A 46,553-nucleotide genomic window follows, 5' to 3' on the forward strand; every position below is an offset into this window, starting at 1 on the left:
ACAAATATAGGCATAGAACAACACAGGAAAAAAGGTTTTATAGGTTTTTCAGAGAGAAGATGAAAAAAAGTCAAAACTATGTAGAGATTATTGAGCGGGTGCCCTGTTTTGGCTTACTCTTTCACAAAGGGAAGGATTCTGACATGGTTTATTATGTCAGAATCAGTTCTTATTCCTGTGGCTCCGAAGAAGCAGCATCCGTATTCACCCCACGTTGATAAACAGACGGTGCCACGCCGAACTGCGCCTTAAAACATTTGCTGAAATAGAACGGGTCGCTGATACCAACTTTGTAGGATACTTCCGCAACAGTCAGGTTATCTTCCGAGAGCAGCAGTTCCGCTGCTTTTTTCATCCGCACCACACGCAGGTATTCATTAGGCGAATATCCGGTCACACCGCGTAGTTTCCGATAGAAGACCGTTCGTCCCAACTTCATAAGCTGCGCAAACTCGTCAATAGAAAATTCAGGACGGGCGAGGTTCTGTTCAAGTATAGCAGCCAACCGGTCAGCAAATTCCTTATCCCGGTCAGTGGTACACATGGCAGGACGCACGATACCCGGTTCGTTGGAAAACTTCTCACGCAGTTTGTCGCGTTGCTCTATCAAACGGAACACACGTGCCAACAACAGTTTTATGCTGAACGGCTTTGCGATGTAAGCATCCGCTCCCGCTTCAATACCTTCCAAATGCTTTTCCGGTGAGCTTAGTGCAGTCAGCAGAATGATAGGAATATGGCTTGTTTCAAAATCAGATTTCAACTTCCGGGTTACTTCAAATCCTGTCATTCCCGGCATAAGTACGTCACAGATTATCAAGTCTGCCTCGGACGTACGCGCCTTCTCAAAGCCGGATGTTCCGTCGGCAGCAACTTCTACTTCAAAATATACACCGACTTCCTCTTTCAGGAATTCACGAATATCGTTGTCGTCCTCAATAATCAGGACTTTCCGTTTATTCAAAGGAGCAGGTAGCTTTTCCGGGTCGGGAAGTTCTTCCGAGAGTTGCAGCAAATGATGCGCCTGTCCGTCCGCTTCTTTCAGTAATACGTTGCCGGGAATCAAAAAGTCCTTCTCCGCATAAACCGTCTTATCCGTCGGGATACATACGGTAAAAACGGAACCGCCGCCTTCGTTGTCCTTATAGTCAATCGTACCTTTATGCACCGACACCAGTTCGTGGCTCAAATGCAGACCTACGCCGATACTGTCACCGGAGAAGTTGCTCTGCATAAAGCGTTTGAACAGTTCATTCTGTTTCTCTTTAGGTATACCGACCCCGGTATCTGAAACTTGAATCTGCAATGTTTTCCTGGCTTCGTCCACGCTCACCGAAAGAATGATAGTGCCGTTGGAAGGCGTATATTTAAATGCATTGGAAAGCAGGTTGTAAGTCACCTTATCCAGATTCCCCTTGTCAATGAACATCTTATAGGACGGCACGGAAGGCAGGAAACGGAAATTCATATTCTTCTGTTCCGCCACGTCTCCGAAGCTCAGGAATATTTCATAAAGGAAAGAGATTACATCGGTTTCTTCCAGAGAAAGTGCCAGTTTATTGTTCTGCATCTTTCTGAATTCCAATAACTGGTTGATAAGCCTCAGCATACGTTGCGTGCTCTTATCCATCGTCTTCAACGGATATATAAGTTCACGCGGAATATCCGTGACGCGCTGTATCTTCTCCAGTGCTCCCTGAATCAATGTAAGCGGGGTACGGAATTCGTGGGAGATATTGGTAAAAAACACCAGTTTATATTCGGTCAACTGCTTTTCTACATTGATACGGTTGCGTAGCCCGTTAAAGTTGCGGACAATACGGAAGGCAAAATATAAGGCTACAATCAACAGCAAGACATAGCACAGCATCGCCCAGGTAGTCTTCCAAAATGGGGGGACAACCACAATCTTCAAAGTAGTCTCGCTATCATTCCAAATACCCGACCCGTTGCTGGATTTGACATGAAGCACATATGTCCCCGGATTCAGATATTTGAAAGAAGCGAAATTCAAGGGAGAGGGTGCACTCCAATCCTGGTCGTAGTTCTCCAGCCAGTACATATACTTCGTATGCCCGCTATCGGAATAATCAAAGGTAGAGAAATCTATCAGGAACGAGTTCTGATAATATTTCAAAGTGATTTCATCCGAATAGGCAAGAGACTGCTTCAACGGAGAATCTTCCATTTGCGGATTCATCTGGGTTCCGTTGACATACAAATCAGTGAAGACTACCGGAGAAAAAGTCTCGCTATCCTGAATCTTTTCGGGGTCGATGACAATCAGACCGTAGTTTGTTCCAAACAACAGCTTTCCGTCTTCGCGCATACAGGCGCTATTCTCGCTATACACATTCCCCAGGGTATAGGAAGAGAAGAAGTAGTTCTCGAATGAACGATTAGCCGGATTAAACTTGGAGATACCATATTCGGTAGCCACCCACAGATTTCCGTTCTTATCTCCCAGGATAGATTGAATCACATCGTTGACCAACCCTTCGGAAGTGCCGTAGTGCTCATACTTCAAGGAATTGTAATTATCCTGAGGCTCACAAAGATTCAACCCCGAACCGGAAGTACCAATCCACATGCGTCCTTCCGTATCCCGATAAATGCACTTGATTTCGTTACTACAAAACTTGCCGTTCGTGTAACTGAACAGGTGATAATTATCAGAATCGGCAATCAATGAATCGGGATGAAAGATACAGATTCCTTCGCTGGTTCCTACCCAGACCATTCCGTTCTCGTCTTCCTCTATCACGCGCACCATTCGCATTCCGAATGTCTGCTGGAAGAAATGACGGAATTTATATTTTCCGTCGGGCGTAGGTTCTGCCAGTTCGAGTCCGCCGCCAAATGTTCCTATCCACATACGGTCTTTACGGTCGCGATAAATAGTAAAGACATTATTGTCGGACAAAGCCGTGAGGTCGGAAGGATTATTATAATACCACGTATCCCCTACTTTCAGTCCGTTTCCACGGGTTCCCGTCCACATTCGTCCCTGCCCGTCTTCGGCAATGGCGTAAATATTGGAATGGAAATACTGATTGGTCATCTTCGAGCGGAGATTGGAGTCAAAGGTGTAAAGTCCCCCTTTACGCGTGCCGACACAAATATCCCCGTTCGACATTTTGGTGAGCATACGGATGGTGTTCGAACGGTCGAATAAATCACGGGATTCGGGATAGATGCGGGAAGTCCCTTCATTCAAGACGGATATACGGGATAGTCCCGAATACTCGGAAGCCACCCAAATACCGCCGGCACGGTCTTCCATGACGTAAAGCAGGAAGTCCGAACTGATATGGCTTTGGTCATTTATATTGGCTACGAAGTGTTCCAGTTTGTCTTCAGCAGTATTATAGGCAAAAAGTCCGTTTCCATAGGTTGAAATCCATATAATTCCACGGGAATCATGGACGATATGATAACGTTCAAAGTCAATATATCCCATCTTGTCCTGCGGAATCAACTGGAAGTCCTTGATTTCTCCCGTTTCGGCAAGCACATAAGTAAGATGTCCCGTATGGTTGTATATCCAATAGTCGCCGCGATTGTCACGTATCAGTTCGCCTTTCTTGATGTCCATGCGGGAATCTGCCTGAATGTCACCAGTGTTAAAATCGTACGTATATACTCCGGTGGTAGTCAGAATGACCCATTTATCCTTTAGCAAGAAGTTTCCGGTCGGCGAGGTCTTACCTGCGACAACGGCAAGGGAAGCCAGTTTCTGCATCTTTTGAGTGGCAGACTGATAAAGGTAGATATCCCCGTCGGCTGTCAGGAAATACATATCATTCTTGTAAGCCAGGGAAGAAGTGAAATGGATTAACCGGTCTTCTATCCGGTACTGTCCGTTGGTGACAGAGACTAGTCCGCATTGCGTTCCAACCCAAATACGACCGCTGGCGTCTTCATTCACGAATTTCACCCTGTTGTCCGGCAAGTTTCCACGTTCGGTTCTGAATACGGTAGAGGTCATTTCACCGTCGGGTTGATGGGTCATCTGGCGACAGCCATTTCCTGAATGTGACAGCCAAACATCCCCGTTGGCAGCAACGAATACGGTCGAATAGTTCTGTCTCGACTCACCGCAACCGGTATAATCTATAAAGCGGGCACGTTGCAAATCGTAGCAGCTATATAATTCCGGTGTAGTGGAAATCCACAGGAAACCGTCTTTATCTTCGGTAAGGTCATAAATCCGGTTGTCCGCCAAAGAGACTTTGTCTCCGGTTTCCGGTCGGAAAGTAAGGAAAGAGTTGCCGTCATAACGGCTCAATCCGTTCAAGGTAGCCAGCCACAGAAAGCCTTTGCTATCCTGATAGATATAACGGACAGAGTTATTGGGAAGACCGTCACTGGTTCTCATTTGTGTAGAACGGAGTTCTATTGCACCATAAGCATTCAAAACGAGGCTAATAAAAAAGATGAAGACAAAAAAGCATCTTTGTGTCATATAGATTCCAAGATTAATAATAAATGATGAGCAAAAATAGTCAAGATAATTGAAATAATAAAGAAACAGCTCACAAAATAACATTGAAAAGACACTTGTTTTTGCCAAACATCTTCTAACATTTATTCAACCGACTATAAAAACAATCTATATGAAACACTTTTAGTAAAAATATAGTATGAGAAATAAAGAAAGCAGGCTACGAAATACACTCAAACTTCAAACGAACAACTTATGAATATGAAACTGAACGTATCACTCTAAAGCATCAACAAAACATGTGTATCCGCAGCCTGCCTGTTGAAATTGAGATGATGCCAATAGAACAAGATTCTTCTAAGAATGATTAGAAAGTCGGCTTAAAGAATGCAAAGGAATTGAAAGAACTGTGCTTAATCGGGCGAAACGCTTGAAAACAGGGGAAATCAAGACTATCATATAGATAAAAAAGAAACGCCTCTATACTCTTCGGAAAGATTATAGAGGCGATTTTATTATTGTTCGATTCTGAAACTATCAGAAGAAACAGAATCAGATACCCAATGACTTCTTCACTGCTTCAATTTTTTCCATAGCGGCAGATTCGGCAGAAGCGAAACAGTTACGACATCCCATTTCACCTTGAACTTCCATATAGAACTTAATCTTAGGTTCTGTTCCGGAAGGACGGACTGAAACTTTACTACCGTCTTCTGTGAAATACTGAAGAACATTTGATGATTCCGGCATATCAATTGCCGTTACATTTCCCTTGTCGTCTGTCTGCTTCAGAGTTTTGTAATCTTTGCTCAGGATTACTTTAGAGCCACCCAGTTCTTTCGGCGGGTTAGCACGGAAGTTTTCCATCATGGCTTTGATTTCTTCAGCACCGCTCTTACCCGGCTTCACAACGTTTACGGTGAATTCTTTAGAGAATCCGTATTCTACGTAAATATCGAGCAGTAATTGATACAGTGACTTACCGTTATCTTTTGCCCAGGCAGCAACTTCGGCAATCAAGCAACAAGCTGAAACAGCATCTTTATCGCGAACGAAGTCTTCGGCAAGGAAACCGTAGCTTTCTTCACCACCACCGATGTATTTCTGTTTGCCTTCACGCAGACGGATTTCACGTGCAATCCATTTGAATCCTGTATAGCAGTCGAGCATCTCGATGTTGTTCTTGTCGGCAATCTTCTTGATAAGTTCGGTAGTTACGATGGTCTTCACACAGAATTCATTACCTTTAATCTTGCCCAGTTGTTTGTACTGAGTAAGAATATAGTAAAGATACATCATGCAAGTCTGGTTACCGTTGATAAGTACCCACTCGCCTTTGTCATCCTTGCAGGCAATACCTACACGGTCAGCATCCGGGTCGGAAGCCATTACGAGGTCAGCGTCAATTTCTTTGGCCAGGTTCACAGCCATAGAAAGAGCTTCCGCATTTTCCGGGTTCGGCGATACAACAGTCGGGAAGTTACCGTCCTTAATCATTTGTTCGGGAACAGTGAACACGTTTTCGAATCCCCACATCTTCAACGCACGCGGAATCAACATCATACCTGTACCGTGAATCGGAGTATAAACAATCTTCATATCCTTGTGGCGGGCGATAGCTTCCGGATCAATAGAAACAGTTTTCACCATATCCAGATAAATCTTGTCGATATCTTCACCGATTATCTGAATCAAATCAGGATTACCCTGGAATTTGATGTCGGCAGCGGAAGCAATAGCATTTACTTCGTCGATAATACCCTTATCGTGCGGAGCCAATACTTGCGCACCGTCATCCCAATATGCCTTGTAGCCGTTGTATTCTTTCGGGTTGTGGGAAGCAGTCAGGATAATACCGCTCTGGCAACCGAGGTGACGGATAGCGAAAGACATTTCCGGGGTAGGACGCATATCATCGAACAGATATACTTTAATACCGTTGGCAGAGAAGATATTGGCAGAAGTTTCCGCAAACAAGCGGCTGTTGTTACGGCAGTCGTGGCCAACCACAACAGAAATCTGCGGCAGGTCTTTGAAGTTCTTCTTCAGATAGTTGGAAAGTCCTTGAGTAGCTGCACCCACCGTATAGATATTCATACGATTGCTACCTACCCCCATGATACCGCGCAGACCACCTGTACCAAATTCCAGGTCTTTGTAGAATGCTTCAATTAGTTCGGTCTTATCATCGTTTTCCAACATACGTTTCACTTCAGCCTGAGTTTCGGCATCATAAGCCGGGGTCAGCCATTTTTCGGCTTTCTCAGTGACCTGTTTAATAAGTTCCTGATTTTCCATTTCGATTGTTATTTATATGGTTAATGAATTATTTACTGTTATATTCTTGAGCACACAAATGTAAAATAATAAGTTTATAATTCCTATTCTTTTAATTGAAATTTGAGAATTAAGAATCAAAAAAAACAATATACTCAATACCTTATATCCAATACTCATTATCTATTCTTGCGGCACTTTATATCTCTCTCCGGTCTGTTTGACATATTCCTGCAAGAATTCCTTCGGATAACCGGGACGGAGCACTCCGGCAGGCTGTCCGATAGAATTACGTTCAAATTGTCCGTCCTTCACACGTTTCACCACTCCATCGTTATACTTCACAATCAGGAAAGTACCCAGTTGCTTCCATGTATCGAACGTACTCTGGGCAGTCATGCTGGTATAGTTTGTCAGGAAATCAACAGCGGCGTTCTTATCTTTTTCCAACAATTTGGCTGCCATCTCTTCAATACCTTGCTGCGCGTTGTTAAAGGTCGTTTCCATCTCCTTCTGTGCTTCGCGTACATCACCAATCATCAAATCATAACGCGGATAAACCATGTTTGATACCCAGTTGAAAATCCAGAAAGCAGAATTCCAAGAGAAGGTTATATAATCGGCTCCGTCCACACGCGTATAGCATACCGGCACTTTCGTAGCACAGCAATAGACAGGAGTAAATACTGCCATATTCGCATCGTCCACACCAAACCAAAGTACGCCGCCTATCGGGTCGGGCATATTAGCACGCATTTGTGCAACAAATACAAAACCACTTTGTTGAGTAGAGATAGGACGTTCGTTAAAATATTCCTGACCGTCCACCTTGAAGTTCAGCGGCGAAAGACGGTACGGAGTTTTGTAAGGGCCTGCTCCGAAGTCATTAGAGATGTCGAGCGGAGTTCCCTCGTAATGGTCGCGCATCATGTCTTTTACATCTTGCACGGACAGCTTCTGTTTCGGTTTCACGAAAAGTGGCATCGGGGTGTTGGATTTTCCTTCGATATAAGGAAGATAATCTTTTCCGTTATCAGTGAATTTATTGAAATAACTCCATACGCGGGCTTCGCAGAAACGGCGTGCACCGAAATCGAGGGGCGCATAAGCAAGCGAGAAACTAAAATCTTTGTTTACTCCGTTGAAGTAACCTCTTTCACGTGCGAAAGAAACAACATCGGGAGAATATATGCAGTTTTCCTTATCGTTCATGTCAAACTGATGGATACGCGACTGGTTGGCATGAGCTGAAATACAATCATCGGGCACACGTACAGCCACCCAAACAGCTCCGCGGATACCCGGACCTTTCCCAATCATTTCCATAATCCATATTTCGTTCGGATCGGCAATGGTAAAAGACTCCCCACTGCTATAATAGCCGTATTGCTGCACCAAGTCAGTCATTATCTTGATGGCTTCACGGGCAGTGCGCGAACGTTGCAATCCGATATAAATCAAGCTTCCGTAGTCAATGATGCCTGTAGAATCCGCCAATTCGGGACGTCCGCCAAAAGTCGTTTCACCAATCGTAACCTGATATTCATTCATATTGCCGGTCACATTATAAGTCTGCCGTGCCTGCTCTATTTCACCCAGGTATTTACCGGTATCCCATTCATACACTTTCATCATGGTTCCTTTCGGATAAGTAGCTGCCGGATAATGGTACAGTTCTCCAAACAGACCATACGAGTCGGCAGAATAGGAAACGATGGTCGAACCGTCGGCAGAGGCATTCTTGCCGACTATCAGATTGGTACAGGCGAAAGTATCCGCCACAGCCGCCACCAGTATGGCAGCACACAAAATAATTCTTCTCTTCATAATTATATAGGATTCACTTTTAATAATTACCAGACAAAAGTCTCACGGGCTACAGTCTCATTCCCGCAATGGTCGGTCACAGTAAGTTCGACAGTATGTTTGCCGCCTTTCTTCACACGCTTCGGATCAAGTTTACACTCCCAATATGACTTCACAATATTAGGCCGTCCGAAGAGCGCATACTCTCCATCTATCGTTCCCCGATAGGAAGCTATTCCGGCTCCCTCGTCTTTCAACCGATAGACAATCTTGCCGTTTCTTCCCCACTGGTTCTTATTGATAGGGGTGATTTCGGGCGGAACTGTATCAATAGCAACGGTATAAGTCCCCAATTCACGGACAGATGTTTTCATATAACCGTCTTCATACTTCCCGCCTACACTGTACTTACTACCTTTTGGGGTCACACGGGCTACATAATACTTCGTACTATCAGCAACCGGCTTTCTACGCAGCCCGATACGAAGCTCGCAACCCGCATGAAGCGGAACGGGTGTATCATTTATCTGATAAGTAAATGCCACTGCCCCACTGTCGGCTTTCACCTGATAGTTAAGAGGAACATCGTCATACAACATTCCCTTTGGCACAATCAGGCTCAATCCCGGTTCTTGCAGATAATTCGTCTTGTCCCAGGAAAAGAAGTATTTCTCCCGATGATTCAAAGGTTCAACCGGCTGCTTCCGCCCACGTACGGTAAAACCGTATTTGGAAGTATTCCCGAAAGCATCTTTTAAGGTATATAAGAACTGATAATCCCGTTCTTCATCAATCGTCACCAAACCACGGTTATCATTCGATGCCTTCAGCAGACGTAAAGTATTCCCCGGTTCAATAAAAGATTTCATGTATTGCCCGCACGTCCATGAGTTTATCATTCGGTTTTCATCTTGAGAAAAGCGGTCTACCGTACTGCGGAACACTTCATTTCCATCTACCGTGAGAACAACGGAATACACTCCGTAATGATTGCTGACCCCATCCATGTAATCATATGCCTTGATACCTGTGCCTATCACTCCCCATGCTTCCACCGGACGCTCCGCGTTCGGAAGAATCGTTTTGACCTGCTGTTTTCCATCCACCACACCTTTGCCAAGCTGTGGGAAAAACATAATTCCGTCGGCCTTCGGGGCACGCGTATCTTTGATTTTTGATTTAAAGAAAGGCATCGGGTCGATATAATCCCCCGATTCTGTTTCGAACACATCCAAATGGAGATGCGGGCCGAATGAATAGCCGGTATTCCCGCTCCATGCTATCTGCTGACCGCCTTTCACCGGATATTCATCCGGTTCGGGAATAATCTCCACTTCCCAACTCTCATTCTCGTATTGAAGTTTCTCCACCCTTTCGGCAATAGGGGAAATAAAACCGCTCAGATGCCGGTTGATAGTAGAATAACCGTTGTGATAACAGACATCAAGTACATACCCCGAACCATTGGTGACGCGGATACGTGAAATATACCCGTCGGCAAGGGCACGGACAGGTTTGCCAATAACTCCGCCTGTCTTAAAATCCAATCCGCCATGAAAGTGGTTAGAGCGGATTTCTCCGAAGTTTCCGCTCAATGTAAGAGGAAAGTCAAAAGGTGGCACAAAGGTGGCTTGCTTCTTTTCTTGTCCACAAACTCCGATGCAACAAGCCAGCATCAAAGTAGTGATATATTGTTTTATCATTCCATTTACTTTTTTACTCCCCGCAAATGTACACTATTCCAACTAAATTACGAAATATCCGGGCGGATATGATAACCGGAGATACTAGTTAATATTTCTTTTTATTATTATATTCATTGCAAACCTGTATCTATTATGTTATTTATATTAGTACTTTTGCATCCGTTTTTAATTTTAATTAAATATAAAGAACTCAATGAGAATGTATGTAAAAGTAATGGCAGCGGTCATTGCATGTATGCTGCTGGGCGGTGAAGCACACTCAGCATTTGCAACTACCCCCGCTACAGAAAATCTGAGTTGGTTTAAAAAGAAAAAGAAGAAACCAGAAGGAAGAGAGGAGAAGAGTAAAAGCGACTACGAAAAATTAGTGGAAGGCAGCAAAACAACCAAAGGAATGTTTGCTGTACATCAAAAAAAGAATGATTATTATTTTGAAGTTCCCACATCCCTTTTAGGACGTGATTTATTAGTTGTCAATAAACTGCAAAGAGTTCCTGCCGAACTGAACGACGCAGGTGTAAACCGTGGAGTAAACTATGAGAATCAGATGGTTTGCATGGAATGGGATAAGGCTAGCGGAAAACTGATGTTCCGCCAACAGCGCCCGTTGCCCCTGGCTCCTCAGAACGATGCCATATTCCGTTCGGTAAAGGATAACTTTATCTCTCCGCTGATTGCCGCATTCAAAATCGAAGCAATCAATGCGGATTCTACTGCATTGGTAATCAAGGTGAATGATATTTATGATGGTACGGAAACCAGTATCAATAATGTATTTACCAATATTAATCTGGGTACTTCGGCTATCAAGAACTTATCACGTATCCTTTCTATCAAATCTTTCTCGAACAATGTCGTGGCGACTTCCGAGTTGACCACCCGGGTGACAGAAGGAACCACAACCGTATACGTTACGGTGGAAGTCAGTTCTTCTATTCTCCTGCTGCCTGAAACACCGATGATGGGCCGTTTCGACAATCAGAAAGTCGGATACTTCACCAACCCGCTATTAAGTTTCAGCGACGCACAGCAAAGAACGGATAAAACGCAATATATCACACGTTGGCGCATGGAGCCCAAACCTGAAGACCGGGAAGCTTACCTGAAAGGGCAAATTGTGGAACCTGCCAAACCTATCGTATTCTACATTGATAATTCAACTCCTTACCAATGGCGTTCGTATATCAAGAAAGGAATTGAAGACTGGCAAACCGCTTTTGAAAAAGCCGGCTTCAAGAATGCGATTATCGCCAAAGAAATCACGGACAGCATGCATGTAGATATGGATGATGTCAACTACTCCGTGCTGACTTACGCCGCTTCGGAAAAGAAAAACGCAATGGGCCCTTCCCTATTGGACCCACGTTCGGGAGAAATCCTGGAGGCGGACATTATGTGGTGGCATAATGTGCTTTCTATGGTACGCGAATGGATTACAGTGCAGACGGGAACCGTTTGCCCGGAAGCCCGCAGCGTGCAGTTGCCTGATGCCTTGATGGGCGACGCCATCCGTTTTGTGGCTTGCCACGAAGTAGGTCACTCTTTGGGATTGCGCCATAACATGATGGGGTCATGGGCTTTCCCGACAGATTCACTACGCTCGGAAGCCTTCACTTCCAGAATGAATTCTACCGCTTCATCCATTATGGACTATGCACGTTTCAACTACATCGCCCAGCCGGGAGACGGCGTGAAAGTACTTTCTCCGCATATCGGTCCTTATGATATGTTCGCTATCGAGTATGGTTATCGTTGGTATGGCAAGAGCACTCCTGAAGAAGAAAAAGACCTCTTGTTCGATTTCCTGAGCAAACATACAGACCGTCTTTATAAATACAGCGAAGCACAAGATGTACGCGATGCCGTAGACCCACGTGCGCAGAATGAGGATTTAGGAGACGACCCTGTTCGTTCTTCTTTACTCGGTATCGAAAACCTGAAACGTATCGTCCCGCAAATTCTTCAGTGGACTACAACCGGAGAAAAGGGACAGACTTACGAAGAAGCATCCCGTCTCTATTACGCTGTTATCAACCAGTGGAACAACTATTTGTATCATGTACTTGCCAACATCGGTGGTATCTATATCGAGAATACAACCGTAGGAGATGGCGTAAAGACTTACACATTCGTCGAAAAAGAGAAGCAACAGGCTTCACTGAAATTCTTGCTTGATGAAGTATTGACTTACCCTAAATGGTTATTTGATACGGAAGTGGGAGAATACACTTACCTGCTCCGTAACACTCCGATCGGACAACAGGAGAACGCTCCTACGCAGATATTAAAGAATGCCCAAGCTTATATTCTTTGGGATTTGCTCGGCAACACCCGTCTGATGCGTATGATAGAGAATGAGTCTGTCAACGGAAAGAAAGCCTTTACAGTAGTGGAACTGATGGACGGACTACACAAGAACATTTTCGGTATTACCGAACGCGGCGGTATTCCCAACGTGATGGAGCGTTCTTTACAAAAGAACTTCCTGGATGCCTTACTTACTGCTGCCGCAGAACCTGAAGCCGTGAAAATCAACAAGAAAATTGCAAACGAGCATTTCTTGCTTGACCATGCCACTCCTTTCTGTAGCTGTTATGCTGCCGAACAACGTGCACTTCGCCAGGAAGACCGGATGGGCGCTCCACGTGTACTCAATTTCTACGGCAGTCAGCTCAACCGCATCTCTGATGCCATTTCTGTGAAACGCGGTGAATTACTACGCATCAAGAAGTTATTGCAGAATCGTTTGGGAACTTCCGATACTGCTACACGCTACCATTATGAAGATATGATTTTACGCATTAATACCGCTTTGGGAATCAAGTAAAACAAACCTATTAATTAAACTATCTTACAATTAATGAGAATCAAATTTTTGTGCATTATTATATGCTTATTTGTGAATGCACTGGCTTTCGCCAGTGCTGCCAACCGCACCATTACCGGAGTCGTAATCTCTGGTGAAGATAATGAACCTCTAATCGGTGCTTCCGTTTATGTCCATGCAGACGATTTGAAGAAAGCCGGAGCATCACAGACTTCTTTGGGTACCATAACTGATATTGATGGTAAATTCTCTATTTCCGTTCCGGAAAAGGTTACTCGTATTCATTGCAGTTATATCGGTTTTGAAGAACAGGCAATTGCATTGCAAAGAGATAAAAAAAGTTATCGCATTGTACTTCAACCTTCGGCACATGCTTTAGCGGACGTAGTGGTAACGGGGTATCAGACATTGGAACGTAGAAAGTTGACTGCTGCTATCTCAAAAGTTGAATTATCAGATGCGATGGTAGGTGCTACCAAAAGCATTGACCAAGCCTTGACAGGACAAATTGCCGGTGTAGCTGTTACAACAACTTCCGGTGCTCCGGGAGCTCCGGCCAAAATTCGTATTCGTGGTACGGCTTCATTAAATGGGACACAAGATCCGTTGTGGGTATTGGATGGAATGCCTTTGGAAGGAACAGATATTCCAAAATTAGATGATGCAACAGATAATGACATTACGAATATGCAACAATCATCTATCGCAGGATTAAGTCCCAATGACATAGAAAGCATTACTATCCTGAAAGATGCCGCAGCTACTGCTATTTATGGTGCACGTGCTGCTAATGGAGTAATTGTAGTTACTACCAAACGAGGAAGAACAGGAAAACCTGTTATCAACTTTAATACCAAATTGACTTATACGCCTAATTTGGATACTTCCCGTTTGAATCTGCTAAATTCACAAGAAAAAGTAGATTTAGAGTTACAATTAATGAATGAACCATTAGATATGTTTGGTCTTCAGGTTTATCCCAGCAAGGGAGGAGTGGCCTCTATCCTCAATCAATATAATCTAATGAACATTTACCGTGAAAAAGGCTGGAACGGATTAACTCCTGAAGCGCAAGCTGCGATCAACCGGTTAAAAACAATTAATACCGATTGGAATGACATCTTGTTTAAAGATGCATTTACACAAGAATATAATTTTAGCATTTCAGGAGGTAGTGAGAAAGTAACCTATTATAACTCTCTCGGCTATACAAAAGAGAACGGTAATGTACCGGGAGTAAGTATGAGTCGTTTTAATCTGACAAGCAAAACCTCTTACCAACTCAACAAATTATTAAAGATTGGAATTTCACTCTTTGCCAACAGACGTAAAAATGAGAATTTCGTAACTGATAAATACGGTTATTCTAACCCTGTATATTATTCACGTACCGCAAATCCTTATTTTGAACCATATGATTCAAACAATAATTATCAATATGACTATGATATCATAGGTACAAGTGATAACACCCCTGACCCCAAACGTGGATTCAATATTTTTGAGGAACGGGACAACACCCAAAATGAAAAGATTATAACTGCAATCAACTCTATCTTTGATGCCGAATTAAGATTCAATGACCAATGGAAAGTAACAACCCAAGTCGGAATACAATGGGATCAATCTTCTCAAGAACAATACATCGGACAAAATACATTCAATCTTCGTAACATTCGTGAGGATAGCTACAATAAAGTAGACCAAATATATATCATACCGGAAGGTGGAATGCATAGAGTTGATAACAGTACAAGTTCACAAATTACCTGGAAATTACAAGGCGAATACAAAAACACCTTCAATGATATTCATTCTGTCCAATTCATGGGAGGATCGGAAATTCGTAAGAACTGGTACGAAACTCAATTTACCGCAGGGTATGGATACGACCCAAAGACATTGACTACCAAACCATTAATTTTCCCAGATGAAACAGTAGCAAAGAAGTATCCCTTGCATAGCAAAACATATCAGGAAAATGCGTTTGCCTCTTTTTACGCAAACGGTTCATATACATTAATGGAGCGTTACACTCTAGGCGGCAGCATACGTTTAGATGGCTCCGACCTCTTTGGTGTAGACAAAAAATATCGGTATTTGCCTATATATTCAGTAAGTGGTTTATGGCGTATCTCCAACGAATCATTCTTGAATCACCCCAAATGGTTGGACAACCTCGCATTCCGTTTCTCATATGGTTTACAGGGAAATATAGACAAGAACACTTCACCATTCCTGGTTGGTGTATATAACAATGTAAGTATCCTACCCGGAAATACAGAAGAAAATATCACAATCAGCAGTGCTCCCAATGATAAACTGCGTTGGGAAAAAACAGCTTCTTACAACCTTGGTTTAGACTTTGCGATACTCAACCAAGCTATCAATCTGTCAGTAGACTATTATTATCGTAAAGGTACAGATCTCATCGGGACAAAAATGTTACCGCTGGAAAACGGCTTTACAAGCCAAAGCATCAACTGGGCCAGCATGGAAAACAAAGGGATAGAAATAAACTTGCAGACACGCAACATCACTACTAAAAATTTCTCATGGTACACAACATTCAACTTTGCTTATAACCAAAACAAAGTCTTGAAAGTCATGACACCTGAAAATCAAACAACACCTGGTTTGCAAGGTTATCCAGTAGGTGCCATTTTTGCATTAAAGACTCAAGGAGTAGATCCTAAAAACGGACAAATACTTATTGAGACAAAAGATGGACAAACAGTGAATATAGAAACGCTATATAAACTAACAGACGAAACCGGACTCGGATTCTATGCACCCAACGTGACTCCAGCCGAAGAAAGAGAATTCTACAGCTATATCGGAACTTCCGACGCTCCTTACACCGGAGGATTTATGAATACATTCACTTATCGTAATTGGGAACTGAATGTGAACTTCTCTTATAATTTAGGAGCACACGTACGCACCAGCCCTTCCTATGACTTGACTTCATTTGACCCGGGACGAAACACCAACCGGGATATTCTAGACAGATGGACTCCTGAAAATACTGACGGAAAATTCCCCGCATTAGTAAGCCGTAATCATAATATAGCAGATTACAGTTTCTTTGGTGACCGGAGAGATGTTTATCGCGCATTGGATATTTGGGTAAAAAAATTAAGTTACGTACGTCTTCAAAATCTACGCCTTGCTTATCGTATACCATCAGAATGGTTGCATAAACTCAGTATCGGAGGAGCAACAGTAGGGATAGAGGGACGCAATCTATTTGTATTTGGTTCCAGCTACAAAAACTACATGGATCCTGAATCTATGAGCAACTTATATGCTACTCCTGTAGCCAAATCAGTCACATTCAATTTAAATCTTAACTTCTAAAATTCAGAGAAATAAGTTATGACGAAGAATATATATATAATTTTGGCATTATTAACCAGCATCCTGTTCTCTTCATGTGACAGTTTTCTGGATATACAGCCTGTTGGCAAGGTTATCCCTAATACATTGGCAGAATATCGTGCGTTGATGACTACTGCCTACAAAACCAATCAATTTCAGGACAAAGCTTACAGCGAAATGCGCACAGACGAAATTGTCATCAGCAGTGACCGTAATGACCAAAGTAGTTTTTCTGCAATTGAAACATGGAATGATCTTAATTCTCCCAGTGGTACTGCAACTTTTGGATGGAGTAATTACTATAATGCCATTTTCTATGCCAATTCCATCATAGACAAGAAAGACCAAATCACAGAAGGCAGCAAAGAAGACATAGAGCAACTAGTAGGAGAAGCTTATCTATTCAGAAGTTACCTGCATTTCATACTGGTTAATTTATATGGCCAACCTTATACAAAAGACGGAGCCCCGGAAACCAAAGCAATCCCCCTAAAACTAAGCGTAGATTTGGAAGAAGTACCTTCACGCAATACCGTTAAAGAGGTTTATACTTCTATTCTATCTGATATACAGACAGCACGAGGGCTGATCCATCAAAAAGAATGGGAATCCAAGTACCTTTATCGTTTTTCAGTACCGTCCATTGATGCTTTTGAGGCACGGGTACGCCTATATATGGGAGAATGGCAGAAAGCCTATGAAATGGCAGAGCAGGCTTTAGCACAAAAGTCCACATTGGAAGATATGAATGGAGAAATGCTTCCTAATAACTTCGAATCTACTGAAATGATTACAGCCTACGAATTCATGTTTAGTGTTTCTTCCAATAAGGCATGCCTCGTTTCTCCCTCGTTCTTGCAAAAATATGATAATACGGATTTGCGACTAACAAAATACTTTACAGCTCCGGACGAGGAGAATAATCGTATTAGTGCTAAAGGAGGAGAAGCTAAATTCACGTGCACTTTCCGTACAGGAGAACTTTATCTGAATTCAGCCGAAGCCGCCGCCCGTTTGGATAAACTTCCTGAAGCCCGTGCACGCTTATTACAACTAATGGAAAAGCGATACACTCCAACAGGATATGACAATAAGAAAAATACAGTAAACGCTATGAGCCAGACAGAATTAATCAATGAAATCCTTGAAGAACGTGCCCGCGAACTTATTTTCGAAGGCCATCGTTGGTTTGACTTACGCCGTACTACTCGCCCTCGCATTCAAAAAGAATTAGGCGGAAGCATATATGTACTTGAACAAGACGACGCACGCTATACATTACGTATTCCACAAGAAGCTATTGATGCTAATCCGGGGTTAATGAACTAAGAACATATATTATAAATCTGATAAAACTCCTCTTGCAACCTCATTTGCAAGAGGAGTTTTTTATCCTCCTTCACCACCTATCCTACATTTCCCACACACATCCCATTCACTTCTGAAATCTTTATCCCCCAAACGCATTGCCATATGCCAGGAAAATAATATCTTTGTAGCGACTTATTACGATAAATAACGTAGAAGCGTTTAGAATATTATCTCTATTCAGAATCTGGTAAATTCTTAAATTGGGGAGGTAATGGCAACTAAGCGTTCACGTCTTTGTTATATGCAAGGGCGTGGACTCTGTTGTTCATTCCCCATTGGGCTTACCAGAGCCTTGAATAGGATGAACTAACGACGTCCACGCTTCTTCTGTATATACACGGTATCAGGGACGCTTACCGCCACAAACAATCAACAAGTATGGGCAACACTTTTACAAAGTTTTTTGCGTCTTTTTTAGCTTATGGTGTAGCTAATAAGAAAAAAAGTTTCTCGGCAGTCGGTCATTTCGCGGAAGGGTTAGCTCCCGCCAAAGGAAAAATCCAGTGGGGATACATCAACAAAGGATATGACATTGTCATTCCCCTAAAGTACGAACGGGCTTTTTCCTTTAAGGGAGGATTGGCGATGGTAGTACTCAACTCACAATATGGATATATTGATTGTACAGGACAAATAAAGATTCCTCTAAATTTCTCGGCAGCCCACTCATTCGAAGAAGAATGTGCACGAGTATGCAACAATGGATTATGGGGATTGATTGACAGACAAGGAAACTACATTCTGCCTCCGACATACAACCAGATGGAGCAGTTTACAGAAGGACTAGCCCTCGTCTCACAAGATAACAAGGTGGGCTTTATAAACATGAAAGGCGAAATCGTTATTCCTTTGGAATATGACAACGGCTGTCCTTTCTCAGAAGAACTGGCTGCCGTCTGCATCGAAAGCCAATCGTCCAAATGGGGATATATAGACAAGAACAACAAGGAAATACTTCCTTTTAAATATGATATTGCAGAACCCTTTTATAGCAATATAGCTCGAGTGGGCCTCTATGGAAAAAGCATGAAAATCAACAAACAGGGCAGTGAATGTCTATAAACAACCACTCTACGCATTTATTCATCTCAACAAACGACATTCTGTTCTAAAACATCCCCTTACGAATAACAACGTAAGGGGATTATTCGTACATTGGAGCCAGTAAAACCCTAAAAAAGTAACATTATGATCATCGGAGTACCCAAAGAAATCAAGAACAATGAGAACCGCGTAGGGATGACGCCTTCCGGAGTAGCCGAAGTGGTGAAACAAGGACATCAAGTATATATCCAGCATACAGCAGGAATAAACAGCGGTTTTCCGGATGAAGCGTATCAAGCTGTCGGTGCACAGATTTTGCCAACGATAGAAGATATTTATGCCATTGCCGACATGATCGTAAAGGTGAAAGAGCCGATAGCTCCCGAATATAAACTCATCAGGAAAGAACAGTTACTGTTCACCTACTTCCACTTTGCTTCCGACAGAGATCTGACGCTTGCCATGCTTGCCAACAAATCAATATGCCTGGCCTACGAAACTGTAGAGAAAGCCGACCACTCATTACCCCTGCTAATACCTATGAGCGAAGTAGCCGGACGAATGTCTATTCAAGAGGGAGCCCGTTTCCTGGAGAAACCACAAGGTGGTAAGGGAATCCTTTTAGGCGGTGTTCCGGGAGTGAAACCTGCCAAGGTCTTGATTTTAGGTGGTGGAATCGTAGGTAGCAATGCCGCACAAATGGCTGCCGGGATGGGAGCAGACGTAACTATCGCAGATATAAATCTGGCTCGTCTGCGCTATCTGAGTGAAACATTGCCCAAGAACGTAAAGACATTGTATGCATCCGGACTAAGAATAAAGAAAGAATTGCCGGATGTCGACCTGGTTATCGGTTCTGTGCTGATACCCGGCGATAAAGCACCGCATCTGATTACAAAAGAAATGCTTTCAATCATGCAACCCGGTACGGTATTGGTGGACGTAGCAATCGATCAGGGAGGATGTTTTGAGACATCACATCCGACAACCCACAGTGAACCGACTTATGTTATAGACAATATCGTTCACTATGCGGTAGCCAATATCCCGGGAGCTGTTCCTTACACTTCTACCTTGGCACTGACCAACGCTACCCTGCCCTATGTTATCGCTCTAGCAAACAAGGGCTGGAAAAAAGCTTGCAAAGATGATCCGGCACTGGCACTCGGATTAAATATAATAGAAGGAAAAATCGTTTATAAAGCTGTGGCCGACGTATTTGGCTTGAAATACGAACCTGTCAGCCTATAATAAATGGGAATTTTTTAGGCACGGATTACACGGATTACGCTGTTGCTTTATGCAATCATATTTCTAAAAGCCGTGAAATCCGTGTAATCCGTGCCTAAAATGACAACATCCCGCATGGAAACTTTGCTGGGGCGCCACGCCCCTAAATTATCATTTATCTTTCAAAGAAATATTTCTTCTCCGCCGCTTGCTGATAAGATTCAATCAATTCGCCCATCACCTCCGTCACCGATTGCCGACGGGATATTATTGCCGAAACCTGCCCTATTTCCAGCTCACCTTCCTCCAAGTCACCTTCAAACATCCCTTTCTTTGCTCGTCCTTTTCCCAGCAGAGTTCGTAATTCTTCAGCAGAGGCACCACTGTCTTCCGCTTTTTCCACAGCATACCGAAAATCATTCTTCACCAGACGTGTCGGAGCCAGTTTCTTCAATAACAACTTAGTATCCCCCTCGCCAAGACTCAGGCAATAATCCTTAAACACCGGACTTGCAGAGCTCTCTTCGGTCAAGGCGAAACGAGTACCTATCTGCACTCCCTCAGCCCCCAATACCATAGCAGCTAATATCCCTTCTCCCGTACCAATACCGCCAGCAGCTATCAAAGGCAAGGTCGTAGCCTCACGCACAGCAGGAATCAGACAGAAAGTAGTTGTTTCCTCACGACCATTGTGACCACCGGCCTCAACCCCCTCAGCCACCACGGCATCCACTCCCGCCTCCTCACATTTCACTGCAAAACGAGAGGAAGAAACCACATGAACAACCGTTATTCCACGTTCTTTCAACCATCCTGTCCATGTTTTCGGATTTCCGGCAGAAGTAAAAACAACCTTCACTCCTTCTTCCACCACAATATTCATTATCTCTTCTATCTGAGGATACATCAAAGGAATATTCACGCCAAAAGGAAGTTCCGTAGCCGCACGGCATTTACGAATATGTTCGCGCAAAGTTTCGGGATGCATGGAACCCGCACCAATCAGACCTAAGCCACCCGCATTACTCACTGCGGAAGCCAGCCGCCAACCGCTACACCATACCATTCCACCTTGAATTATAGGATACTGTATTCCTAGCAGAGAAGTTATTCTATTCATAATTAATAATTTATCAATGCGCTAATAATCTCATCCCCATAAGAAACCGGGTTATCACTAATGCGCTAATACAACAATATACAAATATATAAATTATTCAATTACAAACACTCTCCAGTCAGTATATTGTCGTATCGCAACATTAGTACATATATATAACGCCCTTAACGGGCAATCTGTTCGATTGGTTTATTTATCAATACAGTCGTCGAGTCTCCATAAGTCCGCAGAACCTCCAAGGTACGGGCACGATTATCTCTCCCTGTCTTATTCCAAAATTCTTTCGTAAAAACAGCCATCAGATCAAGTCCGCCGATAGTTCCGCCATTGATATACCCCCCACTACCTCCAAATAAAGGAATAGGGCTGTCCATCACCACCGAATTCACCATCATCCCATTGGCGCGTTCGCTCAACTGCCGGAAACGTACCCCGCTTGCCTGTATCTCATCCAAAGACTTGCGCATTCCCTTTGCCATCGGATTACGCGCCCAGTTGGAGTATGATCTCTGATGCCGCAGTTCATAGAAAGGATCTCCCCGCCAGGTATTCTTATCCACCCTAATCTTCTTCTGATAGACAGGATCCCAATTAAAACGGGTATTTGCCTTATACGGCATCAGGCTCAGCACCACTTTCGGTTTAGGTAATGCTTCGGGCAGCGATTCGTCAGGCAGCATCCACTTCTTCTCCTCCGACATCCGGGGACTTCCTACCGCGCCACCGAAATCAATCGACTTCACAGCATCCATATTTAAATGCAACTCCTGGTCGCTATCCAGCAACTTCTTCAGATGCAATGAATCTTGCGCCGTCCATACTTGCGAATATGCAAATAAAGTCATCAGACACAATACCATAGTTGCCCAAAAACGTTTCATCAATCTATTCATTCTCTTTACTCTTTCATTACCTAATACCTTTCAAACGCTTCATACATACCTGCACACAACCCGATTTTCAGCAGTCCATTGAGCGTAGCAAGCCCCTGTCAGCAGTAAAAAGACTACTGATACAAACAAACGTTCCCACATGAATGTTCCCTATTTTTTATTCCGAACGCAATTCCTTTTTAGTGTCACCACCAACGATAGCCCGATCCGCAAAGCGGTTCGTCATAACACGGGTCAATCGTCCACCGGGTCTTCGGATATTGCCGTTCTTCCCACCAGCTACGATAGCAGGCGGCTGCATCAAGCACTTCCTCGTCAGTCAGAAAATAGATTGCTTCATAATTTTCAGCATTCGCCAACACCATTTTGCAACCCATTGACGGCGGTGTGCCCTGACGGATATATTCAATCACCCAAAGCATACATTCCCCCAAACGGATCTTACCGTTGTTCGTATTATAAACCGACGGAAAAGAAGGGATAATAGTCAAATCTTCCGCATATTTCAAAAGTTCGGGAATATCCTCTTCCATGAAATGAGGAACTTCCACCACTCCTTTATCATTCTTCATCTTATACGTGCCCGACTTCAATTGCTTCACAAAAAGAGCAACATCGGGATTGTTGTAATCCATTTCCTCGCTGTTGCATCCACTGAAAGATACAATCAGGCAAAGCGCCATCCACAGCATTACAAGTGTTTTTTTCATTTTCATAAGGATTAATACGTCATGCGAAGTCCGCAAAGTAAATTAAAATTAGTCGGCCGTTTCGTTCGTACCGTAGCCAATTTCGAATCTGTCTTGAAATGATGCGAAACTCCGGGTTCGGCAAAAACAGCAAGTCGGTCATTAATCTTATAATTGATTCCAATGCCGGCAGTCACTGCCAGTTGGACAGGTTCTTCCTTGAAACTATTGTCCGGTGCACCGGCGACACATTTATCCGCTATTCCGCCTACGGTAGCGTAAAGGTCAACTTTCTTTGTATCCATCAGCGTCACATTTACCCGGACAGGAATACCCAAGTAATGCAAATGCTGTCCTGCCGAACGAAGGTTCGAGTAAAGCAATCCGGTTTCTATCCCCAGAAAATCGTTCAGTTTCCGCTCTACTGTCACCCCTGCGGAAATTGGCATTTTATAAGTACCGTTATCTGCCGGAAGCGCCATACCGACCCGGGCTTTCATCGCCCAACGATGTTTCTTCACAGTTTTTTCGGGAATAACAGGCGAACTTGCAGTTTCTTCCTGTACGGCAGATGATTCCGTATTGGCATTTGCAGCCTGCCAAAATCCATTGTAACCCGGATTGCCATAACGGTTGCCATTGCCTGTGGTGGTAGTCGACGAGAACGAGAAAGACATAGAGAAAGTAATGGAAAGTGAATCCTCTTCCTCTACACATTGCGACAACATACCGAATGATTTAGGAGCCGGCTTCGGCAAAACCGGTTCTACCGGCAACGGCAACTGATTGACACGTATCCCGTCTCCATCCATCTGCCCGCCATTCGTCACGGCTATCTTCGTAAATGCCTCTTCCATCTCTTCCTTGGGAGAGAAATACAGGAAGGTAGCCGATGAAGCCGCCAAGACGAGCAACACAGATGCCGCAGCCGCCACACGGAAGAGCAGTATCCGACGGCGATGTTGGCAAGCCACAGGAATATCCTGCGAGAGCTCTTCCCAAAAGCCATCCCGGACACTCATCCCCGCATCAGCGAGACGTGTGCGAAACAGATCGGTTATTTCATCATTTTCTTTCTTCATGGTTCCTATACTCTTTAATTCTTTTTGCTAACAAATACTTGGCGCGATGCAACTGCGAAGTAGACGAATGCTCTTTGATATGGAGCATCTTAGCTATCTCCTTGTGCGACTTTTCTTCAAACACATAAAGGTTGAAAACGGTTCGGCAACCATCCGGCAATTCGGCTATAAAAACCATTAACCGCTCCTCGGAGATTCCAGCCCCTCCTCCCGAATCCGATATATCGGGTATATCGGGAAGTTGCTCTTCATGCACTACCAACTGACTGATTCGTTTCTCCCGTCTCAGATAATCGAGCGACTGAGTGACCATCACCCGGGTTATCCATGTGCAGAGCGACGATTCGCCCCGGAAGGAGAAGTTGGTAAAAATCTTGATGAAACCGTCATGCAGTACATCATGCGCCGCATCCATATCGCCCGTATAGCGGAAACAAACCGCCAGCATTTGTTTGGAATAGAGGGTGTAAAGTTCCTTTCGGGCTGAATCCTTTCCTGCCCGACAGCCCTTTACCAGTTCTATTTCGTTTTCCAAGTCAATTACCTTTTTTAAAATCGAACGTATGTCTGCGCCGTTTTACCCTTTAGACGCAAAAGTTTGAGGAATGCTGCAACAGAAAATGTTAAAGAATACAAATGAAATGATTTTTCTGAAGCATTTGCGAAAGACATGAGGAAATGCAAACAACCTTTAAGCACAGATTACGCGGATTACACAGTTTTTATTCTTGTCCGTGCAATCCGCGTAATCCGCGCCTAAAATATTTTCATGGCAAACTTCTCTCTTCCGCTCAACATGCCTTGAAGCTCATATCCAGTCCTTTCACTGAATGAGTCAGAGCACCCACAGAGATGAAGTCCACGCCACATTCGGCATAGTCACGAAGAGTATCAAAGGTGATGCCGCCCGAAGATTCGGTTTCGTATTTGCCGGCTACCATCTCTACTGCCTTTTTCGTCATTTCGGGAGTGAAGTTATCAAACATGATACGGTCTACCCCACCAAGATCGAGCACCTGTTGCAGTTCGTCGAAGCTGCGGACTTCTATTTCTATTTTCAGGTCTTTACCTTTTTCTTTGCAATACTCTTTGGCACGGGTGATAGCCTTATCAATCCCTCCGGCAAAGTCTACATGATTGTCCTTCAAAAGAATCATGTCGAACAAGCCGATACGATGGTTTACACCGCCACCGATTTTCACTGCCATCTTTTCCAGAATACGCATACCCGGAGTTGTCTTGCGGGTATCCAAAACGCGGGTATTTGTGCCTTCCAGTTTCTTCGCATATTTGCGGGTCATCGTCGCGATACCGCTCATACGTTGCATCACATTCAGCATCAGACGCTCGGTCTGAAGCAGCGACTGTATCTTTCCTGATACTATCATTGCCACATCGCCCGGTTTCACTTCCGTTCCGTCGTTGATAAACACCTCGACTTTCATGGTCGGATCAAAACGGTTGAAGATTTCCTTAGCCACCTCGATACCTGCCAGCACACCGGCTTCTTTGATAAGCAATTTTGATTTTCCCATTGCCGTAGCGGGAATACATGAAAGGGTGGTATGGTCGCCATCACCTATATCTTCTGCAAAAGCAAGATCGATCAGTTTGTCGATCAGTTCTTTTTCCTTATTCATTGATTTTGTCAATTCTTATTTGGTGTATTAAACATTTGTCCTGTACTTTCTTCAAGAAGCAATTCACACGAAAACTTCCCTTTGTAGTAGCCATCGTTCCGATAACGAAACTTGATTCGTCCCGTTTCCCTTGATGGTTCACGTTAAATCCGCTGACTTTATTCTCCGTGAAGAATTCTTGCATCACAGTCGTTGCCTTTTGCTTGTCAACGCTTGTCGAGCGACCTTGGAGCACCAGGTTTATCTTGTTCCCCATATACTTACTCAGCTCTTGTGAGCTTCCTCTTTTAAATGCCGTAACCACTCCTGCCGGTATCTCTTGCGCCATAAGCAACGAGAGGGAAAGAAGCAAAGCGGTCATTCCTACGAGCACTCGTTTTTTCATAATTACAAGCTTTTAAGTTGAAGTTTAAAGGCTTAAACTTTCAACTAATGATAGGCAAAGGTAAGCATTAATTGCAGAATAACATAAAAAATGCCTATTTTTGTGCATTAATCAGAAGTATAGAGACATGAAGACAACCTTGCTCGTCGTAGGACGAACCATAGAACAACACTATATCACAGCTATCAACGACTATATACAGCGTACCAAACGCTATATCACTTTTGATATGGAAGTGATTCCCGAACTGAAAAACACGAAAAGCCTTTCGATGGAAGTACAGAAAGAAAAGGAAGGCGAGTTAATACTGAAAGCTCTCCAACCGGGAGATGTGGTGGTGCTGCTCGATGAACACGGAAAAGAGATGCGCTCCCTTGAATTTGCCGATTACATGAAGCGGAAAATGAATACAGTCAACAAACGGCTGGTCTTCATCATTGGGGGACCTTACGGATTCTCCGAGAAAGTGTATCAGGCATCCCATGAAAAGATTTCAATGTCGAAAATGACTTTCTCGCATCAGATGATCCGGCTGATATTCGTGGAACAGATTTACCGGGCGATGACGATATTAAATGGGGGACCGTATCATCACGAGTAATACTTCCCGAACAAATCAAGAAAGAATGGAGCACTACTCATCTCCATTCTTTTCATTTTTATAAAGTTTATCAAATACTCGTTGGAGTTCTTCTTCATCCATAATCAACTCCCGAAGTTCCGCCAAACGTCCGGCATTATCCGATTGAGGTATCCATAAATTCAGATACCCGCCTTCCGCATACTTATCATTAAGATGTTTACGAAAGCGGACATATTGCTGTTCTTTATCCATTTCCGGATAATGAGACAATCCATATTGAACGGTACGGCGCAAAGTTATTTCAGGGTCAATGATACGGTCGGCCTCGGCTACTATTTTTCCATAAATACTTCTCGGAGCCTGTTTATTGGAAGCCCGATGATCTTCGATCGCTTCTTTCATCTGCAACAATTGCTCATCCGTAAACCAACGTCGCAAGATTTCATCTGCCAGCAATATCCTGCCGGAAACTATATGATGGAACTCACGTCCCTCACAGAGTCCCAAGTCATGATAAGCAGCAATGATATAAACCATCGAATAATCGACTTCATAATACATTGCCAGTTTCAGACTTTCTTCAATCACTTTTTCCACATGGTCTATCTGATGTGCCTTGTCAAAGCCGGCATATTGCGGAATAATCTTTTCGCAGACATAATCTTGCAATTCAACGGGGATATTATGAACCATATTCGATATTTTTTAGATTTTATACTTTGTGCTACTCCCGGTTCATCAACCGATGCTCCGCCATCTGTTCGAATTTTGTTCCCGGACGACCATAATTGGCATACGGATAGATAGAGATACCACCACGGGGGGTAAAGATTCCTGTTACTTCGATATATTTGGGATTCATCAATTTAATGAGGTCTTTCATGATGATATTCACGCAGTCCTCATGAAAAGCACCATGATTACGGAAACTGAAAAGATAGAGTTTCAAGCTCTTGCTTTCTACCATTTTTATATCCGGAATATAGCTGATACGTATCTCCGCAAAGTCCGGCTGCCCGGTGATGGGACACAGACTTGTAAATTCAGGGCAGTTGAAACGTACCCAATAGTCATTCTGAGGATGCTTGTTATCAAAGGCTTCCAATACTTCTGGAGCATAATCTTGTTTATACTCGGTCTTTCTTCCTAATAAGGAAAGTTGGTCTTTTAATTCTGTCATTTGTACTCGTTTACTACAACCTCTACACTAAACAAAAAACGCATTCCCTCTTTCACCTATCACCGACTAGACTCAAATACCTTATTCATAAGCATTTGAGTGGTGAATGATTCATTTTACAACCTATCACCGTATCTATCACCTATCACCATCAACTCTCCCTCCCCCCACGGCTGCTTTGTTCCCGCCTTGCTTGTTACGGTATGTTGCATGTAGTCAAACAAAGTGTTTCATGCCTTGAAACAAACGGTTTCATTACTTGAAACAAAGTGTTTCACGCCTTGGAACAAATAGTTTCAAGCAATAGAAACTTTAGTTTCCTACCGTTGAAACTTTAGTTTCTCACCGATGAAACAACAGTTTCAAGCTATTGAAACTAGATTAAGCCGATACATTCCGGACAGAAGCTACTAGCATTCTATTCATTAGAACTTACCGGTGACAGTAGATGTGACGGCAAAATGTCAGGTTCAGTTGCTGTCACCACTTGCTGTCACAAATTATTTATCTTATAATCAAATGCTTAATAACAAAAGTGTGACAGATGACAGCAAAAAATGCATTTTTAATCTCTATGTAGAGAGATTATTGATTATTGATTTTTACTTTTTAAATACTTTTCCAGTCCTTCCCGACGCAGTGTACAAGCCGGACAATGCCCGCAACCATCCCCTTGAACACCATTATAGCATGTCAAAGTCTCGGTGCGAATCAGTTCCAATACTCCCAGCTCGTCTGCCAAAGCCCATGTCTCTGCCTTATCAATCCACATCAGAGGGGTATGGATTACGAATTGTTCATCCATAGCCAGGTTCAATGTCACGTTGAGGGACTTGATAAATGCATCGCGGCAATCGGGATAACCACTGAAATCTGTTTGTGAAACTCCTGTTATCAAGTGATTGATACCGCGTTCGCGGGCATATACTGCCGCAATACTTAGAAAAAACAGGTTACGTCCCGGGACAAATGTATTGGGAGCGCTATCTGCGGGTTTCTCTTGGTCCATCACCATTGTAGCGTCAGTCAGGGAGTTACGTCCCAGTTGCCCGATGAAGGATACATCCATCACATCAAACTCCACTTCCGCCTTACGGGCTATCTCCCGGGCAAGTTCCACTTCTTTCTGATGTTTCTGACCATACAGAAAACTTAAGGCATATACTTTTTTAAAGTTGCGTTTTGCCCAATACAGGCAAGTGGTGGAATCCTGTCCGCCACTGAACACAACCAATGCTGCTTCTCGATTCATAATCTATCTTAAATATCTTTGATTTTCAGTACGTTGTAAGAAATATCAGTATCATAGACATCACTACCGTCTATTTTCTTGATGGCTTTCACCACGCGGATAGTCACCGGAAGAATCATCACTTCGTACATGGATTTCAGTACGATTTGGATTCCCATCATAATGAGCAGTTCTTTCCAGGCGATAATCCCTCCAAAAGCTACCGGGAAGAAAATCAATGAATCGGCAGTCTCTCCTACAACAGTCGACCAAATGGCACGGGCGGAAAAGTTACGTCCCTGGCTGGCTACTTTCATCTTACTCATCACATATGCATTGAGAAACGAACCGACCAAGAATGCCATCAGACTGGCAGCCACGATACGGGGCGCCATACCGAATACGAAATCAAAATGTTCTTCGCCTTCCCAAAAAGGAGCAGCCGGAATGGCAACTGCTATCAGCCCGAGGGCTACAACAAAGAAGTTCATCGCAAAACCGCTCCAAATGATAAGGCGCGCTTTCTTGAATCCCCAAACTTCGGCGATACAATCATTGATAATATAAGAAATAGGAAAAACCAATAATCCGGCGGTTACGGTCAGACTACCGATCTGGATTACTTTCGTTTCAAGAAGATTGGCTGCAATGAGGCACACATTAAAAAGAATGCCCAGCAGCATAAAGGGTACAGATACTTTCTCTTTCATAATTCCTGTTTTTTACGTGGTGTTCTAGAATACACGACCGCTATTCACGGCATCAAATATCTTTTTTATTCTTTTGTGCTGCAAAGGTATAGGAAAACTATGAAAAAGCAAAAGAAAATAAAAGCAATATCATCATCTATCAAAGTGAAGACGGGCAGAAACACATAGAAGTACAGATGGCGAAATTACATCAAACATCTGGATGCCATACTGTCTTCCACGGGAGAAGTTCTATTGATGGATTCTGGTATGATAGGCCATGGATAAAGCGAAATGAACCTTTCCTGCCATAGACACTGGCAGGAAAGCTTTCAACTTTGACCTTAAAACACATCACTCAATCAACCAGAAGTATGCGTCAGGATGAGAAATCTTTCAATTCCTCTTTCAACCGTTTACGGATGAAAAACAAACGGCTCTTCACCGTCCCCATCGGCAGTCCTAACTTCTCGGCAATTTCTCTATACTTGAATCCGGCTACAAACATCTGGAAGGGTACTTTCATTTCTTCCGGTATCGAATGTATCACACGGTATAAATGCTTCATATCATAGGTAAACTCAAATCTGTCGGCATCGTCATCTTCAATCATAGATTGCTGATTGACAGAATATGTATCGTCCATAATATTCATTTCGCGAACTGTGCGGCGGTAATTATTGACGAAAATATTACGCATGAGGGTGTACATCCACCCTTTCAGATTCTTGCTATACGTAAATTTTTCATGGTTATCCAATGCATGCAGCACACAGTCCTGAACCAAATCATTGGCAGAATCACGGTTTGCCGTCAACTTATAGGCGAAGCGGTGCAAATCCGGCTGTATGTCTAATATTCCTTGAGTAAATTCTACTTTTCCCATCGTCGTATTTCCTTTATCTAATTAGTACGATACAAAGATCCACTTTTTTAGAATCATTATAAATAGCAATTTTTCCGATTAGTTTGGCAATTTTTCCTTTGGCCCTCTCAACCATTTCTTTTTTTAGTTGTTCATTGGGCATTCACCTAAAACTTAACTGATAATGAAAACAAGTTTCAAAATGGTAGCTATGCTACTGGGGATGGGAATCTTTCCCCTCTGTGCTCATGCACAAAAGAAAGTAATCATCGAAGATGAGGAACCCAATTCTATCATGTTCGTCTCCCGGGATAAGGCAGGAGACGAAATTATCCGCATCATGAACGACCGTTCGCAGATGCGTTTCCACGACCCGAACACTCCCCGCTTTCTGCTCACTGACCAAAAGGGTAAGTTTGCTTTAGGCATCGGCGGATATGTCCGCGCAACAGCGGAGTATGACTTCAATGGGATTGTTGACAACGTGGATTTCTATCCGGCATTAATCGGTCAACCGGGAAAAGGAAATTTTGCCAAAAATCAATTCCAGATGGACATCACCACTTCTACCCTATTCCTTAAACTGGTAGGACGTACGAAGCATCTCGGCGATTTTGTTGTTTACACTGCCGGTAACTTCCGCGGAGACGGGAAGACCTTTGAATTACAAAATGCTTATGCGCAATTCCTCGGTTTCACCATCGGATACAGCTATGGTTCGTTCATGGATCTTTCTGCTCTTCCGCCTACTATCGACTTTGCAGGCCCTAACGGTTCGGCCTTTTACCGTACCACACAATTAAGTTATATGTGCGATAAGTTGAAAAACTGGAAATTCGGGGTAGCTGTGGAAATGCCTTCGGTAGACGGAACGACCAACAGTGATGTTTCTATCAACACCCAACGGATGCCGGACTTCGCCGCTTCCGCACAATATAACTGGAACAGTAATAGTCATATTAAATTAGGTGCTATTGTACGTAGTATGACTTATTCAAGCAATGTATATGATAAAGCATATTCTACTACAGGATTCGGTCTGCAAGCATCTACAACGTTTAATATAACAAAGAAGTTACAGGCTTACGGGCAGTTTAATTATGGTAAGGGGATCGGTTCTTATCTAAATGATTTAAGTAATCTGAATGTGGATATTGTTCCCGATCCTGATGATGAAGGAAAGATGCAGGTTCTCCCGATGTTGGGATGGTATGCCGGATTACAGTATAATATTTGCCCGAATTTCTTCGTATCGGGTACGTATAGTTTGTCCAGACTTTATTCTGAAAATGGGTATCCAAGTGAAAACCCGGAGTCTTATCGTAAAGGACAGTATCTTGTAGCTAATGCTTTTTGGAATGTAAGTAGTAATCTGCAAGTGGGTGTCGAGTATTTGAGAGGATGGCGTAGCGATTTCAATTCTTCAACAAGTCATGCAAACAGGTTGAATATGCTGGTACAGTATTCTTTCTAAATTAATTGGTAAAAAGGTTGAAGCCGCCACAAAACAGTTGTTTGAGACGGCTTCTGCTATAGAAAATTGTAATGATTATGCGTAATCAAAATCTGTAATCAATGCTAAGACCAAACACTTTATTAGTACGGCTATACACATTAGTACCAGACAATCCCGTACTATTATAGTTTTGCGAAGTCTTCGTATAATCGTCGTAGTTAGTCCACATATATCCTACATTCAAAGCTGCTCTATCACTCAATATTACTTTCGCACCAACCCCTAATGAATAAGAGTCACAAGAGAAACTTGTATCGCTTTGGAAGTTGTCGGATAATCCATAATCCGTAATCTGGCCACCACAACTCAAAGTCAACCGCTTGACTATATCCCATTCAATACCCATCAAATATTCGTTTGTTCCCTTTGTCAGAAACTTCTGCTTGTCACCAGCCATACCCGCTTTCTTATCATCATAAAAATGGTATTCTACAGAAGCACGCAACACTGGCAAAATCTCATAAGCAGCTGCAACTGAAAGCATAGAAGGAATGTCGTTAGGAGTATTCACACCGTGCTTGAAAGCAGCTAATGTACCATTTTCATCGGTATTTTTTTTCGTATTATTTTCGATATTCAGATTAGTCTTGAATTCATATTTTGCACCGAAGTTAAATTTACCGAACTTAGCATCCACGCCGACAACCGGAGTTAATCCCCAACCGGTTTGATCGCAATCCAGCGCTAAATTCATCAAATTCTTACCACCATAATTTTCTTTCAGTTTGGCATCCAAATAACCTTCATAACCACCCGTAAAATAATTCATACGGCCACCACCAAATACAGAAAGCCAATCATTAATTTTGTAAGACAAGCCTAATTGTACGGAATAAATATACTGTTTACCATCCATCGCACTGTTAATATCCAACATATTAGGAGACACTGGAGTACCCTCTTTGGAAGTTGCCTTAAATATACCCGCCATAGCCAATGACTCAAACATAGGTAGTCCATCATCAAATGAAGCCTTTCCACCTCCACCAGTGATGGCAAAAAAGCCGGAAATAGTCCAGTCACCTTTTTTATATGCAGCAAACACGCTGGGAATAATCGGTGCAGCCGCTTTTCCTTTATAATACTTAGCAAAAGATTCAGTGGATGGTGTCGCCCCATCCATAGTATATCTCATAAAGCTAGCATCAATATTTCTCGTCTGAAAAGCACTCTGAATGCTCAATCCCATATGGAAACCGTCATTCGGCAAAAAAGCTAAACCGGCAGGATTAGATAAAGCACCATCAATTTCAAAAGTAGCACCACGAGATAGCATACGAAGAAAAGCAGCGTGTTGATTAGTATTTGTCAGAAGACCTCCGGCAAAAGTTGGAATTGAAACGATTAGCATTACAAATCCAATCAAGGAAATTTTTCTCATCTAAATCTTTTTTAAATTATTTCGGGCGCAAAGATACAATATTATTGCACACGAGACACACGTTTGTGCACTTATTTTCATTTACCCACTCATTTTAATTGAAAAATCAAACTGTTTCTAATGAAACAATCTATATTTACCATCAGATAGAAAGCAAACAAATACACCTGTTTTTACGTTTTCATAGTATAATAAACTATATAATCATATTATGGCCTATACTATTGCATTTTTTGGCACAAAGCCTTATGACGAGGCTTCTTTCAATGATAAAAACAAAGAGTTCGGATTTGAGATACGTTATTACAAAGGAAATCTGAACAAGAACAATGCACTACTGACGCAAGGCGTAGATGGCGTATGTATCTTCGTAAATGATACTGCCGACGCAGAAGTAATCCGTATTATGGCTGCCAACGGAGTAAAACTGCTGGCTCTCCGATGTGCCGGATTCAACAATGTGGATTTGGATGCGGCTGCCGCTGCCGGAATTACCGTCGTACGTGTACCGGCCTACTCACCCTATGCGACTGCCGAATATACGGTGGCGCTTATGCTGTCGTTAAACCGCAAGATTCCCCGTGCTTCCTGGCGTACCAAGGACGGCAATTTTTCCCTTCATGGCTTGATGGGATTCGATATGCACGGAAAGACAGCAGGTATTATCGGCACAGGAAAAATAGCGAAAATCCTTATTCATATCCTAAGAGGTTTCGGCATGAATGTGCTGGCATATGACCTCTACCCCGATCATAACTTCGCACGGGAAGAACAGATTGTCTATACCTCATTAGATGAATTATATCATAATTCGGACATTATTTCATTGCACTGCCCGCTCACCGAAGAGACGAAGTATCTTATCAACGACTACTCCATCAGCAAGATGAAGGACGGAGTGATGATTATCAATACCGGCCGCGGACAGTTGATTCATACCAATGCACTGATTGAAGGATTAAAAAACAAGAAAATCGGTTCCGCAGGTCTGGACGTATATGAGGAAGAAAGCGAATACTTCTACGAAGACCAGTCCGACCGCATTATCGACGATGATGTGCTGGCACGTCTGCTCTCATTCAACAATGTTATTGTCACCTCCCACCAAGCCTTCTTCACACGTGAAGCATTGGAGAATATCGCCCAGACAACTTTGCAGAATATAAAAGATTTTATCAATCGCAAGCCTTTGCTAAATGAAGTGAAGAGATAAAACTTTTATCCCCTCGCTTTGTTTACAAGACATATAAACAATAAGAAAAAAGAGAGAATTATGAAGAAAGTTATACATAAAGCAGATACAAGGGGACACTCCCAATACGATTGGCTGGATAGTTACCACACTTTCAGCTTCGATGAATACTTCGATTCCAACCGTATCAATTTCGGCGCTCTCCGTGTATTGAATGATGACAAGGTTGCACCCGGAGAAGGATTCCAGACGCATCCTCACAAGAATATGGAAATCGTTTCGATTCCCTTGAAAGGACATCTGCAACATGGAGACAGCAAGAAGAACAGCCGGATTATTACTGTCGGAGAAATTCAGACAATGAGCGCCGGAACAGGAATCTTCCATAGCGAAATGAACGCAAGTCCCGTAGAACCGGTGGAATTTCTGCAAATATGGATTATGCCGAGAGAACGGAACACACGTCCCGTTTATCAGGACTTCGACATCAGCGGACTGGAACGTCCGAATGAGCTGGCGATAATCGTATCGCCCGATGGCAGTACACCTGCGTCCCTCTTGCAAGACACTTGGTTCTCTATCGGCAAGGTAGAAGCCGGAAAGAAGTTGGGATACCACATGCACCAAAGTCATGCAGGCGTATATATATTCCTTATCGAAGGGGAAATTGTAGTAGAAGGCGAAGTGATGAAACGCCGTGACGGAATGGGTATTTACGAAACCAACAGTTTTGAACTGGAAACATTGAAGGACTCACATATTCTGTTGATAGAAGTACCGATGTGAGAGATTATTAATTAGAAGTTACAGTTTGTAGATGAAAATAAATCTAGCTGATATTCGACAGGAATATACCAAAAGCGGGTTGCGGGAAAATGAACTTCCCGGTGACCCGCTTTCGCTTTTCAGCCGCTGGCTGCAGGAAGCGATTGACGCAGAAGCAGACGAGCCGACCGCTGTCATCGTGGGCACTGTCTCTCCCGAAGGAAAGCCATCCACACGCACTGTGTTACTAAAAGGGCTCCATGACGGAAAGTTTGTCTTTTACACAAATTACGAAAGCCGCAAAGGAAGACAGTTGGCACAGAATCCGTACATTTCCCTTTCTTTTGTGTGGCACGCACTCGAGAGACAAGTGCACATAGAAGGGACGGCAGCCAAAGTCGATCCGGAAGAATCGGACGAATATTTCCGTGTGCGTCCTTACAAAAGCAGAATCGGCGCACGAATCTCTCCGCAAAGCCAGCCCATCAAAAGCAGGATGCAGTTGATGCGTGCTTTCGTCAGAGAAGCAGCCCGGTGGATAGGGAAAAATGTGGAAAGACCTGCCAACTGGGGCGGATATGCGGTTACACCTACAAGAATCGAGTTTTGGCAGGGACGCCCCAACCGTCTGCACGACCGCTTCTTATATACCCTGCAACCGGATGGTGAATGGAAAATCAGTCGCCTTGCTCCCTGATTTCGTCGATTTTTCTTGGCAAGTCCAACTAGAATACGTAATATTGCAACTATAAAACATTCAGCTTATGACACTGGATTATATCTATCACAGCGGTTTCGCCATCGAAGCGGAAGGTGTGACCGTTATCATTGATTACTACAAAGATTCTTCCGAATCCGAACATAACCGGGGAATCGTACATGATTATCTGCTGCAAAGGCCGGGTAAACTGTATGTATTGGCTACTCACTTCCACCCCGATCACTTCAACCGTGATATATTGACGTGGAAAGAACAACGTTCCGACATTCAATATGTTTTCTCCAAAGATATTCTGAAATCACACCGCGCCAAAGCTGAAGACGCTTTCTATATTAAGAAAGGAGAAACGTACGAAGATGATACAATCCGTATTGACGCGTTCGGCTCGACGGATGTCGGCAGTTCGTTCCTGATTCATCTGCAAGATTGGAGTATCTTCCATGCCGGCGACCTGAACAACTGGCATTGGAGTGAAGAATCCACCGAAGCAGAGATACGAAAAGCCAACGGCGATTTCCTTGCAGAAGTTAAATATTTAAAAGAAAAAGCGCCGAACATTGATTTAGTACTATTTCCGGTGGATCGGAGAATGGGAAAAGATTACATGAAAGGGGCAAAACAGTTCATCGAACAAATAAAAACTACTATATTTGTGCCCATGCACTTCAGTGAAGATTATGAAGGCGGCAACGCGCTTCAAAGTTTTGCCGAAAATGCAGGATGCCGTTTTATCAGCATCACCCGTCGGGGCGAAAGTTTTGAGATTACCAAATAAACACATTATAATTATGAATAAGTTTACGATTCTGTTTCTTACCCTGTTCCTCGCATTGCCGATGGCAATGAAGGCAAATTCTGCAAAAGATAAAAAAGACGATACCAGATATCTTGTAGGGGCTGTTCCCGAAGTAGATGGTAAAGTAGTATTCTCCAAGGAATTCCAAATTCCCGGAATGAGCCAGGCACAAATCTACGATACGATAATGAAGTGGATGGACGAACGCCTGAAAGAAAATAAGAACGTCGACAGCCGCATCGTCTTTTCCGACGAAGCCAAAGGTACGATTGCCGGCGTGGGAGAAGAATGGATTGTGTTTAGTTCCAGCGCATTGTCTTTGGACCGTACATTAATCAATTACCAGATTACGGTTACTTGCAAACCCGGCAATTGCTTGGTAGAACTGGAAAAGATACGCTTCACCTACCGTGATACTGAAAAATATAAAGCGGAAGAATGGATTACCGACAAATATGCGCTGAATAAAGCAAAGACTAAATTGGTGCGCGGATTGGCTAAATGGCGTAGAAAAACGGTAGATTTCGCTGATGATATATTTATGGATGTAGCCGTAGCTTTCGGAGCACCGGATACTCGCCCAAGAGCAGAGAAAAAGAAGAAGGAAGAAGAGCAAAAGGCTCCGTCAATCGTTGCAGCCGCAGGCCCGATCGTCATTGGTGGTGCAGATGCGAAGACTGACATTAAAGTGACGACAGGAGAACCTGTCCAAAATACTGTTCCTGCCGCAACTCTTACTCCTGCTACTCCCGTAGGCAAGGCTTCAGCAGATATGCCGGGCTATACAGAAGTTAATTTGAAACAGATTCCGGGCGAAGTATACGCGTTGATGGGAAGCGGAAAATTAGTTATCAGTATCGGAAAGGATGAGTTCAACATGACAAATATGACTGCCAATGCCGGTGGTGCGCTGGGTTATCAGTCGGGCAAGGCTGTGGCTTACTGCACGCTTTCACCCGAGCAGTCTTATGATGCCATAGAAAAAGCGGATAGTTATACTCTGAAACTCTATGCTCCGAACCAAACAACTCCTTCGGCTGTTATCGAATGTAAGAAACTGCCTTCACAAACTGCCCCGCAAGCCGGACAACCGCGCACATATGTCGGAGAGATTGTGAAACTCTTAATGAAACAATAAGGAAAATTGCAACAATGGAAATAAAAAGTAAATTTGACCATTTCAATATCAATGTAACCAACCTGGAGCGGAGCATTGCTTTCTATGAGAAAGCGCTCGGCTTGAAAGAACATCACCGGAAAGAAACTTCCGACGGTTCGTTCACGTTAGTCTATCTGACAGACAGCGAGACAGGCTTTCTTCTGGAATTGACCTGGCTGAAAGATCATACCGCTCCGTATGAACTGGGCGAGAATGAAAGCCATCTCTGCTTTCGTGTAGCCGGTGATTACGATGCAGTCAGGGCTTATCACAAGGAAATGAATTGCGTATGTTTTGAAAATACTGCCATGGGGCTTTATTTCATTAACGACCCGGACGATTATTGGATTGAGATACTTCCACAGAAGTGACTGGAGGCGCGTTAAATTGCCCTAATTATAATATTCCCCCTGCCATATAGCTATGACAGGGGGAATTTATTTAAAGAAAGTGTTTCACTCTCTTATCAGTCATTTAACAAATACATAACAGATGCCTAAAACACTTGCTGCTACATAAATACATCCGGGAACAAACAGTTTACATAATAATCTTGTAAGAGGCATAGTGGAAAATGCTAAAATATTATCCGGAGTCTTCGGATTGCATATAACTGTTACTTTATCTCCTACGTGAGGTGTCTTTTGAGAATATAACTTCTGAGAATAATTAGCCGTTTCCACGATAAAATCATATGTGGCTATTCGGCGATGCATTTCTTTCTCTTCATCCGATTTATACTCCACTATAGGACAATTCGCTGTAATAGCACCATCATCGCTGCCATAAGTCTTAGTCTCTACCTCCACAACTCTTCCATGCATCTTCGTTCCGCTATTCTTCATTATAGAAACAAACATCATCCAAACCATCACCGTCCTTAACACCAAGGTAATTCCCTTAAATAGTAGTATAATTGCCGCTACGCAAATAATAATATTGATTACCACGATATTTACTTTTTATGTCGATTTGCTCTTTTTTTACGGATATCCGCTTTCATCTTTGCAGCCCCCGAACCGTGTTGTCCACGAATATAGGTTGCTTTTTTCGCTTTCGTTTTCACTTTTTCCTCTTCTTTGGGTTTATCTTTCTTACCTTTAAAAACGATTCCACCCATTATTGCTTCTTCAATACTCATATAATATAAATTATTAATATCCACATTTACAACGGCAAAGATAATCCTTTTCTACGGATTTATTTATCTTTGCCGACTAAAACAATATATAACCGTCAATGGCAACAATAACTCTTTCTACAGAAAAGGATCCGATGGGAGCCGCTATTTCTGATTATTTCAATCATCGCAGAGCTGACCGCTTACGAGTATTTTCTTCTCAATTCGAAGAAGATGAAATCCCTGTCAAGGAACTGTTCCGCAATACCCAATCCATGCCTATACTAGAACGTACCGCTCTACAAATGGCTACAGGGCGGATATTAGATGTGGGTGCAGGAAGCGGTTGCCATGTATTGGCACTTCAGGAAGTGGGAAAAGACGTATGTGCCATTGATATTTCTCCGCTATCTGTCGAGGTCATGAAACAACGGGGAGTCAATGACGCCCGTCTCGTCAATCTCTTTGATGAAACATTTACTGAAACGTTCGATTCTATCCTGATGCTGATGAATGGTTCGGGAATTATCGGAAAGTTAAGTAATATGCCCGGTTTCTTTCAACGGATGAAACGCCTCCTTCGCCCCGGCGGCTGCATATTAATGGACTCCAGCGACCTTCGTTATCTTTTCGAGGAAGAGGACGGGAGCATAGTCATTGATTTAGCCGGAGATTATTACGGAGAAATTGATTTTCGGATGCAGTATAAGGATGTAAAAGGGGATACATTCGATTGGTTATATATCGATTTTCAGACACTTAGCTTATATGCGTCCGAATGTGGGTTCAAAGCCGAACTGGTAAAAGAAGGCAAACACTACGATTATTTGGCAAAGCTCAGTCTCGCCTGAATAATCCAAGATGAATATAGTGACGGTATGCAGTAAGGATAGTGACGCTATATAACAGAAATAGTGACGCCATCCTGATGTGATAGCGTCACTATTTTTATATGGTATAAACCACTAAAGAATAGCTGTATATTACTTCAGCATTTCATCAATCATCTGCACAAGGGAAGCAAACTCTTCCTCATTATACAAACGAGTCAATTTTACGATTTTCCCTTCTTTATCTATCAGCACATTTCTTGTTATGCCGGATTCACGCAAGGCATATTTTGCGAAAATATCAGCTCCCGGATCTAATCCTAACGGATAAGTGACTCCTGTAGATTTGGCAAAAGCAAGCACTTTATCAAGCGGTTCGTCACGGTCAATGCCAATCAATGCAAAATCAGCATTGTCTTTATGTTTCAGCCAAATATCTTTTTCAATAAATGGCATTTCTTTCCTACATACGCCACACCAACTCGCTGTAAACTGCAACATCACCACTTTCCCCCGAAGAGAAGACAAGCTTACCTGTTTACCATCGGTCAAGGTAATAGTGAAATCGGGAGCCGTCTCTCCTACCCGAACGATATATCCTGTACTATCCGCTTCGGCAATCACCGTTTCCGAAGTCACTTCCACGCTATCCGATACTGTTTCAACGCTCGCCGTTCCCTTCTTCTGACCGGAACATGCCAATATACTTATGGCTAAAAATGCCATTCCACACACATTCGTAATTCTCTTTTTCATCTTCTTATAATCATTAGTGAGACTACAAATATAAAAAAAGTGCGCGACGTATTTGCATTTTTAGAATAAATTCATACCTTTGCACCCGCAAAAGAAAATAACGCCTCTTTAGCTCAGTTGGCCAGAGCACGTGATTTGTAATCTCGGGGTCGTTGGTTCGAATCCGACAAGAGGCTCACTAATAAAAAAAGCTGTTTATCAATACGGTAAACAGCTTTTTTATTTAATCCTTATGCTCAAGACTTCTGCCTACGGAATACGATATATTCAACTAAATTCCGATATATTTCGATGCAAAGATAGCGAAATGTCCAGGCATAGGGAATTGTAATTCCAATTGTTTAATAAAAACAAGTATTTCCCTAAAATCAATTTAACCTATTACAAAACGATCAATCCATGTGGAACACTTCCGGCAAAGGAATGGATACCGGCGAATTGTCCGGGTTCACTTCCATGATGTCCGCCATATAATCCCACCATTTCCGTACAATCTCCGTATTGCCCAAGTCCTGCGAACCTGCGTCCCCTTCCGTCTTTTGGAAGGCGAAAAGGATATTCGTCTCCTTGTCCCAATAAATGGAGTAATCCGACACACCGTTCTTGGAAAGCAATGCCTTCAGTTCAGGCCAAATGGCGGCATGTCTCTTTTCATATTCGGCTTCACAGCCGGGTTTCAAATACATTTTAAATGCTTCTCGTTTCATGGTTTCAATCTATTTAAAGTTAATCTTTCTTTTCTTCCGTGTCGATAGCAAAAATAGGTGCTGTCGTCTTTTGTTTCACCTGGTAGTATTGAACGGCACTGTCATTCATCTTCGGATATTGATTTTTCAACAAGCGAATCATTTCCGCACCTGCCCAAAGAACCGGTCCGTAACCATGAGCCGCATATACATTGACCGGACGGTAATAGTAAAAAGCAGGGTCGAAAGCCATTCCCGTACCGACACAGGTGCCTTCCACTTGCCCCTCCGCATTTATCTTGCCGGCTACGGCATGCCATCCCAGATGAGCAACCGGTCCGTAAGCAATGGCGTCAATCCATCCTTTATTGATGGCGTGTGCCAGACAGTATACATATATTGCAGTAGCGGAAGTTTCCAGGTAAGAATCATTCCGGTCGAGCAGTTGGTGCCAAAGTCCCTCTCCGCTTTGCAAGGCTGTCACTCCACGTACATGAGCCCGGAAATAATCCATCACTTTCGCACGTTGAGGATAATCTTCCGGTAGAACGTCGAGCAGTTCGCAAGCCGTCAGCATAGCCCAACCGTTGGCGCGCGCCCAACAAAAAGCAGGATGATCGCTACTGCTTTCCACCCAACCGTGGCGATACAGTCCTTTTTCGGGGATAAACATGCGGTCGGCAAATTGCAGGAATTGTCTCACTGCTTCTGCCAGATATTTATCTTTTTGCTCCTTGTCATAATAACTCATTTGTGCTACTGCCGGAATACCCATAAACATATCATCCAGCCAAAGAGTGTTATGCTGCGGACGGTTGCGTGCAAAAGTTCCATCTGCCAGACGATACTCTTTATTTATGATGAAATCAAAATAATTACGTATCAGTTCATCCACAGGAAGCGAGGGATCTTTCAAACGGACTTTCACCATCGCTGCGCATACGGCTCCCGCATCATCCAGTGCGTGCGGAGTGAGGATTTGAAGCAACTGCGGGTCCGTTGTCCCCTTTTCTTTATAAACACGCTTGAAATGCGGTGCTACTTCGGCCAGAAAACGAAAACGATTCTGTACATAATCCATATAGCGTATGTCGCCCGTAGCTTCGGATGCCGCTATCAAGGCAGAGTAGGTCACTCCCCATTCATAACTTGCCAAACGGAAAGCTCCACGCTCCAGTTGTGCCTCCTCTCCCATCGTTGTATAGTCGGTAATCACTTTACCCGTATTCTTGTCTACCACACGGGCGGGAGTCTCCTTATCTATATAAGCAAATACACGGTCTACCTCTTTCTTTACCTGTTCCGGTGTCAAATCACCATACGTGCCCTGATAAGCAGGTTGCAATAAATGCAAAGGGGTGTTTGAGTCATTCACTACAGTTTTCTTTTTCTGCGCGCTGACAGGCAAAGCTATCAGCAACGAAGCAATGGCTATGATACGAATATTCATATTTTATTTTTTAGGTATTTTACATCCTCTGAATAGGGTTCCCTGCAAATCCGGTCCAAAGTAGAATCCCGGTTGTGTCGGCTGGTTGTAGGCTACGTTCTGGGTAGCGATACTGATGCGATAAACAGGATCCTCCAAAAAGGTGTGGAAGCGGTAATCAGTGGGAATGGTAGAGACATAAAGCCGCAAAGCGGTATTATCGGCTGTGCGCAACAGTACTTCTTCCCGCCAGTCGCCTACAATATCTCCTTGCAGGCAAGGTGTTGCCTTCGTTCCGTTGTTGGAAAGAGCTCCTTCGAAAATGGCTATACGCTCACAGACTCCTTTCTTCCAATTATATTTGCTGACTATGTTTCTATCCAATAGTTCGCGCAGTAAATCACCGTCCCACCAGACAGCCATATTACATGACAATCCTCTGACACGGGCTTTCACCACTTCTCCTTTTATATTTCTTATTCCTCCGGAAGCAAGAGACCACATTTCAACGCCCGGATGGGTCGGGTCAATATCAGCCGCCATGCAACGCCCGACATCTGTACTATCTTTTATCTGGAAAAGTATTTCTCCGGTTGCCGCATCTCTGTACGTACTTCCGTCACGCTTGTTTTCGTGACAGTCCCATACTTGCAATCCTTTGCGAGAAGGGTCGAAATGAGTCAGATGAATCGCGTCCCCATGTCCCATCTTCGTTGTGTACAGCCCTTTGCCGTTATGGTCGATGGCACACGAGCCGTAGATAATCTCATCGCATCCGTCACCGTCTACGTCACCTACCCGAAGGTTATGATTACCTTGTCCGGCATAGTCTTCACAACCGAGATGGTTACTGTCGAAAATCCAGCGTTCTTTCAGTTCCTTTCCATTCCAGTCGTATGCTGCCAATACTGTACGGGTATAATATCCACGACACATCACAACACTAGGATGGATACCGTCGAGATAGGCTACGCAAGCCAAAAAGCGGTCGCTACGATTACCACGATTGTCTCCCCAGTCCATCAGGTTTCCTCTTCCGGTTACATAATCAATCGTTTGCATCGCTTCTCCTGTCAGTCCGTTGAAGACAGTCAGATATTCCGGTCCGGTCAAAATACGTCCCTGTTCATTCCGATAGTCAGCTTGCGCATTTCCAATTACTTTTCCTTTTCCGTCCACTGTTCCGTCGGCGGTTTTCATTACTACTTCCGCTTTACCGTCACCATCGAAGTCAAACACCATAAACTGGGTGTAGTGTGCACCAGCACGTATATTACGTCCCAGATTAATGCGCCATAAATGTTGCCCGTTTAATTTATAACAATCGAAATATACCTCTCCGGTGTAACCGTCATGCGAATTATCGTGTGCGTTCGACGGATCCCATTTCAAGATAATCTCATATTCCCCGTCACCGTCTACATCGCCGATACTGGCATCATTAGGAGCATAGAAATAACTTTGCCCTGCCGGAGTCGTACCGTTTTCAGGACGATTCAGCGGGATGTTCAGATAACCAGCCGGAGCATCGGACGGCAATTGATAACAGCTTTCCGTTTTTGATTGGATAGCTTTGACGGTATAAAGTACGGATTCCGTACCTTTATATATATCCTGAAAGAAAGTCGCATTTCTTATCGGATATTTGTTTACCTTTTCACCGTTTCTATAAACATCAAAAGATTCGTCCATCGGGTCGGAGGACAGATAACGCCAAGACACGGCAACAGTAGATGGATTCTCTCTGATGGCAATTACACCGCGTCCCAAATGTTCGCGTTTCAGTTTCGAAAAGTCATAGTTCGGCTGCGCCACTACAAAAGCAGCTATCAGACACAGACTTAAAAAAGCACTTATGCATTTCATAGTTTTATCGTTAATCAATTTACAACACAAAAGTAAGCGGCACAGCCTACTTATAAAATAGAATATTGTACAGATCTATGTAGAAATCATCATATAGCCCACTTTTAAACCGCATTATAACTACCTGGTGAACAAAAATGAATATATCTGAACGGAAATCCATTGAAAAAGAAAAGTGCGTCCCTTATCTTTGCCAATGAAAATTAGAATGAACACCCAATTAATAAAACAGAATTATTTCACCATGAAGAAATCACTACTCTCATTCTTTACAGTAACCCTTCTTTGTCTTATGACAGGAAAGCCGGTCATGGCACAAGAGTTACCTGCACAAAAAGAGACTTTAGAGACTATCGTAAAAGTAAACGACTACTTTATGAAAAAGTATGCCGATTACACATTGCCTTCTTTCTATGGCAGAGTTCGTCCAAGCAATATATGGACGAGAGGCGTATATTATGAAGGATTAATGGCTCTGTATGGCATTTACCCTCGTGAGGATTATTATAAGTATGCCTACGATTGGGCTGATTTCCACAAATGGGGAATGAGAAACGGCAATACGACCCGTAACGCAGACGACCATTGCTGCGGACAAACGTATATCGACCTTTATAATATGTGTCCGTCCGATCCGAATATGATCCGGAATATAAAAGCAAGTATCGATATGGTAGTCAACACTCCGCAGGTGAACGATTGGTGGTGGATTGACGCTATCCAGATGGCAATGCCAATCTACGCTAAGTTTGGAAAAATGACCGGTGAACAGAAATACTACGATAAGATGTGGGATATGTATTCTTACACTCGTAACGTGCACGGAGAAGCCGGAATGTATAATCCTAAAGATTGCTTATGGTGGCGCGATCAGGATTTTGATCCTCCTTACAAAGAACCGAATGGAGAAGATTGCTACTGGAGTCGTGGAAATGGCTGGGTATATGCAGCTCTTGTACGGGTATTGGATGAAATCCCTACTAATGAAACACATCGCCAGGATTATATAAATGATTTTCTCGCTATGAGCAAGGCACTTAAAAAATGTCAGCGTGAAGATGGTTTCTGGAATGTGAGTCTTCATGATCCGACGAACTTCGGAGGCAAAGAGACTTCCGGAACAGCGCTGTTTGTATACGGTATGGCTTGGGGAGTCCGTAACGGACTGCTCGACCGCAAAGAATATCTTCCCGTCCTTTTAAAAGCATGGAACGCTATGGTGAAAGATGCAGTACACCCGAACGGATTCCTGGGATATGTGCAGGGAACAGGCAAAGAGCCTAAAGACGGACAGCCGGTTACTTATAAGAGTGTGCCCGACTTTGAAGACTACGGAGTCGGTTGTTTCCTGCTTGCCGGAACAGAAGTTTATAAATTAAAATAACATACACAGTTTTTTCATTAGGTTTAAAGATAATCATTCATTAGGTTTAGTTAGAGGTTAGTTAGTAGCTAGTTCCCTCACTGACTGTTTAGACACCGGTCAGTGAGGGATTTCAAAGAAAACAGATTCATGAAAAACAAATTATTCCCGTATATATGTTGGCTGATGGCCATTACATTTAGTTTGCAACTGCAAGCACAAAATAAAGTTTCCGCTCCCATGGCAGATGTCAATCAGGTAATTGACAACACGCTGGACAGCCTGAATAAAGCACGTACCTCGCGACCGGAAGCCGGTTCGAGCCGGAAAGGTGACAACCCTGTTCTGTTCCTGGTAGGTAACTCTACCATGCGTACCGGAACTTTAGGAAACGGCAACAACGGACAATGGGGATGGGGCTATTATGCAGGCGATTATTTCGACTCTAACCGGATTACTGTAGAAAATCATGCACTGGGTGGAACCAGTAGCCGTACTTTCTATAACCGTTTATGGCCGGATGTAATCAA

The 46,553-nt window shown here is 43.3% G+C and carries 38 protein-coding genes, 1 tRNA gene and 1 pseudogene; 17 read left to right on the forward strand and 23 right to left on the reverse strand.

Going from position 1 to position 46,553, the window contains the following annotated elements:
* Positions 1-169 precede the first annotated feature (169 nt).
* The 4 genes from RDN93_RS12455 to RDN93_RS12470 form a co-directional block, all read right to left on the reverse strand.
* On the reverse strand, positions 170-4,465 hold the full coding sequence (locus tag RDN93_RS12455; protein ID WP_308745836.1) for a two-component regulator propeller domain-containing protein: 4,296 nt from the start codon (positions 4,463-4,465) through the stop codon (positions 170-172).
* Positions 4,466-4,996: 531 nt separating this feature from the next.
* On the reverse strand, positions 4,997-6,742 hold the full coding sequence (locus RDN93_RS12460) for a phospho-sugar mutase (RefSeq protein ID WP_308745837.1): 1,746 nt from the start codon (positions 6,740-6,742) through the stop codon (positions 4,997-4,999).
* Between the two features lie 162 nt (positions 6,743-6,904).
* Positions 6,905-8,548 carry a C69 family dipeptidase gene (locus RDN93_RS12465; protein ID WP_308745838.1) on the reverse strand — a complete coding sequence of 548 codons (1,644 nt, stop codon included), beginning with the start codon at positions 8,546-8,548 and terminating at the stop codon, positions 6,905-6,907.
* 26 nt (positions 8,549-8,574) lie between these two features.
* Positions 8,575-10,230, reverse strand: coding sequence for a M23 family metallopeptidase (locus RDN93_RS12470; RefSeq protein ID WP_308745839.1), 1,656 nt, complete (start codon positions 10,228-10,230; stop codon positions 8,575-8,577).
* Between the two features lie 196 nt (positions 10,231-10,426).
* Between RDN93_RS12470 and RDN93_RS12475 the strand changes: the two genes are divergently transcribed.
* The 5 genes from RDN93_RS12475 (at position 10,427) to ald (ending at position 20,107) form a co-directional block, all read left to right on the forward strand.
* Positions 10,427-13,060 (forward strand): zinc-dependent metalloprotease, encoded by a 2,634-nt coding sequence (locus RDN93_RS12475; RefSeq protein WP_308745840.1) that lies wholly within the window; start codon positions 10,427-10,429, stop codon positions 13,058-13,060.
* 33 nt (positions 13,061-13,093) lie between these two features.
* Positions 13,094-16,420 carry a SusC/RagA family TonB-linked outer membrane protein gene (locus tag RDN93_RS12480; RefSeq protein WP_308745841.1) on the forward strand — a complete coding sequence of 1,109 codons (3,327 nt, stop codon included), beginning with the start codon at positions 13,094-13,096 and terminating at the stop codon, positions 16,418-16,420.
* 18 nt (positions 16,421-16,438) lie between these two features.
* Positions 16,439-17,770 (forward strand): RagB/SusD family nutrient uptake outer membrane protein, encoded by a 1,332-nt coding sequence (locus tag RDN93_RS12485; protein ID WP_308745842.1) that lies wholly within the window; start codon positions 16,439-16,441, stop codon positions 17,768-17,770.
* Between the two features lie 420 nt (positions 17,771-18,190).
* On the forward strand, positions 18,191-18,874 hold the full coding sequence (locus RDN93_RS12490; protein ID WP_308745843.1) for a WG repeat-containing protein: 684 nt from the start codon (positions 18,191-18,193) through the stop codon (positions 18,872-18,874).
* Positions 18,875-19,000: 126 nt separating this feature from the next.
* The gene (gene ald / locus RDN93_RS12495) at positions 19,001-20,107 is read left to right on the forward strand and encodes an alanine dehydrogenase (RefSeq protein ID WP_308745844.1); all 1,107 of its coding nucleotides are present in this window, start codon (positions 19,001-19,003) and stop codon (positions 20,105-20,107) included.
* A 154-nt stretch (positions 20,108-20,261) separates the two neighbouring features.
* Here ald and RDN93_RS12500 read toward each other — a convergent pair whose 3' ends face one another.
* The 7 genes from RDN93_RS12500 to RDN93_RS12530 form a co-directional block, all read right to left on the reverse strand.
* On the reverse strand, positions 20,262-21,206 hold the full coding sequence (locus tag RDN93_RS12500; protein ID WP_308745845.1) for a nitronate monooxygenase: 945 nt from the start codon (positions 21,204-21,206) through the stop codon (positions 20,262-20,264).
* Positions 21,207-21,370: 164 nt separating this feature from the next.
* Positions 21,371-22,099, reverse strand: a complete 729-nt coding sequence (locus tag RDN93_RS12505; protein WP_308745846.1) for a DUF4858 domain-containing protein — start codon at positions 22,097-22,099, stop codon at positions 21,371-21,373.
* A gap of 185 nt (positions 22,100-22,284) precedes the next feature.
* Positions 22,285-22,809 (reverse strand): DUF4943 family protein, encoded by a 525-nt coding sequence (locus tag RDN93_RS12510; protein ID WP_308745847.1) that lies wholly within the window; start codon positions 22,807-22,809, stop codon positions 22,285-22,287.
* 11 nt (positions 22,810-22,820) lie between these two features.
* The gene (locus RDN93_RS12515; protein ID WP_308745848.1) at positions 22,821-23,870 is read right to left on the reverse strand and encodes a porin family protein; all 1,050 of its coding nucleotides are present in this window, start codon (positions 23,868-23,870) and stop codon (positions 22,821-22,823) included.
* Positions 23,854-24,405, reverse strand: a complete 552-nt coding sequence (locus RDN93_RS12520; RefSeq protein WP_308745849.1) for an RNA polymerase sigma factor — start codon at positions 24,403-24,405, stop codon at positions 23,854-23,856. The genes RDN93_RS12515 and RDN93_RS12520 overlap by 17 nt, the downstream gene beginning before the upstream one ends.
* A 256-nt stretch (positions 24,406-24,661) precedes the next feature.
* On the reverse strand, positions 24,662-25,510 hold the full coding sequence (gene nadC / locus RDN93_RS12525; protein WP_308745850.1) for a carboxylating nicotinate-nucleotide diphosphorylase: 849 nt from the start codon (positions 25,508-25,510) through the stop codon (positions 24,662-24,664).
* The gene (locus RDN93_RS12530; RefSeq protein WP_308745851.1) at positions 25,503-25,895 is read right to left on the reverse strand and encodes a DUF4783 domain-containing protein; all 393 of its coding nucleotides are present in this window, start codon (positions 25,893-25,895) and stop codon (positions 25,503-25,505) included. The genes nadC and RDN93_RS12530 overlap by 8 nt, the downstream gene beginning before the upstream one ends.
* Positions 25,896-26,022: 127 nt before the next feature.
* Between RDN93_RS12530 and rlmH the strand changes: the two genes are divergently transcribed.
* Positions 26,023-26,496 carry a 23S rRNA (pseudouridine(1915)-N(3))-methyltransferase RlmH gene (rlmH, locus tag RDN93_RS12535; RefSeq protein ID WP_308745852.1) on the forward strand — a complete coding sequence of 158 codons (474 nt, stop codon included), beginning with the start codon at positions 26,023-26,025 and terminating at the stop codon, positions 26,494-26,496.
* Between the two features lie 33 nt (positions 26,497-26,529).
* On the opposite strand, the gene RDN93_RS12540 is transcribed toward rlmH, so the two are convergent.
* The 5 genes from RDN93_RS12540 to RDN93_RS12560 form a co-directional block, all read right to left on the reverse strand.
* Positions 26,530-27,171: an HD domain-containing protein gene (locus RDN93_RS12540; protein ID WP_308745853.1), complete on the reverse strand. Its 642-nt coding sequence runs from the start codon at positions 27,169-27,171 to the stop codon at positions 26,530-26,532.
* Positions 27,172-27,202: 31 nt separating this feature from the next.
* A complete protein-coding gene (gene queF, locus RDN93_RS12545; protein ID WP_308745854.1) occupies positions 27,203-27,658 on the reverse strand; it encodes a preQ(1) synthase in 456 nt (151 codons plus the stop codon).
* A gap of 592 nt (positions 27,659-28,250) precedes the next feature.
* The gene (gene queC / locus RDN93_RS12550) at positions 28,251-28,910 is read right to left on the reverse strand and encodes a 7-cyano-7-deazaguanine synthase QueC (protein ID WP_308745855.1); all 660 of its coding nucleotides are present in this window, start codon (positions 28,908-28,910) and stop codon (positions 28,251-28,253) included.
* Positions 28,911-28,918: 8 nt separating this feature from the next.
* Entirely contained in the window at positions 28,919-29,599 is a 681-nt protein-coding gene (locus RDN93_RS12555) for a queuosine precursor transporter (protein ID WP_308745856.1), read from the reverse strand.
* 358 nt (positions 29,600-29,957) lie between these two features.
* Complete coding sequence (locus tag RDN93_RS12560) at positions 29,958-30,464, reverse strand: RNA polymerase sigma factor (RefSeq protein ID WP_308745857.1); 507 nt, start codon at positions 30,462-30,464, stop codon at positions 29,958-29,960.
* Positions 30,465-30,627: 163 nt separating this feature from the next.
* On the opposite strand from RDN93_RS12560, the gene RDN93_RS12565 reads away from it, so the two are divergent.
* Positions 30,628-31,917, forward strand: a complete 1,290-nt coding sequence (locus tag RDN93_RS12565; protein WP_308745858.1) for a DcaP family trimeric outer membrane transporter — start codon at positions 30,628-30,630, stop codon at positions 31,915-31,917.
* 85 nt (positions 31,918-32,002) lie between these two features.
* On the opposite strand, the gene RDN93_RS12570 is transcribed toward RDN93_RS12565, so the two are convergent.
* Positions 32,003-33,340, reverse strand: a complete 1,338-nt coding sequence (locus RDN93_RS12570; RefSeq protein ID WP_308745859.1) for an outer membrane beta-barrel protein — start codon at positions 33,338-33,340, stop codon at positions 32,003-32,005.
* A 211-nt stretch (positions 33,341-33,551) separates the two neighbouring features.
* Here RDN93_RS12570 and RDN93_RS12575 point away from each other — a divergent pair, with 211 nt between their 5' ends.
* The 6 genes from RDN93_RS12575 (at position 33,552) to RDN93_RS12600 (ending at position 38,344) form a co-directional block, all read left to right on the forward strand.
* A complete protein-coding gene (locus tag RDN93_RS12575) occupies positions 33,552-34,553 on the forward strand; it encodes a 2-hydroxyacid dehydrogenase (protein ID WP_308745860.1) in 1,002 nt (333 codons plus the stop codon).
* Positions 34,554-34,613: 60 nt separating this feature from the next.
* Complete coding sequence (locus RDN93_RS12580; RefSeq protein WP_308745861.1) at positions 34,614-35,318, forward strand: pirin family protein; 705 nt, start codon at positions 34,614-34,616, stop codon at positions 35,316-35,318.
* 31 nt (positions 35,319-35,349) lie between these two features.
* Positions 35,350-35,994: a pyridoxamine 5'-phosphate oxidase gene (pdxH, locus tag RDN93_RS12585; protein WP_308745862.1), complete on the forward strand. Its 645-nt coding sequence runs from the start codon at positions 35,350-35,352 to the stop codon at positions 35,992-35,994.
* A 67-nt stretch (positions 35,995-36,061) separates the two neighbouring features.
* On the forward strand, positions 36,062-36,793 hold the full coding sequence (locus RDN93_RS12590) for an MBL fold metallo-hydrolase (protein ID WP_308745863.1): 732 nt from the start codon (positions 36,062-36,064) through the stop codon (positions 36,791-36,793).
* A gap of 13 nt (positions 36,794-36,806) precedes the next feature.
* On the forward strand, positions 36,807-37,952 hold the full coding sequence (locus RDN93_RS12595; protein WP_308745864.1) for a DUF4468 domain-containing protein: 1,146 nt from the start codon (positions 36,807-36,809) through the stop codon (positions 37,950-37,952).
* 14 nt (positions 37,953-37,966) lie between these two features.
* Complete coding sequence (locus tag RDN93_RS12600) at positions 37,967-38,344, forward strand: VOC family protein (RefSeq protein WP_308745865.1); 378 nt, start codon at positions 37,967-37,969, stop codon at positions 38,342-38,344.
* 99 nt (positions 38,345-38,443) lie between these two features.
* Here the strand turns inward: RDN93_RS12600 and RDN93_RS12605 are convergent, their stop codons facing one another.
* Both RDN93_RS12605 and RDN93_RS12610 read right to left on the reverse strand, forming a co-directional pair.
* On the reverse strand, positions 38,444-38,923 hold the full coding sequence (locus tag RDN93_RS12605; RefSeq protein WP_308745866.1) for a DUF3592 domain-containing protein: 480 nt from the start codon (positions 38,921-38,923) through the stop codon (positions 38,444-38,446).
* A 5-nt stretch (positions 38,924-38,928) separates the two neighbouring features.
* Positions 38,929-39,114, reverse strand: coding sequence for a hypothetical protein (locus RDN93_RS12610; protein WP_022136515.1), 186 nt, complete (start codon positions 39,112-39,114; stop codon positions 38,929-38,931).
* A 98-nt stretch (positions 39,115-39,212) separates the two neighbouring features.
* On the opposite strand from RDN93_RS12610, the gene RDN93_RS12615 reads away from it, so the two are divergent.
* Complete coding sequence (locus RDN93_RS12615) at positions 39,213-39,944, forward strand: class I SAM-dependent methyltransferase (protein ID WP_308745867.1); 732 nt, start codon at positions 39,213-39,215, stop codon at positions 39,942-39,944.
* Positions 39,945-40,076: 132 nt separating this feature from the next.
* On the opposite strand, the gene RDN93_RS12620 is transcribed toward RDN93_RS12615, so the two are convergent.
* On the reverse strand, positions 40,077-40,679 hold the full coding sequence (locus tag RDN93_RS12620; protein ID WP_308745868.1) for a TlpA family protein disulfide reductase: 603 nt from the start codon (positions 40,677-40,679) through the stop codon (positions 40,077-40,079).
* Between the two features lie 102 nt (positions 40,680-40,781).
* Between RDN93_RS12620 and RDN93_RS12625 the strand changes: the two genes are divergently transcribed.
* Positions 40,782-40,855 (forward strand) — tRNA-Thr (locus tag RDN93_RS12625).
* A 216-nt stretch (positions 40,856-41,071) separates the two neighbouring features.
* Here the strand turns inward: RDN93_RS12625 and rhaM are convergent.
* Genes rhaM through RDN93_RS12640 form a run of 3 tightly spaced genes read right to left on the reverse strand, consistent with a single transcriptional unit; the run spans position 41,072 to position 44,660 of the window.
* Positions 41,072-41,386 carry an L-rhamnose mutarotase gene (gene rhaM, locus RDN93_RS12630; RefSeq protein WP_308745869.1) on the reverse strand — a complete coding sequence of 105 codons (315 nt, stop codon included), beginning with the start codon at positions 41,384-41,386 and terminating at the stop codon, positions 41,072-41,074.
* Between the two features lie 19 nt (positions 41,387-41,405).
* Entirely contained in the window at positions 41,406-42,815 is a 1,410-nt protein-coding gene (locus RDN93_RS12635; protein WP_151923280.1) for a glycoside hydrolase family 105 protein, read from the reverse strand.
* Positions 42,816-42,818: 3 nt separating this feature from the next.
* The gene (locus tag RDN93_RS12640; RefSeq protein WP_308745870.1) at positions 42,819-44,660 is read right to left on the reverse strand and encodes a rhamnogalacturonan lyase; all 1,842 of its coding nucleotides are present in this window, start codon (positions 44,658-44,660) and stop codon (positions 42,819-42,821) included.
* Between the two features lie 244 nt (positions 44,661-44,904).
* Between RDN93_RS12640 and RDN93_RS12645 the strand changes: the two genes are divergently transcribed.
* Positions 44,905-46,044 (forward strand): glycoside hydrolase family 88 protein, encoded by a 1,140-nt coding sequence (locus RDN93_RS12645; protein WP_008775427.1) that lies wholly within the window; start codon positions 44,905-44,907, stop codon positions 46,042-46,044.
* A 129-nt stretch (positions 46,045-46,173) separates the two neighbouring features.
* Positions 46,174-46,553, forward strand: a pseudogene (locus tag RDN93_RS12650) (rhamnogalacturonan acetylesterase); the annotation flags it as partial.

The organism is uncultured Bacteroides sp. (assembly GCF_902491285.1).
Taxonomy (GTDB): Bacteria; Bacteroidota; Bacteroidia; order Bacteroidales; family Bacteroidaceae; genus Bacteroides.

Coding starts and splice junctions, on each gene's coding strand:
- RDN93_RS12455 (WP_308745836.1), bottom strand. CDS start 4,465: ATGACACAAAGATGCTTTTTTGTCTTCATCTTTTTTATTAGCCTCGTT.
- RDN93_RS12460 (WP_308745837.1), bottom strand. CDS start 6,742: ATGGAAAATCAGGAACTTATTAAACAGGTCACTGAGAAAGCCGAAAAA.
- RDN93_RS12465 (WP_308745838.1), bottom strand. CDS start 8,548: ATGAAGAGAAGAATTATTTTGTGTGCTGCCATACTGGTGGCGGCTGTG.
- RDN93_RS12470 (WP_308745839.1), bottom strand. CDS start 10,230: ATGATAAAACAATATATCACTACTTTGATGCTGGCTTGTTGCATCGGA.
- RDN93_RS12475 (WP_308745840.1), top strand. CDS start 10,427: ATGAGAATGTATGTAAAAGTAATGGCAGCGGTCATTGCATGTATGCTG.
- RDN93_RS12480 (WP_308745841.1), top strand. CDS start 13,094: ATGAGAATCAAATTTTTGTGCATTATTATATGCTTATTTGTGAATGCA.
- RDN93_RS12485 (WP_308745842.1), top strand. CDS start 16,439: ATGACGAAGAATATATATATAATTTTGGCATTATTAACCAGCATCCTG.
- RDN93_RS12490 (WP_308745843.1), top strand. CDS start 18,191: ATGGGCAACACTTTTACAAAGTTTTTTGCGTCTTTTTTAGCTTATGGT.
- ald (WP_308745844.1), top strand. CDS start 19,001: ATGATCATCGGAGTACCCAAAGAAATCAAGAACAATGAGAACCGCGTA.
- RDN93_RS12500 (WP_308745845.1), bottom strand. CDS start 21,206: ATGAATAGAATAACTTCTCTGCTAGGAATACAGTATCCTATAATTCAA.
- RDN93_RS12505 (WP_308745846.1), bottom strand. CDS start 22,099: ATGAATAGATTGATGAAACGTTTTTGGGCAACTATGGTATTGTGTCTG.
- RDN93_RS12510 (WP_308745847.1), bottom strand. CDS start 22,809: ATGAAAAAAACACTTGTAATGCTGTGGATGGCGCTTTGCCTGATTGTA.
- RDN93_RS12515 (WP_308745848.1), bottom strand. CDS start 23,870: ATGAAGAAAGAAAATGATGAAATAACCGATCTGTTTCGCACACGTCTC.
- nadC (WP_308745850.1), bottom strand. CDS start 25,510: ATGAATAAGGAAAAAGAACTGATCGACAAACTGATCGATCTTGCTTTT.
- RDN93_RS12530 (WP_308745851.1), bottom strand. CDS start 25,895: ATGAAAAAACGAGTGCTCGTAGGAATGACCGCTTTGCTTCTTTCCCTC.
- rlmH (WP_308745852.1), top strand. CDS start 26,023: ATGAAGACAACCTTGCTCGTCGTAGGACGAACCATAGAACAACACTAT.
- RDN93_RS12540 (WP_308745853.1), bottom strand. CDS start 27,171: ATGGTTCATAATATCCCCGTTGAATTGCAAGATTATGTCTGCGAAAAG.
- queF (WP_308745854.1), bottom strand. CDS start 27,658: ATGACAGAATTAAAAGACCAACTTTCCTTATTAGGAAGAAAGACCGAG.
- queC (WP_308745855.1), bottom strand. CDS start 28,910: ATGAATCGAGAAGCAGCATTGGTTGTGTTCAGTGGCGGACAGGATTCC.
- RDN93_RS12555 (WP_308745856.1), bottom strand. CDS start 29,599: ATGAAAGAGAAAGTATCTGTACCCTTTATGCTGCTGGGCATTCTTTTT.
- RDN93_RS12560 (WP_308745857.1), bottom strand. CDS start 30,464: ATGGGAAAAGTAGAATTTACTCAAGGAATATTAGACATACAGCCGGAT.
- RDN93_RS12565 (WP_308745858.1), top strand. CDS start 30,628: ATGAAAACAAGTTTCAAAATGGTAGCTATGCTACTGGGGATGGGAATC.
- RDN93_RS12570 (WP_308745859.1), bottom strand. CDS start 33,340: ATGAGAAAAATTTCCTTGATTGGATTTGTAATGCTAATCGTTTCAATT.
- RDN93_RS12575 (WP_308745860.1), top strand. CDS start 33,552: ATGGCCTATACTATTGCATTTTTTGGCACAAAGCCTTATGACGAGGCT.
- RDN93_RS12580 (WP_308745861.1), top strand. CDS start 34,614: ATGAAGAAAGTTATACATAAAGCAGATACAAGGGGACACTCCCAATAC.
- pdxH (WP_308745862.1), top strand. CDS start 35,350: ATGAAAATAAATCTAGCTGATATTCGACAGGAATATACCAAAAGCGGG.
- RDN93_RS12590 (WP_308745863.1), top strand. CDS start 36,062: ATGACACTGGATTATATCTATCACAGCGGTTTCGCCATCGAAGCGGAA.
- RDN93_RS12595 (WP_308745864.1), top strand. CDS start 36,807: ATGAATAAGTTTACGATTCTGTTTCTTACCCTGTTCCTCGCATTGCCG.
- RDN93_RS12600 (WP_308745865.1), top strand. CDS start 37,967: ATGGAAATAAAAAGTAAATTTGACCATTTCAATATCAATGTAACCAAC.
- RDN93_RS12610 (WP_022136515.1), bottom strand. CDS start 39,114: ATGAGTATTGAAGAAGCAATAATGGGTGGAATCGTTTTTAAAGGTAAG.
- RDN93_RS12615 (WP_308745867.1), top strand. CDS start 39,213: ATGGCAACAATAACTCTTTCTACAGAAAAGGATCCGATGGGAGCCGCT.
- RDN93_RS12620 (WP_308745868.1), bottom strand. CDS start 40,679: ATGAAAAAGAGAATTACGAATGTGTGTGGAATGGCATTTTTAGCCATA.
- rhaM (WP_308745869.1), bottom strand. CDS start 41,386: ATGAAACGAGAAGCATTTAAAATGTATTTGAAACCCGGCTGTGAAGCC.
- RDN93_RS12635 (WP_151923280.1), bottom strand. CDS start 42,815: ATGAATATTCGTATCATAGCCATTGCTTCGTTGCTGATAGCTTTGCCT.
- RDN93_RS12640 (WP_308745870.1), bottom strand. CDS start 44,660: ATGAAATGCATAAGTGCTTTTTTAAGTCTGTGTCTGATAGCTGCTTTT.
- RDN93_RS12645 (WP_008775427.1), top strand. CDS start 44,905: ATGAAGAAATCACTACTCTCATTCTTTACAGTAACCCTTCTTTGTCTT.